We start from the raw sequence: 56175 nt of genomic DNA, 5'->3' as shown, positions 1-56175 counted from the left end.
GGTGCACGAAGAGGTCGAGGTGACCGCCGAAGTGCCCGCCGACGGACAGTCCGAACGGACCGTGCGCAGCGAGGCCTGGATCGAGGTCGTCGAGGAGAACCGCAGGCTGCGCTGGGGCGCGCCCGGGGAACACGGCTACCACGGCGAACTGGACGTCGACTTCGTTGCCGACGGCACCTCGCGGCTGACCGTCCGGCTGGACACCGAGCACTCCGCCGGCCAGGCGATCGACGACGAACTGAACCGTGCCCTGGAAGGCATCAAGACCACGGTCGAGCACACACCGTCACCCGGCGCCTGAACACAGCGAGGAGGTTGCGCAGACCATGACCGTGAAGCTGAACAAGACCGCGTTCGAGCACGCGAAGGACCTCGTCCGCAAAGGGCAGACCGCGATGGACGAGCGGGACGACTGGAGCGAGCACGCGCCGACCGCGGACCAGGAGAACGCATACCTCGACAAGCACGGCTGGCGCGAGTACGGCCAGTGGTACCTCGGCATCGACACCGACATGGACGAGGAGACGAAGGGCCACTACAAGTTCCCGTACGGCGACTTCCGCCGCGTCCATCGATGCGGTGTGATCAGCGCCGAGTCCCGCGCCGCACAGAACGACTACGACGACATCACCAAGGCCGTCGAGGAACTCCACAGACTCCTCGACGGTGAGCACGCCTGAGTACTACGGTTCGACCGCCTCGGCCCGGTTCTCCGCGTCGCGCTCGGCGGCGCGGCCGGTGTCGTGCGACCTCGGGGATCTCGGGGCCGGGCAGACAGGCCCACGCCGTACCGGTCCCCCACCGAGTCGCCGGCTCTTCCACTGCTTCTCGTCGTAGTCGTAATACGTATCCACACCACCGACTGTCATCGTTCCTCCAGTCAGGCCGAACCACCCTTCGGCTGCTGACTTCCCAACAGTCCGGCGCGTCGGAGTCTGCCAGTTACGCCCGTACCGCACTAGTCCTGTGGCCGCATCAACCGGATTGCGAACTCCGTTCAGCCTGACTGTCCGGTACCGCGGCCGGTGCGCTGCTGCAACTCGTCGATCAACTGCGACGCCTCTGCCTTGCTGAGATTCTGCGGAACCTCGACCCCGGCCTCCTGCGCCAGCGTGCCCAGGTAGGAGGCCTGCGGCCCGGTCATCGGCTCGTCACCAGTGGTCCACTCCTGCGGGTCCTTCTCCGGGACAGGTTGCACGTCCATGACAGGCACCTCCGAACATACGATCGATTACTGATCGTCCGGTACCCGCCGGCGTGGTTCCTAACCCCGGCGGCCGACTCAGCGCGGCAGACGGCGGGTGTCGATCAACTGCTGGGCGACGTCACGGAGCTTGGTGTTGGTGTCCTGGGAGTAGCGCTTGAGGATCGCGAACGCGCGGTCGCCGTCCACGCCGTACCGCTCCATCAGGATGCCCATCGCCTGGCCGACCAGTTTCCGGGCGTCGACGGCCTGCGCCATGGTCGCCTCGTTCCGGGCCGTCGCGACCGCGACCGAGGCATGCCTGGCGAGGATGTGCGCGATCGCCACGTCGTCGACGCTGAACGCGTCCGGCTCCATGCTGTACAGCCCCATCACACCGACGGTGCCGGTCGATGTGGTCAGCGGTACGTCGAGCACGCTCCGAACGCCGAGCGACAGCACCTTGGCCGACCAGTCCGGCCACCGCTGCTCGGTCGCGGTGTCCCTGATCAGCAGGGTCTCGCGGCTGCGCATGACCTCGACCAGCGGCCCGTCGCCACCGGCCATCTGCCACTCGTAGATCTCGGTCACCATCGGCTCGGTCGTCGCCGGGACCTCGGGCCGGCCGCGCACCGCCAAGGCGACGCCCGCATGGGAACAGTTCAGCGCCTGCAACGCGAACTGCACGACCGCCTCCACGGTTTCCGCCACCCCGGCCGAGTCGTGCAACTCGAGGGCGAGCTGCGCGAACCGGTCAGCCGTCGAAGCCTGATCAGGGGCTAGCTCAACGGGACTGTCGTCCCCGCCGATCTGCTCCAGGTCTGCCATGAACCCATCATGCCTCACGCCTTGTCCTCCGCAGCCTGCTGCATCCGCGCATACAGCAACTGCAGATAGTCGGCACCGGTCACCGCGGTGAACGTCGACGCCACCACCCGGGTGACGCCGGGCGCGAAGAGCAATCCGAGCGTGAACGCGGTCGCGACCCACATCGACAGGCAGAACGGGCAGGTCAGCAATTCCCCGATCGCATGACGGAACTGGCTGTCCTTGCGTACCTCCTCCATCACCTCGCCCGGACCGCCCTCTCCGCGGTAGCGCGTGAACGGGGCCCGCACCGGGCTCGTGACGGCGTCCTTCGTGACCAGCCGCGCCAGCTTGTGGGTGGCCGCCGTCATCAGCAGCAGGTCGTACGGCGAGATCCGCCGGCTCCGCGTGCCCCACAGCGCCGCTGCCGCACCGGCCACGCCGGCGACGCCGCTGAACAGCATCATCAACACGGCGTAACCACCCAGCGGCCGATCGGCCCCCTGACGGTACTCGTCCGCCTCCGACCGCACCGTCTCGGTCAGCTTGCTCATCGGATCACCTCGTTCACTCGGTCCCGCTCAGGCGCAGCCAGCGGTACCCGTACCCAGCGAGCCGCACCGAGTCACGGGTCGCCCGGTCGTAGGCGCCGTCGGCGAGCAGATCGGCCGCCACGTCGTAGCGGAGGCGCACGTCCACCTCGTCCGGGGACAGATTCGCCAGCATCAGTACGGCGCCCTCGTCGCGGTGATGCAACAGGCCGAGGACAGCGCGCGACTCGAACGTGATCGCCTCACAGCGCCGGGTCGGCAGTTCGCCCAGTTCGCGGCGACGGTGCACGAGTTGCGAAACCCGGCTGAGCAGCGATCCGGGCTGCAGTTCTTGGTCGGCGACGTTCACCTTGGTGGCGGCGTACGCGCCCTGCAGGATCGGTGCGGGCTCGACGACGGCGGCGCCGCTGAATCCGGCGTTCGTGCCGGCCGACCACTGCATCGGCGTCCGGACCGCGGCGCGGTCGGGAAGTGAGAGGTCGTCGCCCATCCCGATCTCCTCGCCGTACCGGACCACCGGGACCCCTGGCAGCGACTGCAGGACCGCGTGGGCCATCGCGACCCGGCGTTCGTCACCGAGCATCGGTGCGAGCCGGCGGCGGATGCCGCGTCCGAAGGCCTGCATCTCCTCGGCCGGCGCGAACGCCGCCACGACCTCCTCCCGCTCGGCCTGGGTCAGCCGTTCCAGATCGAGTTCGTCGTGGTTGCGCAGCCAGTTGACGTAGGTGCAGCCGTCCGGCGGCCCGGGTTGCTGGCGCAGCGCCCGCACCACCGGCTCCGCGTCGCAGCGCGCCATCGCGGGGAACAGCAGGTTGTTCATCCAGAAGTTCAGTACGGCGTGCAGCCGGTCGCCGTCACCGAAGTAGTCGCGGTACGCGTCCGGCGGTGCGTCCACCTCACCGATCAGCGGCGCCCCGTCGGCCGCGGCGCACAGTTCGGTGAGGAACCAGTAGCCCCGGTCCCGGTCGTCGGTGAGCGCAGCCTGCCGCACCATGTACGGGACCGCGTCCACCCGGAAGCCGTCCACGCCACGGTCGATCCAGTGCCGGACGATCCCGGCGATCTCTTCGCGCACCGCGGGATGCCCGACGTCCAGGTCCGGCTCGTGCCGGTAGAACGCGTGACGGTAGTACTTCCCGGCCCGTTCGTCGTACGCCCAGATCGAGTCCTCCACACCGGGGAACATCGGCGCCCGCACGGCCGGGTCCTCGCGCGGCTCGGTCGCCCAGACGTAGTAGTCGTGGTACGGCGAACCGGCGTCCTCCCGCGCCGCCCGGAACCAGGGGTGATCGACGGACGTGTGCTGGACGACGAGTTCGACCATGACCCGCAGGTCGAGGGTGTGGCAGCGCTCCACGAGACGCTCGAAGTCCGCCATCGTGCCGAACCGCGCGGACACGTCTCGGTGGTCGACGACGTCGTACCCTCCGTCGCGGTACGGCGAGACGTAGAACGGCTGCAGCCAGATCGTGTCCGCGCCGAGTGCGCGGATGTGGTCGAGCCGACGGACCACACCTTCGAGATCGCCCAGGCCGTCTCCGTCGGTGTCGAAGAACGTCGCCGGGTCCAGCTGGTACAGGACTCGTCCGTCGAGCCTCACAGCGCCTGCCAGGTCATTGCCGCCATTTACTTGCCCGCGGCATTCGCCAGCCGGGCCTTGCCCTTCTTCACCCGCCGGGCGGGAACCGCCGGCTGCGTGTCCTCTGCCCGGATCTCGGCCGAGACGGCGCGATCCGCCGGGTCGTGGACGGGGCCGCCACCCAGACGTCTGTACTTCCAGCGTTTCTCGTCGTAGTCGTAATACGTGTCGATGCCGCCAACGGTCACCACGGTGTCCTCCGGTCGACCCGGTGTTCGGTGCGCCCGCTGCTGGACGACCGACTCCCGGTACCCGAATCGCACGAAATGATGCCCCGGCCGGGCAGCAACTCGCCGATTCATGGGCCGGTTTGGCGATCCGCCGACGAATCGAGCATGCTTGGGGCGGCACTCCGGAGATGTGGGTGGTTGACGTCCCTTGCCTTCGGGAGTGTGCTCCTCAGTGCTGAACAAGCCCGACCTGTCGGTCGCGGCCGCGCTCGCCCAGTTCACCGTGGATCTCCATGACGCCGACGGCGCCGTCGATCAGGTTGCCGCCGCCGTCGTCGACTTCGCGGTGGACACGCTCGCCTGGCCGTTCGCCGGTCTCGTCCTGACCCGGCGCGCCGGCCGGGTCAGCCTTGCCGCCGTCTCGGACCCGGCGATCGCGTCGCTGGGCCGGCTCCTGCTCGGCCCGGACAGTCCCCTGCCGGCGGTGGCCCGCGGCAACGATCCGGTCGTCGTCGACTACGTCGGTGACGGCCGGCTGATCCCGCCGGACGAGGCGGCCGCGGCCCACCGGGCCGGTATCGCGGCCGTCACCCACATGCCGTTGAAGGTCGGGGCCGGCCCGGTGGGTGCCCTCAGTCTCTATGACACGGACCCGTCCAGCTCGGACGACCAGCGGCTCACGGTCGCCGCTCTGCTGGCTCAGCACGCGGCGGTGGCCATCGCCCAGGCACGTCACCGCGAGTCGATGATGAAGGCCGTCGAGGCCCGCAAGCAGGTCGGGCAGGCAGTCGGAATCCTCATGCAGCGCTTCGACATCAGCGCCGACCTGGCGTTCCAGGTGCTGAGCCGGCATTCTCAGCACAGCAACACCAAGCTCCGCCAGATCGCCCAGTACGTCGTCCAGCACCGCCGGCTGCCGAACCATCCGGCGAACGGCGAATGAGTGTCCGTCGCCGCGGGCACCGGGCCGGAACCGACGACCGTTGGAGCATGCGATGTCGATCTGGGCACGATTCAAGCGATGGCGCCTGGCGCACAAACTCAACGAGGCCGACGCGCCCTCCGACACGGACACCGCGATGACGAGGGCCGAGGGCGGCGATCCGCGCGCAGAGACGGCGTCCACCACCGGCACCGGGCCCAGCGAGGAGTTCGTCGGCCGGGTCGCCGGTGACGACACGGACACCGGTCCGTCAGGTGCCGAGGTCCGCTCGGACAAGGGCGGCTCGTAGCCCGTTTTCCGGCAGCCGGTCCGGGTACTGGCGCCGTATGCCTCAAGCGATCGTCACCGGTTCCGACAGCGGCATCGGCCGGGCCACCGCGGTGGAACTGGCCAAGGACGGATTCGACATCGGCGTCACCTGGCACAGCGATCACAGCGGGGCGGAGGAGACGGCGGCCGAGGTCCGCGACCTCGGCCGCCGCGCCGTCGTCGAGCACCTCGACCTCGAGGTGCTGCCCGGTGCCGCCGACGTGATCGACAAACTCGCCGACGATCTCGGCGGCGTGGACGTCCTGGTGGCCAACAGCGGCACCGGCACCGGCGAACTCGCCGTCGATCTCGACTACGACACCTGGCGCAAGGTGATCAGCGTCGACCTCGACGGCGCCTTCCTCTGCTTGCAGCGAGCCGCCCGCAGGATGATCGCGGCCGGGAGGGGTGGCCGCCTGATCGCGGTGACCAGTGTCCACGAGCATCAGCCCCGGGTCGGCGCGGCGCCGTACGACGCGGCCAAGGGCGGCCTCGGCCTGCTGATGAAGACGCTGGCCCTGGAACTCGGTGAGCACGGCATCACCGCGAACGCGGTCGCGCCGGGTGAGATCGCCACCCCGATGACCGGCCAGACCGACGAGGATCCCCGCGACAAGGACCGGCCCGGCGTCCCGCTCGGCCGCCCGGGTGACGCCCGCGAGATCGCCGCCGTGATCGCCTTCCTCGCCTCCCCCAAGGCGTCGTACATCACCGGTGCCAGCATCGTCGCCGACGGCGGCATGCTCCAAATGGGGCCGATGGCCGGCAGCCACCTCGAACACCACAACTGGCGCCGCCCGTGATGTGGCCCCGATGGGAGTTCGCAAGGCAGCCTTGGCGCGGTACTTCGTCGCGTCGAGCCTCGCCCGTGCGGCCGACAGCGGAGCTGCTGTCGGCCTCGTTCTCCTTGCGGTAGGGCAGCCGGGGCTCCGGCATCCGGAGGCAGTGGGTGGCATCCTCGCCGCCGGCCTGACCGCTCCCCACCTCCTCGGCCCGGTCGTGGCGAAGCGCTTGGACCAAGCCCGCGACAGCCGCCGCTACCTGTTCGCCGCATTCCTCCTCTTCGGCTGCGCACTCGCCGGAGCCGCCCTGCTGCTCGGTCATGTCCCACTTCCTCTCGTCGTACTCGCCACCGGGGTGGCGGGCGCGTGTGGACCCGTTCTCACCGGTGGGATGAGCAGCCGCGTTGCCGACCTGACCGGCTCCGACCAGCGGGCCCGACGTCGCGGTGAGGGCCTGGACGTCCTCAGCTTCAGCGTGGCCGCCATCTCCGGGCCGGCCGGGGTCGCGGCGCTGGCCGCCGCCGTCAGCCCGCTGGTCGCGCTGCTCGTCCTCGGCGCCGCGTCGACTGTCGCGGCGTTCGTCACGCTGACTCTGCCGCCCGGCCGAACCGACGACGGGCAGCCGAAGCCGGCCGCATCCGTGCGCTCGGTTCTGAACCTGCTGATCCGCGACGGCGCGTTGCGGCGCGTCAACTACGCCACCATGCTCACCGCCGTCAGCAACGGCAGCCTGCCCGTGGTCGCCGTCGTCCTCGCCGTCCATCTCACCGGACGACCGACCGGCGGTGCCACCATGATGGCGGTGCTCGGAGCCGGCAGCTTGGCCGGTGCTGTCTTGATGACCTTGCGTCCGCTGCGCGGCGAACCCGACCGGCTCACCACCTGGTACGTCGCCGCCGTCGGCGTCGCCACCGCACTCTGCGCGCTCGCGGCCAACTACCCGCTCGCCCTCGTCGCCTTCGGCTTGATCGGACTGGCCAACGCACCCTTCGGCACGGCGACCTTCGCGGCCCGGTCGGAGTACGCGCCGCCAGAGGCTCGAACTCAGGTCTTCGTGACGATGGCGTCCCTCAAGATCGCCGCCGCCTCGGCCGGGTCCGCGGTCGCCGGAGTCCTGACCTTCCTCGGCCCTCGTGGTCTGCCCGTGGCTGCCGCGGCCGTCGTCATCGTCGGAGCCCTCGGCACCGTCGTGGACCGACGGCTGACCGGACACTCAGGCGTTCTGACCTCGAGGGAGCGTTCGCGCGGCCGTGATCGCGCCCGCCAGCAGCAGGCCCGTCCCGATGAGGAAGGCTGTGGATGACCCTGTGGTGAAGGTGGGGGCAGCGGTGGCGGTGGTGGCCAGGGTGGTGAGGACGATGGCGCCGCCCAGGTGCGTCGACGTCTGGAGGAGGCCGGAGGCGAGTCCCTTCTCGCCCTCTCGTACGCCGGTCATGCCCTGTGACGTGAGCGGTACGAACGCCGCCGCGAACGTGAAGCCGGCGACGGCGAACGCGGGCAGCAGATGGGTGAAATAGCCGTTGTCGTCCGGCGCGCGCGACAGCAGCAGGAACGCGGCGGCCGAGCCGATCATGCTCAGTGCGGCGGTACGGCGTGGGCCGGCGACCGTGACGATCCGAGGGGCCGCCAGACCGCCGGCGCAGGCCGACAACGCGAGCGGGACGAACGCCAGTCCGGTCTCGAAGGCGGAGTACCCGAGCACCTGCTGCAGGTAGAGCGTGGCGATGAACATCATCCCGCCGAACCCGCCCGCGTTCGCGATCAGCGCCAGGTTCGACCCGGTGAGGGCGCGGTCGCGGAAGATCGTCAGCCTGACCATCGGTGCCGCCGTACGGCGTTCGACCACGACGAAGGCCGCCAGCAGAACCACCGCCCCGCCGATGACCGTGGCCGCGGTCGTCCCCAGTTGCTCCACGCGAGAGATCCCGAACGCCAAGGTCCCGAAACCCGCCGCGACCAGGGCCGCGCCGAGCAGATCCAGCCTGGGCGCCTCCTCGTCGCGGCTCTCGCGAAGGGTCGTCGGTGCGAGCGCCGCGGCGAGGAACCCCACGGGCACGACGATGAAGAAGCACCACGGCCACCCGACGGTCGCAGTCAGGACACCACCGAGGACCAGACCAGCGACCATACCCAGATCCATCGACGCCGACAGGTAGCCCAGCGCACGTTGCCGCTGACGCTCCTGCCGATAGGTGGTCGTCAGCAACGCGAGCGCGGCCGGCACCGCGAGCGCCGCGCCCAGACCCTGAACCGCCCGGGCGGACAGCAGAACCTCCGTCGTCGGGGCGAAACCGGCCGCCGCCGACGCCGCCGCGAACACGAGCAGGCCGGCGACCAGCACCCGGCGGCGACCGAAGAGATCACCGGCTCGCCCGCCGACCAGCAGGAAGGCTCCGAGCGTGAGCGTGTACGCGGTGACCACCCACTGCAGGTCGGCCTGCGCTGTCCCCAGGTCACGCTCGATCGCAGGAAGAGCGACCGTGACAACCGTTCCGTCCAGGGTCACCAGTACGTCGGCCGCGCACAGCAACGCCAACGCCGGCCGCCAGCTTCCGAGCCTCATAAGGGCGCCGGTGCCCACGTTCCCCGGTTCGTTCACTCGGAGCCGGGAATCGCGCCGCTGTTCTCCCGCGGCCTACTGATATGCGGTCGGCGGTCGCATGTGGCTAGTATTGAGGGAGCACCGTACGTCGGCAACGCCTCTAGCGACGCCGATCGCGCCGCGACGGCTGCGCCTCGCGCAGGAACTCACGGCCATCCACCAGTCGGGCTCGGTCCCGCTCCGGTGGCGGGCCCCGCCGGACATGCACCTGTCGATCGCTCGCGGGTGTCCGCCCCGGAGACTCGGCAGGAGGTCTCGGGGTCGGTGGCGCGATGTCGTGCGGTGCCGCGTGCCGCCGCGGCAGCTGTGCCGTGGCAGTTCTGAGGAGGGAATCCTTGGCCCAGCGAGGCCGGCGTCGTTCCGACGCTACCCGTAGTACTGGTGCTCCGCCCCGGCGCCGGCGTCGTACCCGCGACGTCGAGGTCGAAGGCCTCATGCCGGTGCTCGCTCGCGCCGTGCGCGAGGTCGAGAGCGCCGTCGAGCGCGGTGCCGTGCGGCCCTCGATCCGGACGAAGTTCCAGGTCATCGCCCTCCTGGTGCGCGAGGAGCGCGCTCGCGTGAACTCCGACGAGAGCGCCGGCGACACCTACCGGGCGGAGCAGCTCAGGCGCCTGGACGGCATCGCGACGATTCTCGCCAAGACGGCGGCCCAGGAACCCTCGCTGCTGTCACTGCTCGCCGAGGACGCCGTCGTCTCCCCCGCGGCCGCCGCGCTCAAGCGCGAGATGCTGGTGTCCGCCGGCCTGGAACCGCCTGACGAGCCGGAGCCGGAGGAGCAGGCGGCCGAGCCGCCCGCGACCACGCGGCAGGTCGTGCCGCAGTCGGTGGTCTCCCGGCAGCTCGCCAACCCCTTCCTCGCCCCTGACTTCAGCGCCCCTGTCCCACGTCCGGTCCAGCCGAAGCGCCTGGCCGGCTGGGAGCTGATCGGGCCGCTGCTCAAGTCGTTCGAGTACGCGACCGCGTCGTCGACCAAGGCGCTGCCCAGAGCGACCTCGTTGCGTACGCCGGCCGGCCGTGACCTGATGCCGCACCAGGCGCAGCTGATCGCCGCCGCGGCAGCCGGCCACCGGACCTTCCTGCTGGCCGACGAGCCCGGTCTGGGCAAGACCGCCCAGGCCCTGCTCGCCGCACAGGCAGCAGAGGCCTATCCGCTGCTGGCCGTCGTACCGAACGTCGTGAAGACCAACTGGGCCCGCGAGGCCGGCCTGTGGACTCCGCGCCGCAAGGCCACCGTGATCCACGGCGACGGCAAGACGATCGACGCCTTCGCCGACATCGTCGTGGTGAACTACGAGGTGCTCGACCGGCACGTCGGCTGGCTCGGTGACCTGGGCTTCCGCGGCATGGTCGTCGACGAGGCGCACTTCATCAAGAACAAGAAGTCGCAGCGGTCGCGGAACGTACTCCGGTTGTCGGAGCGGATCCGCAGCCGGATGGTGCGGCCGCTGCTGATGGCGCTCACCGGTACGCCGCTGATCAACGACATCGAGGACTTCACCGCGATCTGGGAGTTCCTCGGCTGGATCGACGAGAAGGGACCGCGCGCCGAGCTGATGCAGGCGCTCGAGGACAGTGGCCTGACACCGGCCGACCCCGGGTTCTACGCCGCCGCGCGCGCCAGTGTGATCGACCTCGGCATCGTCCGCCGGCGCAAGGTCGACGTGGCCGCCGACATCCCCGCCCGCCGCATCGCCGACCTGCCCGTCGAACTCGACGACGCGGCCGGCCGGTCCATTCGCGCGGCCGAGCGTGAGCTCACCGACCGCCTGGTCGCGCGGTACCGCAGCGCACTGGAGACCCGCACCTCCGGCGAGGTCGTCGACGGGATCGATCACGACCTGGTGCGCCGGGTCGCCGGCTGGGAGCGAGCCGACCCGGACTCGGCCAAGACCGGCGAGAACGTCTTCAGCCTGGTACGGCGGATCGGCCGGGCGAAGGCGGGTCTGGCCGCCGACTACGCGGCCCAGCTCGCACACAACGTCGGCAAGGTCGTCTTCTTCGCCCGGCACATCGAGGTGATGGACGCCGCCGAGGCCCTGTTCGCCGAGCGCGGCATCGGCTTCGCCTCGATCCGCGGCGACCAGACGTCGAAGAACCGCCAGAAGAACATCGACGCGTTCGTCAACGATCCCGAGGTGTCGATCGCGGTCTGTTCACTGCTGACGGCCGGCGTCGGCATCAACCTGCAGGTCGCGTCGAACGTCGTCCTCGCGGAACTGTCCTGGACGAACGCAGAGCAGACCCAGGCGATCGACCGCGTCCACCGAATCGGCCAGGAGGAGCCGGTCACCGCCTGGCGCATCATCGCCGCGCAGACCGTCGACACCCGGATCGCCGATCTCATCGACGCCAAGGCCGGGCTGGCCGCCAAGGCACTGGACGGCTCGGACGAGGAACTCTCGTCGTCGGCCGACCTCCAACTGGAAGCTCTCGTCGCCCTCCTGACCAACGCTCTCTCCGCCGAAGCGTAGAAACCGGCCTTCGTACGGCCGACACCAATCTGCCGGGACGGACTGTCGTATCGGGCACCTCGCCGATCGTCTTCTGGGTGTAAGCACTCACCCAGAAGGGACACGACCATGCAAGCGACCGTGAACGCGCTGGACATCGCAGTGACCGACCTGACCGCCGCCATCGAGTTCTACCGGCGGCTCGGGCTCGAGTTCGTCCGGGACGAGCACTGGCCGAACGACCACGCCGGGTGCGACCTGCCGAACGGTCTGCACCTGATGCTCGACACCGACAGCCTCCGCGGCAAGACCACGTCCGGCTGGACTCCGCCGACGACAGGACGGATCTTCCTGACCTTCCAGCTCGAGTCGCCGGCCGCGGTCGACGCGAAGTACGCCGAACTCGTCGCCGCGGGCGTCAGGGGACTGCAAGAGCCGTTCGACGCCCCTTGGGGGATGCGGTACGCCACCGTCGCCGACCCGTCCGGGAACGGCGTCGACCTGTTCGCCGGCCTGCCCACCGACTGACCCCTGGTCCGCCAGACTGAGACCGGAGGTGACGCGATGAAGTACGTGCTGATGTTCGTCGAGACCGAGGAGTTCCACAAGGAACTCGAGGCGATGAGCCCGGCCGAGCAGGAGCAGGCCTATCAGAAGGTCTACCAGTGGTTCGCCGACCACGCCCCGAAGATCACCAACCGCGGCGCGAAACTGCAGGCCGCGGAGACGGCCACGACGGTCCGGCTCGGTGGCGGCGAGCCGGTGGCGACCGACGGCCCGTTCATGGAAGGCAAGGAGGTCATCTCCGGCTTCGTCGAGATCGACGTCGCCGACCTCGACGAAGCCCTGCGGATCGTCAAGACCTGGCCAGGCTGCCCAGTCGTCGAAATCCGCCCCGCGGAGTCATGACACGCGCGAGAGGCGATCATGCCGCCGACGAGTTGGCCCGTGTCGTTCGTGAACACGCGGGCCGGCTCGCCACCTCCCTCATGTCGCTGCTGGGCGACTTCGCCACGGCCGAGGACCTGGTCCAGGACGCGGTCGAGACCGCGTTGCGGCGCTGGCCCGCCGAAGGCATCCCGGAACGCCCGGACGCCTGGTTGTTCACCGTCGCCAAGCGGCGCGGCCTCGACGTACTCCGCCGGCAGGAGAACTACCGCACCAAGCTGACCCAGCTGCAGTGGCCGGTCCGGCCGGCACCCGACGACCGGCTCCGGCTGATCTTCACCTGTTGCCACCCGGCGCTGCCACGCGAAGCACAGATCGCCTTGACGCTGCGGGTCGTCTGCGGTCTCACCACCGCACAGATCGCCGCGGCGTTCGTCGTCCCCGAGACGACCGTCGCACAGCGCATCACGCGGGCCAAACGCAAGATCGCCGCCGCCGGAATCCCGTACCGCATCCCCCGCGACGACGAGTTGCCCGCACGGCTGAACGAAGTACTCACCGTCATCTACCTGCTCTTCAACGAGGGCTACCTCTCCAGCACCGGCGAGCGCGCACACGCCCGCGACCTCGTCGACGACGCCGAATGGCTGGCGTCGCTCCTGGCCGGGCTGCTTCCCAACGAGCCCGAAGTCACCGGCCTACTGGCTCTGATCCGCCTGCACCGCGCCCGTGTCGCCGCCAGGTTCACCGCCGACGGCCAACTGGTCCTTCTGCAAGACCAGGACCGTACAAAGTGGAACCACCCGGCCATCGCGGAGGCAACCGCGTTGTTGACCCGTACGGCTCGCCGCCACCGCTCCCCCGGCCCGTACCAACTCCAGGCCGCCATCGCCGCCTGCCACTGCGAAGCCGCCACCTGGGCCGACACCGACTGGCAGCAGATCCTCGTGCTCTACGACATGCTGCTCCACCTGCAGCCGACCCCGGTCACGCGTCTCCACCGCGCGGTCGCCGTACGGTATGTGCACGGTCCGCGAGCTGCGCTGGCCGAACTCGACGACCTCGGTAACGCGCTCCAGAACTACCCGCTGTTCCATGCGATCCGCGCCGAACTACTCCGCGCCGAGGACCGAGCCACCGAAGCCGCCGCGGCCGACCGCCAAGCCCTCGAGCTCACCAGCAATCCGGCTCAACTCGACCTCCTGCACGCCCGCCTCGCCGACTCCTAGCCCGGCCGCGACCCGATGGGTGCGGCGGGGTCGTCTCCAGGATTCCACGACCACGAGCATCGCCGGTGTCCGCCCGGGGTACTGCCGGTGCATGACTGAGCTGCCGCCCGGGACGGCATCACCAACGCGAAGACGCAGCGGGTGAGTGACGTGCAGACGTTCCTGCCGATGCAGGACTTTGCCGAGACTGCGGGGGTGCTGGATCCGCGGCGGTTGGGCAAGCAGCGGGTGGAGACGCTGCAGATCCTTCGTGGACTGATCGTTCCGGGGTACGGCTGGCGGCACCACCCCGCGGTGAAGATGTGGGCCGGCTACGAGGAAGCGCTGGTGCGCTACGGCCTCGAGATCTGCTCGGTCTGGGTCGCTTCCGGCCGGTCCGACACGTGCGAGACCACCATGGTCACAGAACTCACCGGCGCCTGCGGCATCAAGTACCCACGCGCACAGGCCGAGCTCGCACGAACCGGTGACCTACCACCGTGGCTCGGCGACGCGGCGTTTCACCGCAGCCACCGGTCCGCCCTGGTGCGCAAGGATCCGGCCCATTACAGCCGATTCTTCGACGAGCCCCCGGACCTGGCGTACGTGTGGCCGACCTCAGACCGTCCCCCGCGCTGCCCGCAGGTGCCCACCTGATCGACGTCCTGCCCGGGCGCAGGTCGCCGAGGTCGATTGCCGGGTGGGATCCGGGGTACCGCGGGACCATGACCGAGAACGGACAGCTCGCGCTGGTGACCGGCGCTTCGAGTGGTATCGGGCTGGAACTGGCCCGTCAGTTCGCCAAGCACGGCTTCGACCTCGTCATCGCGGCCGAGGACGACGCCATCGAAACCGTGGCGCCCGACCTGCGGACCGCGGGTGACCGCACCGTCCAGGTCGAGGCCGTCCGCGTCGACCTGGCCACCCCCGAAGGCATTCAGCACCTCCTGACGTGCCTGGGCGATCGCCCGGTCGCGGCCGCGGCGCTCAACGCGGGCATCGGGCTCGGTGGCAAGTTCGTCGAGAACGACCTGGCCACCGAACTGCGCGTCATCGATCTCAACGTGAAGTCCACTGTGGCGCTGGCGAAGCAGATCCTGCGCGACATGGTCGCCCGGAACGAAGGCCGGCTGCTGATCACGTCGTCGATCGCCGCCACCATGCCCGGGTCGTTCCAGGCGGTGTACAACGCCAGCAAGTCGTTCCTGCAGTCGTTCGCGGAGGCGCTGCAGGACGAACTCAAGGACTCGGCCGTCACAGTCACCTCGCTGATGCCGGGACCGACGGACACCCGGTTCTTCCACCGGGCCGGGATGGAAGACACCCGCCTCGGGCAGTCCGGCAGCAAGGACGATCCGGCCGAGGTCGCGCGTCAGGGCTACGAGGCGATGATGAAGGGCCAGGACCGGGTCGTCGCCGAGTCGCTGATGACGAAGGCGCAGGAACTGGCCAACAAGGTCCTGCCGGACAAGGTCAAGGCCGTTGCCCACCGCAAGATGGCCGAGCCCAAAGACAGCTGACACCGGCAGGCTTTCGGCGTACGTCGTACGTCGGTCACTCAGCCCCGGTCGGGTGGCAATGGCCTCCAGCGCACCGGCCCGACCCGGATCGCCGACGGCCTCCGGGTGGTCCACGGTCCGGCCCGGGTCGCAGCAGGTCTGACCTGGATCGAGACGGCTTGTGGCGGCGGCGGTTGCCTGACGTGTGCGCGGTCATAGGCGGCGCGGCGAGCCGGATCACGCAGGATGTCGTAGGCGGCGAGGATCTGCCGCAACCGCACGTCGGCGTCGGAGTCCGGCTCTGCTGGCCGGCGGGTGTCGGGCCGGCGGGTGTCGGGGTGGTGCTGTCGGACCAGTTCCCGGAAGGCGCGCAGCAGGTCGTCGCTCGACGCGTCGGCGGTGACGCCGAGGATCACGTACGGGTCGAACGCAGGCATGGCGTCAGTCCAGGTGAAGTGCGGGCGAGGACCGGGGTGATGCGGCGGCCCGTCACGGCGTGTCGTCCCAGGAAGGACAGGCAGCGGACGGAGTCGTCGCTGGAGAATCGAGGGGGTTGTGACGCGGGCGGCCGCATCACCGGGTCACAGGGATCGACTCAATCGGCTCAATCTCGGATCAGCTCACCTCCTCACGGTCGCAGGAGCGGAACGCGCGGTCAGGCCGGAGGGCCGCGTCCCCTGCCGTCCGGCCGGCGGGTCGGCACGGAGGTGCCGGCAGGCGGCCCGGAACCGCGCTCCCGTGCGCGCGGCGGCCAGGCGGCCCATCCGCCGTCCGGTGGGCAAGGTTTGCGGCGGGACGGCCGACGCGGTGACTCCCAGCAGGCAGCGATCAGTGCGTCGAACTCATCCCGCACCAGATCGTCGTCGCCGAGGACGAGGTCGACGAAGACCTCGGCCGCGTCCACTGTCTGCTGTTCGATCGCAGTCATCGAACTCGCCCCGTCGAGCGGTGGTGGCTGCCGGGTCAGACGTCGATCTGCTTCTGACCGCTGTCGGCCTTGGTGATCTCGATCTTGCGCGGCTTGGCCTGCTCGGCAACCGGGATCTTCAGCGTCAGTACGCCGGACTCGTAACTGGCCTCGATGTGCTCGGCGTCCAAGGTGTCGCCGAGGAAGAGCTGCCGGGAGAACACGCCGAGCGGACGCTCCGCGACCTGCATCTCGACGCCCTCGCCGAGTTCGGCCGGCCTGCGCTCGGCCTTCACCGTCAGCACGTTGCGTTCGACGTCCAGGTCGATCGCGTCCGGCGACACACCGGGGAGATCGAACGCGACCACGTACTTGTCACCGTGCCGGTAGGCGTCCATCGGCATCGGCGTCGGTCGCGACCACGTGCCCGGCGTCTGGCCCCCGAAGACCTGCTGGGCGAACCGGTCCAGCTCCCGGAACGGGTCGGTGCGCATCAACATCGTCCTGCACCTCCTGAGCAGTCGACTTGTGGATCGTGTCAATACGCACTTCCCATATAACACGTCAACGCCTCGTTGACAAGATCACATGTCATCGCATCGCTGACGGGTGTTCCACTGGATCCGCCGGGGACATCGGACGCGCGATGGAGGCGTGTAGGACTGCGCGGGACGGGGAACCTGTCCGCGATGCGACGGTGGTGGGTTTTCGTGCTGAGCGGCTTGGTCCTGGTGGCGACGATGGCCGGCGCTTCCGCCGCCGCGGGCGCAACCGACCACACCAGGCAGAGCCCGGTGTCGGTCCAGGCTCCAGCTGCGGACACTCCGTCGCCGACGCTGGGGTCCACGCCGCAACCCGGCGTCAACCCACCAGGCGACGCCGACGCGGATCCGAGCGACTTCGACCAGGTACCGCTGGCGGTGGGCTCGTTCCTCTTCCTCGGCGCGCTCGTCGGCGGGTCGATCCTCTTCTACCTGTGGCGCCGGAGCCGGCAGAACACTGGATCCACGGACTGAGCGTTGTCGAATTCCCGACGCATAGGCATCCTCCGGGCCGCTCCCAGACGCATCGTCCGGGCGACCTTTCGACTGCTCGCCGCCGTCCGAGGCGCGCGTGCATTCCATCCTCGCGGTCTGGCATTCCGGGCCGAACTCGAGTGCGTCGCCCCACTCCCCGAGGGCCGGTACGACGCGATCGCAAGACTCACCAAAGGCGCCGGCACACCCGGCGACCGCCCGGACGTCCTCGGCCTGGCGATCCGCGTCCGGCCGGCCGATGACGATCCCTGGGATCTCCTGTTGTCCAGTGCGGGCCAAGGCCGGCTGACCCGATGCCTGCCGATCCCCGCCCGCGACTGGAGCAACGCGGCGTACGGCACGATTGCGCCGTACGAGGTGGGCGACCGGCGATTCTGGCTCAGGGCCACACCCCAAGGTCCGAAGGTGGGCCATGCCTCGGTCGCCAGGCTCGAGGCCGACGCTCCTCGGGCCTTCACGCTCGCGATCTCCGGGCAGACGAGAGGCTGGCACACCGTCGGCCGGCTGACTCTCTCGGATGCGCTGCCTGACACGAGCGAGCGGTTCGATCCGGTCCGCTACCGCCCGCCGGGTTGGCGGCTGTCGCCTGCCTGGCTGCGCAGGGTCCGCGAGCTGGCGTACCAAGGAAGCCGCGCCGGGCACCGCAGCACGCGCTCGACGGCGCCAAGCTAGCCGAGCGCTTCCCCGGCGGCGGGGCCGCCTATGCCGCGGCGTCGCCGCTCGATCGGGCCTGCGCGATGAGCCGGCCCTGGGGGGTGTCCGGGAAGCGGTCGAGCATCGCGCGGACCTCGTCGGCGCCGACGTTCGCGCCGAACAGTTGAGTGCCGGGACCGAACCGGACACCTTCGGCCAGCGGCCCGGCGATCACCGGATCGAAGCCGAGCGCGTCGACGATCGCCGCAACCTGCTTCGCGTCCTCGGCCTCGCCCGCCACGGCGATCGCCTTGCGGTCCGGCGCCCCGGCCGGGCGCGCGCCGTCCTCGAGATCGTGGTAGCCCATGTGGTTGAACGCCTTGACCACGCGCGAATCCGGCAGGAAGTCCTGGACGATCTCGCTCGACGACGTCCGCGGATCGGTCAGGTCGTCGCGAATCCCGTCGACCTCCCACCAGTAGTTCATCGCGTCGATCACGAGCTTTCCGCGCAGTACCTCCGCAGGGATCGTGCGGTACTTGCCGAGCGGCAGCGCGAGAACCACGACATCGGCCCGCGCGGCGGCGTCGGCCGCCGTCGTCGCGATCGCGCCAGGGGTGATGATCTCGACGATCAGGGCGATCTTGTCCACAGCACCGGAACCCGCGATCAGGACCCGATAACCCGCCGCGACCGCGAGCCGGGCCAGCACGGTGCCGACCTTTCCTGCACCGAGAACGGCGATCGTCGGTTTGTCGTCCATGTCAGCCCGCCAGGATGTCGCGGACCATCGGGATCACCTTCGTGCCGAACAACTCGACCGCCCGCAGCCGGGCACCGACCGGCATCGAACCGGACGTGTAGATCAGGTCGAAGCGGCCGACGTCCAGCTTCTGTACGGCGCCGGCGATCCGGCGGGCCACGGTCTCCGGCGAACCGACGTACAGCGAACCGTGGGCCACCTCGGCGTCGAACTCCTCACGCCGTACCGGCGGCCAGCCGCGCAACGCGCCGATCCGGTCCCGGACGACCTTGTACCGCGGATAGAACAAATCCTTCGCCTCCTCGTCGGTGTCGGCGACGAATCCCGGTGAGTGCATCCCGACCGGGTGCGCGACCGTGCCGAACTGCTCGGCGGCCCGGCGGTAGAGATCGACGTACGGCGCGAATCGCTCGGGCGACCCACCGATGATCGCGAGCATCAGCGGCAGGCCGTAGTACGCCGTACGCACCACCGACTGCGGGGTCCCGCCCACGCCGACCCAGGTGGTCAGCCGGCCGGACTCGGTCTTGGGATAGACGTCGGCGTTCTCGAGCGGCGCTCGGGTGGTCCCGCTCCAGGTGACCGGCTTCTCGTCGAGCAACTGCACGAACAACTGCAGCTTCTCCTCGAACAGGACGTCGTAGTCCTTCAGGTCGTAGCCGAACAACGGGAACGACTCGGTGAACGAACCACGACCGAGGATGACCTCGGCCCGCCCGTTCGAGATCGCGTCGACCGTCGAGAACCGCTGGAACACCCGCACCGGGTCGTCCGAGCTCAGTACGGTCACCCCGGACCCGAGCTTGATCCGCGACGTCCGGGCCGCGATCGCGGCGAGCACCGTCTCCGGCGTCGAGATCGAGTACTCCGGCCGGTGATGCTCACCGAGCGCGATCGCGTCGACGCCCACCTCGTCCGCCAGCACCGCCTCGTCCACGACCTGCCGGATCGCCGCCGCATCCGACACCAACCGCCCGTCGCCGCCCTCCGGCACATCCCCGAACGTGTCCAGCCCGAACAGCACCTCGCCCATCAGCACGCCTTCCCATCACCCGATCATCCAGTTGACATGTCAACACGGTAGACGGGCGCCTTCATTCCCGACGGCGAGGAGCTTGAAGGGGTTGGCCGGCTCGCGCCGGGAGCGGCCGAAGACATGGATGTGCACATGCGGCGTCTCCTGCCGGGCTTCGCTGCCGTCGTTCAGGAAGCAGCTCAACCCGGTGCATTTCCCCTTGAACGCGTCCAGAACCTCTCGCAGACGTGAACCGATCGAGACGAGCTCCACCGGCGTCAGGTCGCCCGCGCTCACCACATGGCGCACCGGCAAGACGATCACTTGAGATTCGATGATCGTCCGCCGCGGCCGGATGACACGAACATCGCCGGCCAGCCAGAGTTCCTGTGCCTCGGCTGTGCACCCGTCGCAGGCCTCCTCTTTAGGACCAGGCACCGCGATCTCGGCGGCCGACGCGAGCGCGGATCTGAACCCGGCGACTTCGGTCCGATCAGCAGGTACGGCGTACGTCCGCTGCGGCCGCGGAACCGCCATCACGCGCACCGGCGACACCGAGTCGCCCCGTCGACGCCCGAACACATGAATGGCGAAACCGTCGACCGGATCCGGCTCGCCGACTCCGTCCTCGTCGGGGCGCCAGCCGACTGCGAAGCTCACGGCGAAGCCGCGATAGTTGCCGACGTCCCACAATCCGGCACGAGTACGGCGATAGGCCTCGAGAAGCCCTTCCGCGGCGGCCTGGTCGAGCGGCTGATTCGGCCGGCGGCTGGTGATGGTCAGGTGTCCCGGCGTCAACCGACGCTCGGGGATCGACACCGCCCACCCTTCGTTCGCCCAGAGCGCCGCCACCTCTGCGCACTCCCCCACAAAGCAAAGGCAAGGAGAGTTTCTCCTTGCCGTAATCAACATATAACGCACGGGGGGACTTGCCGCAAGCCCCCGTTCGTGCAGGAGAATCACCGGCCGGAGCCAGACCTGCGCAAATCAAAGAGATTTGTCTTTTCGCGAAGCGACTGGCTGAGACCTCGCAAATGAATGGGCGGTTCATGTTCGACGTGATCATTGCCGGCGGTGGGCCGACCGGTTTCATGCTGGCCGCCGAGTTGCGGCTGCACGACGTACGCGTGCTCGTCGTGGAGAAGGACGAACAGCCGACCCCGGTGGTCCGCTCGCTCGGGCTACACGTGCGCAGCATCGAGGTGATGGACCAGCGCGGCGTGCTGGACCGGTTCCTCGAGCACGGAACGAAGTACCCGCTCGGCGGCTTCTTCGCCGGCATCAGCAAGCCGTCGCCGGTGGGGCTGGACACCGCACACGGGTACGTCCTCGGCTTGCCGCAGACCATCACCGACCGCCTGCTGGCCGAGCGCGCCACCGAGCTCGGCACCGAGGTACGGCGTGGTTCGGCAGTCATCGGATTGACCCAGGACGAGAACGGCGTGACTGCCGAACTCGCCGACGGCACGCGGCTGCAATCGCGCTACCTGGTCGGCTGCGACGGCGGCCGCAGTACCGCACGCAAACTGCTCGGCGTCGGCTTCCCGGGCGAGCCCAGCAGGAACGACACGCTGCTGGGTGAGATGAAGGTGACCGCGTCACCGGAAACGCTGGCCGCCGCGAACGCCGAGGTCCGCAAGACACAGCTCCGGTTCGGCTCGATGCCGCTCGGCGACGGCGAGTACCGCATCGGCGTACCCGCTGCGGACGTGGCCGAGGACCGCACGGTCCCGCCGACCCTCGAGGAGTTCAAGCGGCAGTTGCAGGTGTACGCCGGGACCGACTTCGGCGTCCACTCACCGCGCTGGCTCTCCCGCTTCGGCGACGCCACCCGGTTGGCCGAGCGCTACCGCGTCGGTCGCGTGTTCCTTGCCGGTGACGCGGCGCACATCCACCCGCCGACCGGCGGGCAGGGCCTCAACCTCGGCATCCAGGACGCGCTCAACCTCGGCTGGAAACTGGCCGCCGCGATCAACGGCTGGGCTCCCGAGGACCTGCTGGACACCTACCACACCGAACGGCACCCATGGGCCGCGGACGTGCTGAACAACACCAAAGCGCAGATGGAACTGATGTCCACCGACCCCGGCCCCCAGGCAGTGCGCCGGCTGCTGGCGGAATTGATGGACTTCGAGAACGTGAACCGCTACCTGATCGAGAAGATCACCGCGATCGCGATCCGCTACGACTTCGGCGAAGGCCACGAACTCCTCGGCCGCCGTCTGCGGGACCTCGAGCTCAAGCAGGGCCGCCTCTACGACCGGATGCACGACGGCCGAGGCCTCCTGCTCGACCAAACCGGCCGCCTCTCGGTGGAGGGCTGGTCCGACCGGATCAACCACGTCATCGACACCAGCGAGGACCTGGACGCCCCCGCAGTACTCCTACGCCCCGACGGCCACGTCGCCTGGCTAGGCGAAAACCAGCAAGACCTCGTCCCCCACCTAACCAAGTGGTTCGGTCCGGCCGCAGGTGCCTAAGGTCACTGCCGCAATTCGGAGAGCAGCTTTTCGACTTGGGTGCGGATTTCGTCGCGGACCCGGCGTACGGCGTCGATCGGCTGGCCGGCGGGGTCGGTGAGTTCCCAGTCCTCGTAGCGTTTTCCGGGCAAGATCGGGCAGGTGTCGCCGCAGCCCATGGTGATGACCACGTCGCTGGCGCGGACGTCCTCTGTGTCGAGCAAATGCGGTTCGGCGCCGGTGATGTCGATCCCGACCTCGCGCATCGCCTCGACGGCGACGGGGTTGATCTTCCCGGCCGGTTCGGAGCCGGCGGATCGGACGTCGATCCGGTCACCGGCAAGGTGACGCAGCCAGCCCGCCGCCATCTGGGACCGCCCGGCATTGTGGACACAGACGAAAAGAACACTGGGCTTGCTCACGAGGTTGCTCCTGCAATGTCGGAGTGACGGGTGACAACATCGTCGGCAGCGCGGCCGGCGCCGGGGTACACCAATGCCAGCAGGCCAACGCCGACCACGGCGCCGACAACCTGGAAAGCGATGAAGCCGGGAACAGACGAGGGTGCGATTCCAGCAAACGTGTCGCTGAAAGCACGTCCGACGGTGACGGCGGGGTTGGCAAACGAGGTCGACGACGTGAACCAGTACGCCGCTCCGATATACGCACCGACCGCCGCCGGAGCGAACTGGGATCGACCCGATGCGGCGAGCGCGAAGATCAGCAGTATCAGTCCCGCGGTCGCCACGATCTCCCCGATGTACAGGTGTCCTGAGCTGCGTTCCGTCGTCGACCAAGACACCGCGGCTTCGCCGTACATGAGGTTCGCGAGGACTGCTCCGCCGATGCCGCCGACGACCTGAGCGGGCACGTAGACGGCCAACTCGGCGAGCGTCAGGCCGGCCCCAGTACGGCGCCCGAGCCACCAGTCGGCCGCGGACACCACCGGGTTGAAGTGCGCGCCGGAGACCGGCCCGAATATCAGGATCAGCACCGCGAGCCCAAGCGCAGTGGCGAACGAGTTCTCCAGCAACTGCAGCCCGACGTCACCAGGAGACAGCGACGCCGCCGCAATCCTAGACCCGACCACCACAGTCACCAACAGCCCAGTCCCGACCCCTTCCGCCACCACCCGCCGCCACAACGGCACGACCGTCACGCGCGCCTCCACACGACCCGCTGGTCGACGGAAGATCGTTCGGTCATCGAGGGCTCCTGGGGGTGTCTGCCGTATCGGGTGAGAGGGCGGGCGCCAGCCGGTCGATCCGGTCGGCGAGTTCGGTGTAGGCGGCCTCGAATGCGGCGTCGGTGCCCGCCGGTGCCGGATCGGGAATCGACCAGTGCAGTCGCGGACGCTGTTCGGCCGGCAGGTGCTCGTGCGCGTTGTCGCAAACGGCGATCAACAGGTCGTCCCGCCGTACGACGTCCTTCACGTGCGCCGTACGCCAACCGGACGGGTCCAGACCGTGGCGGCGCGCCACCTTCACCGCACGAGGATGGACCCGATCGGCCGGTTGCGTGCCGGCGGAGAGCGCGGGGACGCGACTGCGCCGCGACCAGATACCCGCCGCGAGCTGCGAACGAGCCGAGTTCTGCGTGCAGACGAATACAACCCGCGAGACCGCCCTGAACCGCGGTGTGGTGATCGCGGCCAACGCCTCGGCCCGCAACCTCACATACGTACGGCGCCTGTCCCCCTCCGACCGAGTCCGGACGACAAGGCCCGCATCCTCGAGCACCTTCAGGTGATGAGCGACCAAGTTCGTCGGCAGCTCCAACGCCCCGCCGAGCTCCCCCGGCGCCACATCACCAGCCACCAGCATGTCCACAACCGCCAGCCGCACCGGATCCCCAAGCGCCGCATGAATCCGCGCCCGCCCCACCAACGAACCTCGCTCAACATCCATTGACTCAATACTCACTGAGCCATCTCATCGAGTCAAGGCGAGCACAGCCCGTTCGGCACGGTGATCGTCGTCATCGCCCGCCTCGCCGAACCGGTCATGATCCCGCGTGCGCAGCAGTCCTGGGCGGCGCCCACGCACGGTTACTCCGTCACGACCTCCCCGGTCGCACCCTCTGGACCCTCCGCACCCCTCTGCACCCTCTGCCCCTTGACCTCGCGGCGACGGGCCATTCAACCCGTCCGACTCGTCTCCAGCGCGCATCGAGGGCGCCGCTCGCCCACGGCCCTCCCCTGCGGCAGCCGCCGTGCACATCATCACCACCGCCCGCCTGGTGCTTGGCGGGCGGCGGCTCGCCTCACGTTGTTGCCTGCAGCATCGAACTGGCCGGCGTATTTACCCGCGCGCTACCCACACCCGGACATTCCCGACCACACCGTCTGGTCGCAGTTCGGGAGGACTACACCTACCTGCCAGCAGTCCTCCCGGCAATCGAACTCCGGTTGCTGAGCCAGGTGAGACCCGCCTACTCTCTTCTATATGCGCAAGTACGCAAGCAAGCAGATGCTCCGGCAGCGCGCCCCGCCCGGTGAGCCACTCGATCTAGCCACCGGTACCTGACAGAGCCGACGACGAAGAGAGCCGATGAGCGCCACAGAGCACGATCACAGGCACCCCGACGACGCCAATGAACAGCTTGGCCACCAGCACGCCGCTGAACCCGGGCACGGCGACGGGCATAGTCACGGCGATGTGCACGGCGACGTGCACGGTCACGGCGGTGGGCACGGGCAAGGCAGCCGGCATGCGCATGGCAACGGGCGTGGGCATGGCAACGGGCCTAGGCATGGCAACGATCACGGGCACGGGCATGGGCACGGACACGGGCACGGCGATCATCACGATCACGACCATGGCGGCGGGGTGTGGGCGAAGGTCAGGCACGTCCTCGTGCCACACGCTCACGACTCGAACGAGGTGATTCAGTCCGCCCAGGAAGCCAGTCGGGAAGGTATTCGCGCCGCCTGGATCGGCCTGGCCGGCATGATGCTCACCGCGTTGCTCCAGGTCGTCATTGTCTGGGCATCCGGGTCGATCGCCCTCCTCGCCGACACGGTGCACAACCTCGGCCATGCCGCGACCACCATCCCGCTGGTGATCGCCTTCAAGATCGGGCAGCGCGCCGCAACCAAGCGCTACCCGTACGGCTATCGCCGCGCGGAGGACCTTGTCGGTCTCTTCATCTCCCTGATGATCGCGGCCTCAGCCGGCCTCATCATCTGGGAGTCCGTCGACGCGCTGGTCACCCCGCACCCGCTGACCAACCTCGGCTGGGTCTTCGCCGCCGGCATCGTCGGCGCGGCGGGGAACGAGATCGTGGCGATCTACCGCATCCGCGCGGGCAGGCGCATCGGCTCCGCGGCCCTGATCGCCGAGGGTCAGCACGCCCGCGTCGACGGGTTCACCTCGATCGCCGTCGTCGTCGGTGTGATCGGAGTCTGGCTCGGGTTCGCGCGTGCCGACGCCCTCGTCGGCCTGTTCATCGCCGTCGCCATCCTCGGCATCCTGGTGAGTTCGCTGCGCGTCACGATCCGCCGGCTCATGGACGGCGTGGACGACGACATCATCGACCGGATGACACACACGGCACGCGCCACCGACGGCGTAGCCGAGGTCGAGACGATGCGCGCCCGATGGAGCGGTCACCGCCTCATCGCCGACACCGAGATCGCCGTCGAGCCGCACCTCTCCGTGGCGCAGGCCCACAGCATCGCCGAGGTCGTGGAACACCAGCTCCTCACCAAGACGCCACACCTGCACGAGGTCACCGTGCACGTCCATCCGCTCGGCGTCACCCATCCCCTGACCGGAAGCCTTTCGTGACGCGCCCTCCACGCGCCTCGAGCCCGAGCTGACGGCATCCGGGACGACCTTCACCTCGCCGGACAGCTCACTGCCTGTTCGGGCAGAGTCGCTTGACCCGGTTGCCGGCGGCACCCATATTGGAAGAACTTTGGGGGTCTGGAGCTGGGGGGCTCGGTGCGACGTTGCTTCGTCCGCCCTTCACTGCTGGCAGTACCCCATCCATTGGTCCGGTGCGCGGGGGGTCTGGGCTCAGGCTGCGCTCCGGTTGAGGGGGCAACCGAATGAGCACCTACACGCGCACGCGAGTCGCCACAGTGCCGCTCGTCATCCTGGCTCTCGTCGCCTGGCTTGCTCTGGCGGCAAGCGAACGGGCGACCGCAGCACACTCCGTTCCGGTGACGGTCACGATCACCAGCGTCGACGGCGTCGGTGACGACCTCGACGGCATCGGCCGCAGCGACGCGGACTTCTACGCGGGGGTCGAGTTCGCCGGTGGCGCCATGCAACCGGGCCCGAGCTTCGCCACCCATGTCGACGACGACCCGAACATCACGCCGTACTGGCCGATTTCGAGCACTGTGCAGGTGGTCGACGACTCATCGCCCGCGGCGTCGGTGACCCTCTCGATCTGGGATCACGACGACTGCAGTACGGCGTTCTGCGACGACACCGGCGTGTTCGAGTCGAACGACGACCAGCTCGACATCCGGCCAGGCGCCGGCGAAACCGTCACCCTCACCGTCAATCTCGCCAACGGCCGATGGACCGGCCCGGTCAACTGGCCGGCCAACTGTGTCACCGGCGACGGCGGCGAGGCGGTCAAGGTCTGCTTCGACATCAGCGTCGATTCGGCCAGTGGTGACGCCGACGGCGACTTCCTCCTCGATGGCTGGGAGCGCAACGGCTTCAACCCGAACGGAGACGGCACCATCGACGTCAACCTCCCGGCGATGGGTGCCAGCACCCAGCGCAAGGACCTGTTCCTGGAGATCGACTGTCTCGTCGACAACACCGCGGCGACCGCGCACACTCATTGCCCGGTGCAAGGAGCAGTGCAGACCGTCGTCCAGTCGTTCGCCGACGCCCCGGTCGGCAATCTCGACGGCACCACAGGCATCCAACTGCACGTCGACATCGGAAACCTGTACGGCCAGGCTGCCGGAGCGGCCACGAACGTACCGAGGGCGGCCGCTCCCGCCGGAGCCGTCACAGGTACCTTCGGCAACTATGGCGGCGGTGGCAGCCAGATCGCCGAGGCGGGCAACCTCATCATCGACTGGGACGGCGCAGCCGGACGCGCGGGAACGAACTTCATCACGTTGAGAACGGCGAACTTCAACAGCCAGCGCGACCTGATCTTCCGCTACGGAATCTTCGGCCACCAGACGAACACCCGCAGGGCGGCGAACGACTGCACCTCCGGTGGGGCCAAGGGCATCCCCGGCGTGAACTTCTTCGTCACGCTAGGCGGCACCCGGGCGAACGGAAACCCCTGCTGGGGCACCGATGCGGGCGGGCTCTCCGTGGGCAGCCAGAACCAGCAGGCCGGCACTCTGATGCACGAGTTCGGCCACACGCTCGGCCTCGGCCACGGCGGCGTCGACGGCTTCAACAACAAGCCCAACTACCTCAGCGTGATGAACTACGGGATCAGCACCGGGCCCGCCAACACGCCCAACAACGTGCAGATGTGCGGTGTCCCCGCCGTCGGCGGACTGCCCGGCGGATGCGACTTCTCCCGCACCAACCTGCCCGCCCTCAACGAGGTCAATCCACCAGGTCTCGACGAATGCGCGGGGATCGGGCTCGGGCTCGGCAGCTTCGACTGGAACGGCGCCGGCGGACTGACCGGAACCAGTTGCGCGGCCCCGAACACGGCCAACGTGCAGGCCAACATCAACGGCGACTTCAACGACGCGGACGCGACGGCACCCAGGACGCCGGTGAGGCGGCGACCTTCAGCAACCTTCCCGGCTTCGAGGACTGGAACAGCATCTTCTACGGATTCCGCACAATCGCGAACTTCCAGACCGCCGGAACGCCCGTCGACGACGAGCCCGACCCCGATGCGATCATCGCGGCGCGCGCCTCGACGGAGGAGCTGGTGCGACCGGCGCTGTCCGTCGACAAGACGGGGCCGAGCGACGCGAGCCCGGGCGACACACTCGACTACACCATCAAGACCGGCAACACCGGGCGAGGCCCTGCTCTGGTCACGAAGCTCACCGATACGTTGCCCAACGGCACACAGACGTCCTTCGACCTGGGCACACTGACCGTCGGAGCCGAGGACTCCCGGGCAACGAGCTTCCTCGTTCCGTGCACCACGACCGATGGCACGGTCCTGACAACCAGCGCAAAGGCCACTGGTACCGACCTGATCGGGAACCCGGTCTCTGGCACCGATTCCGTCACGACGACGGTTCACGCCCCAGTGCTGACACTGTCCAAGACTGCTGTGAGCAGCACCAACGCCGGCGAGGCGATCACCTACCGGATCACCTATGACAACACCGGCAGCGGTGCCGCGGCCAACGTGACCATCACAGACAAGCTCCCGGCCGACGTCTACTACAGCAAGGCCCTGGACCAAGGCTCCGGACCACGACCCGACACCGTCACACCGAACGTGGACGGCACGACCACGCTCACCTGGAACATCGGCACACTCGGCGGCAACTCAGGCCCGAAGACCATCGAGTACACGGCTCGGCCGAGTCTGCTCCTCGCTGGCGGAAGCTCGGTCGACAACGGTGCGACAATCACCTTCACCAACACCAACGACTGCGCCTACACACCGGTCACGGCAGCTCAGACCACGACCATCACCGAGGTCACGCCGACTCGCGATCCACTCAGCCAGGGCTTCTGGAAGACGCACCCTGAGCTCTGGACGGCTGAGCTGCTCGCCCGGATCCAGGCGACCGATCAGCGTTTCGACGGCGCCGACGGATCGACACCGGACGGCCGGCTCTCGATCGCCGAGGCGGCGGCAACGTTCACCGCTTCCGGCACGCAGGCGAGGTCGCTGCGGTCACAACTCCTCGCGACCTACCTCAACCTGGCGACGCGGCGCATCAACGCCTCGACGAACATCGCCTCCAAGACAGCCGCCGAGCACGGCCTGGCGACGGTCCGCGCCGCGGGCTTGTTCTCCATCGCCACGCTCGCCCTGCCAGTCGACAGCAGCACCTCCGGTCGCTACAGCGACGCAATCCGAATCCTCGACGAAATCAACAACAACAAGAGCGAGGTCTACTAACCCTCCGCCGGCGCGCCGACCAAACCCGGCGCGCCGGCACCTGGCCGGCTTGCGCCCCTGGTCGACGCCGGGCGGGTCGTCGTACTGATCGGACACGGGCTCGGGGCGCTCGAGACTGCCGACACCCTGGTGATCCACCACGGCGACCAAACGATAGAACCAGCACACCCAGCGCATTTCACCACCCGCTGACCGCTGACGTGGTCAGGGGCATTACCTCCGAGGTCATCGACGCACGGCGGGCGTCGAGGGCACGGTTGTACCCATCAACCGATTTCACACCTTGGAGGTAACCGCGATGACCACTCCCTCGATCGCCGTCAGCAACAGCAACATCGTCGAGAACCGGTTCCTCACCCGGGTCGTCCGGTTGGATGCGGTCGCCTCGGGAGGCCTCGGCGTACTGCTGCTGGCCGCCGGCTGGGCGCTGAAGGATCCGCTCGGACTGCCCATCGCGCTCAGCGCCGGCGCGGGAGCCTTCTTGCTGGCCTGGGCGGCCGCGCTCCTCCTGATCAGCCGGCGTCCGGCGATCAACCGCACGGCCGTGACCGAGGTGATCGCGATCAACGCGATCTGGGTGGCTGCCAGCCTTGCCCTGGTCGTCTTCCTCGACCTGACCGGCCTCGGTGTCGCCTTCGTCCTGGCCCAGGCCGCCGCAGTCGGACTGTTCGCCGAACTCCAACTCACCGCCCTCAGAAGCACACGCTGACGCTACTCACCCGCCAGGCGCTTGGGGGCTCCGTTGCCGTTCGCATCGGCGTAGAGCATCCTCGAGCGCGCGGACCAGCGCTCGATCAACACACAGCTGGTGGCCTTGCCAGATCTGGTGGACGAGAACACATCCCACCACCCCAGTCGACGTCTGGTACTGCACGGACCAGCCTCGCAGCAGCGCATCGGCACCCTCCGGGCTCACGCCGAAGGAGTCCACCAGCAAGACCCTGGCATGCTCGAAGACAGTCGGCCACAACCGATACACGACTCCTGACGACGGCGGCTTCGACGACCGCTTCTGCGGGTGCCGGCCGGCCTTGAGCGAGGCCTCACGGAAATATGCCGTCAAGGTCGACAAGATCAATTACCAGTTAGAAAACCACCAAGGCGTCAGTTGACGTTTCCATCACTTTGCGGCGACCACAACGGCGAATCCCCGACACGTCGCCGAGTGCTGGCGTCGTGTGCTGTACGGGAGTACCGTCGAAAGACCGGCGGTTTTCTTTTCAGCAGTCAGCTGGAGCATCTTCGGTTCTCCACAAGCAGGGCCCTTGCCACTGGGGCGAAGGCTGGATCGGACCGAAGACATGGAACAACCGGATCTTGTCGCGGTCATGGCCCGCGTCGCCGACTCGCTGCGGTACCCGATCGACATCGCTCAGACGCTGGAAGAAATCACGGCCGGCGCGGTCGCGGCAGTGCCGGGAATCGACCATGCGAGCCTCTCGATCACCGGCCGGGACGGAAAGATCCAGACCCTGGCGCCGACCGACGAGGTCGCGGTTCAGCTCGACGCGCTGCAGTACGAACTGAGCGAAGGGCCATGCCTCGAAGCGGTGCTCGCCGAGCCGCTGGTCCAGGTCGATGACATCAGCAACGATCTCCGCTGGCCGTCGTACGGGCCGAGAGCGGTGAAGGAGTTCGGCATCAGGTCACAGTTGGCATTCCAGTTCCGCGCGGACCCCCACGTCCGTGGCGGCGTCAACCTGTACTCCAAGCACCCGTACCGCATCACAGTGGAGACCCGCCAGCTGGGCGTGCTCTTCGCGAACCTGGCCGCGGCGGCGCTGGGATGGAGCCGTCAGGACGAAACCTTGAACGAGGCGGTGCACACGAGGCATCTGATCGGACAGGCGATCGGCATCACCATGGAGCGCTACCAGATCGATCCCAACCGGGCCTTCGGCTTCATGGTACGCATCTCGCAGACCAGCAACACCAAACTCCACGAGATCGCCGCCGACATCGTCGCGGACGTCATCGCCAAGGCACCCTGACCATCGAGCGCCCCTTCGTGCGTCGCGCGAGACCCTCCTGCTCGCGCGACGCCGGCCTCGATTGCGAACGTGCTGACAGCGCAACCAGCACAGCGGAGGACGTCCAGTGGCAATCCGGTACTTCGACTGGGCGAACCGCGCCGTGCTCTCGCTGATCTGAGTTCAGCGCGAGGTGAGCGCCTCGCCGTCAGGTGACAGTTGTGCCTCCGGTCCCGATGCCGTGCTGGGAGTTCCCTGGTCACCGTGCGGAACGAGTTGCTCCTCGACAGGACTCGGACGGCGGTGGAGCAGACCGTCGGTCTCCGACTCGGCGTACTGCCCGGTCTCCTTCAACGGTGGCGAATACGCGTGGATCGTAACGGTGTCGCCGGCATTCGGCTCCCGCCGCGTCCCGTGGATGAAGGTCTCGTCGAAGCTGAACGTCTCCCCTGACGGCACGGCGCGCCCGACCGGCTGCCGACCCAACTTGAGGTGTTCGTGCCGGATCGTGCCCTTGGCAACGAACACCGCCCCTCGCGACCGGTCGTGATCGTGGTAGCCGGTGCCGTGATCCTCGGCCATCCACGAGATGGCCCACACTCCGAGGTGTTCGCTGGCGAACACCTCCGCATACGTCCGCTCATCCTGGGTCTGGCGCAGCTTGTCCTCCCACAGCGACCGCTGCCGCCCCACCTGACCCGCGATCCGCCCAAGTTCCTCCAGCGTCAGCTCCCCGCCGGCGGCTCGAACGGCAAGCCCTCCGAGTCCGCCCCGCCGTCCGCCTCAGCTCCCGCGCCCCGGCTCTCGGCATCGTGGAGGGCCGAGGACCCTCCATTGCTCACGCAGCACGCGTATCCCACGCAAGTGTCCGCGGCCGGGCGCTCGTCCGGGATCGGCGTCGGCTCGATGCTGCGGCAGCGCGGCTGGGCCATCCCGGCGCGCGATGCCGGCGGGGCGTGGGCGATGCTGTGGGCGTGGAGTACGTGTCCAGAGTGCCGCGACCGCCGCTGGACGGGCTGATCGACGACCTCTACTACCTGGAGGGTGCGGCGCCGTACGCCCGGCTGACGCTGCCGCCGGCGCCGTCGGCGCTGCTCATCGTCAACCTCGGCGCGCCGTTCCGCATCCGCGGCGGCACCGACATCGAGACGGCCGAGTACGCCGACGGCTGCGTGGTCACCATGCCCACCCGCGCGTGGGACTTCGGCTACCCACTCCGGACCCGGTCCGTCGGCGTGCACTTCAAGCCGTGGGGGCTGGCGCCGTTCCTGCCGATGCCTGCGGCCGAGCTGTGTGATCGGGCGGTGACGGTAGAGCAGGTTTGGGGACGGTCCGCCATTGCTGAGCTGCGAGACCGGCTGGCCACGGCGGACCGACCACACGAGATGCTGACGCTGCTCGAGGAGGAGCTGATGCGACGGCTGTGCGAGACCGCCGGCCTGGGGCTGGTCCGTCATACGAGCAGCGTCATCGCGGCGACCAGCGGGGCGGTGCCGGTCGGCGACCTGAGCGTGGCAGCCGGTGTCAGCAGCACTCATCTGGCGAAGCGGTTCAAGGAGCTCATCGGCGTCACGCCGAAGCGGCTGGCCCGCACCCACCGCTTCGCCGCCACCGTGCTGACGATCAACCCCGCCGAACCGATCGACTGGGGCGAGCTCGCCGGTCGCGCAGGCTACTTCGACCAGGCCCACTTCGGCCACGAGTTCCGGGCGTTCACCGGGCTCACGCCGACCCGGTACGTCGAAGTCCGGCGGCGGTTCCTGCGCGAACATCCCGGCCACACGCTCGACAGCTGGCCGCTGCCGGCCGATTGATTTCTTACAAGAGCGGCAGCTCACGACACGCTACTTTTGGGGCACCCCAAAGCATAGGAGAGCCTGATGGGCAAGGTGGTCATGTACGCCTCGGTGTCGGTGGACGGCTTCGTCGCGGACGAGAACGACCAGCCTGGACCGCTGTTCGACTGGCTGACCAGCGGTGACGTGCCGTTGGACGAGAGCGGCGTCTTGAAGGTGTCGCAGACGTCCTACGACTACACCCGGGCGTACTGGGACCAGATCGGGGTGACAGTCGCCGGTCGTCACGTCTTCGACATGACCGACGGCTGGGACGGGAAGCCTCCGAGCGGGATCGACCACGTGGTCGTCGTGACGCACCGGCCCGAGCCCGAGGGCTGGGACCCCAAGGCGCCGTTTCACTTCGTCGACGGCGTCGAGGCAGCCATGGCCAGGGCGCAAGAGCTTGCGGGTGACCGCATAGTCGAGGTCGCCGCCGGCGACGTCGGTGGCCAGATGCTTGCCGCGGGTCTGGTCGACGAGGTGCGCATGGACGTCGTACCCGTCGTGTTCGGCTCCGGCAAGCGCTACTTCGGGTCGGTCCACGCGCAGCACCTGTTGGAGGATCCTGACGTGGTGATTCAGGGCAACCGGGTACTTCACCTGCGCTATCAGGTGCGCCGTTGACCGACCTGAGCGCGGATGACGTCAACATCAAGGAGCTGGCGGAGTACCTAGGACACAGAGACCCTGGATCACCCTCTGACCTGCACAACACCTACCGGATGCGCATTCCGGAGATGGCTCGGGCTATTTCTGAGGTGCCTTCGAAGATGGTGTAGATCTCCTCCAGCCTCACGCCGAGTGAGTCGAAGGACACCACATATGGCGTCTGACCTGCGGGTTTGCTTCTCATTGCTGATCAACCGTGATCGTCGTTTGTCAGCGTCCCACGGAGCTGTGACGGAGCAGGAACTTGCCCATAGCAACTTGTTTGACGCAAGAACCATCTACTCAGGAGCTACTTGGGTAAGGCCCGCTCCGGCGCTCCGCGGCCTGTGGACACCCGGCCGATGCAGTTCACCTATTGACCACGACTAGGCCCCTTGCCATCGGCCGTCCGAAGTGTTGATAGCTTGAGAGGGCTTGGCGAGCGGCGCTGTCGAGGGAGTCCCGCGATTTCCGAAACCGTGCGTCCACCCAGCCCCAGCTGACGGCCGACTTGACTGTGCTCGCCTGCCCGGTCTCGCGGCCACGGGCGGCTGATTGCAAGTCCGTCGCCCCCACCGCGCCGCGACGCCCGACCTTTAGCAGTGGTCGCGCTCAGCGGTGGGGGTCGTTGACGGCTATTCAGGGCCCTTCGGGGCACGTCGGTCGCCGCCTTCTGATCCGTAGTCGAGTTCACAGCGTCCGCAGCCGTTCCGTCGTCCGCGACGGCGGCGGCTCATCGAGGCGAGCGTCCGCCGCTGTCCACGCATGTCTACGCCTACTGTTACCAGGTGCGTTAGCAGCGTCGGCTAGTTGTGATGTTCAGGGAGGTTGTGCTTCGTCGATGGAACGAACCGAGACGGATCCCTGGCCGTGCGTCAGTTGGGCTGGGTGCCCGTTACCGTGACCTCGGCCAGGCTGATCACACCGGCGCTGGTGGCCGGCGACTGCACCTTGACGTAGCGGGCCACGGTGTTGGTCGGCAGACTGGTGACCGCCCCCGGCGTCGCCCCTAGGTTCAGCTTGGTCACCGTGGAGTCGGCCATCAGCTGGGTGTAGGTCCGGCCCGACATGCTGGCGGTGGAAAGGAACACCACCGCGTTGTTCAACTTGTCGGTCGCGGCGTCAGTCCGGTTGTGCACCGTGACGTTGCCGATCCGGGAACTGGTCAGCAGGTCGACCTGCCACCACGGCTGCGAGCTGGACGCTGTCCGGCTCACCGACCCGGCGGCGAAGACGCCGTTGGTGTTCCCGTCCACGGCCCGGGCGGCGGTGCCGACGTCGGTCGACGACTGCGTGGCCGGCCGGTTGGTGGACAGATTCACGGTGCCGGTGGTGCCGCCGACCTGCACCTCGGCCAGGTTCAGGGTGGTGAAGATGCTCGACAGCTGCACCCGCACGTACCGGCCGGTGGCGTTGCCCGCGTTCAGGGTCAGGCTGTCGGTGGTGGACGAGAACGCCGAGAACGACATCTCCTTCACCGAGTCGTCGGCCCGCAGCGAGGACATCGACCGGCCGGTCATGTCGGTCGAGGAGATGAACACCGAGCCGCTGCCCATCCGGTTCGAGTCGGTCCGGCTCCACACCGTGACCGTGGAGACGGCCGCCGCGGAACCGAGGTCGACCTGCCACCACGGCTGGATGGAGGTGTTGGTCTGGGTCACCGAGCCGCTCGCGAACACGCCGTTGGTGTTGCCGTCCACCGCCCGGGCCGCCACCGCGGTACCGCTGGTGCTCGACTGGGTGGCGGTCTTGCCCCGGGCCAGGTTCGGATCGGTGACGGTCACCGTGGTGGTCGACACCGCGCTGTCCACCTTGCCGTCCCGCACGACCAGGCTGAAAGTCAGCGTGGCCGGTGTCGCCGGGGCGGTGAAGGTCGGCTTCTGCACCGCCTGGCTGGACAGCGTCACTGCCGGCCCACCGGTCTGGGTCCATGTGTAGGTGAGCGGGTCGTCGTCGGCGTCGCGGCTGCCGGAACCGTCCAGCGTCACCGTGGTACCCGTGTTGACCGTCTGCGTCGTACCGGCGTTCGCCACCGGCACCTGGTTGACCGGGGTGGTGGTCACCGTGGTGGTCGCCGCCGCGCTGTCCGCCTTGCCGTCCCGCACGACCAGGCTGAAGGTCAGCGTGGACGCCGAGGACGGGGCGGTGAAGGTCGGCTGCGCCGCCGTCGTACTGGACAGCGTCACCGCCGGTCCACCGGTCTGGGTCCACGCGTAGGTGAGGTCGTCGCCGTCGGCGTCGGTGCCGGACCCGTTCAGGGTCACGGTCGTACCAACCTCGACCGACTGCGGCGCACCGGCGTTCGCCACCGGGAGGCGGTTGTTCGACTCCGAGAGCGGCCGCGGGGTGCAGTTGCTCACCGAGACCGTGAATGGCTCGACTTCGTTGTCCGTCTCGATCATGGCGCCGTCCTCGGAGCCGCTGAGCGAGATGGTGTACGCCTGGCCGGCGTTCACGCGGGTCTCCCGCCACTCGTCCGTACCGCGCTCCCACTCGATGATCAGGACCCGGCCGGTGACCACGCGGACGGTGCACCCATCGGCCCAGGCACCCATGTACGGGTAGAGCGGAACGCCCGACTCCGAGTAGACGTTGCGCGCGTTGTCGCCGGAGCGGCCGTTGCCCTGGTAGGCCGTGCCGACCGGCCAGGTGATCACGCCGCCGTACCAGTCACCGGGGTTCTCGCCGGTGCCGGCGTAGCGCCAGCGGGCGTTGACCCAGGAGACCGGGTCGCAGGTGGTGGGGTCGGTACAGTCGGGCGGCGTCGGCGGGACCGCCGGGCCGGGCACGAAGGCGTACTCGAACGGCGAACCGCTCTGCACGCTGACGATGCTGCTGCCGCTCAGAGTGGTCGGCACGGTGTAGCTCTGGCCGGCCGACAGGTTGGCCAGCGACGCGTGCGAGTCCCCGACCGGGCCGGAGAACACGGTGGCGCTGCCCGAGGTGACGGTGATCTTCCAGTTCGCCACCTGCGGCGCCGGCGCGTAGACGTCGTGCGAGGCGGTGTAGCCGTAGCGGGCCCGGCTGGGGTCGGTCTCGGCCGGCCAGACGGCGGCGTACCCGCTGTCCGACGGACCCCACGGGCACGGGCTGCTGGTACAGGTCCAGGTCACCCGGGCCGACTCGCCGTCGCCGGCCGGCGGGGGCGTGACCGGCTCACCCGGGGTGAACGTGTACTCGAACGCGGAGCCGCTCTGCACGCTGACGATGCTGCTGCTGCTCAGGGTGCTCGACACGGTGTAGCTCTCCCCGGCCGACAGCGCGGCCAGCGACGAGTGCGAGTCCCCGACCGGGCCCGCGTACACGGTGGCGCTGCCGGAGGTGACGGTGATCTTCCAGCCGGCCACCTTCCCCGCCGGGGCGTACACGTCGTGGGAGACGGTGTAGCCGTAGCGGGCCCGGGAGGGCTCGGCCGTCGCGGGCCAGACCGCCGCGTTGCTGGTGTAGCTCGCACCCGACGGGCAGGGCGTGCCGGTGCAGTTCCAGGTGGCCAGCACCGAACCGTCGCCGGACGCCGGCGACGTGGTCGGCTCGCCCGGAGTGAAGGTGACCCGGAACGCGCCATCGTCCTGCACGCTCACGATGCTGCTGTTGCTGAGCGTGCTGGACACGGTGTAGCTCTCGCCGGCCGACAGCGTGGCCAGCGAGGAGTGCGAGTCGTCGGCCGGTCCCGCGTAGACCGTGGCGCGGCCGGAGGTGACGGTGATCTTCCAGCCGGCCACCTTGGACACCGGAGCGTAGACGTCGGCGGAGACGGTGTAGCCGTAGCGGGCCCGAACAGGCTGGGCCGCGGCTGGCCAGACGCCCGCGTTGCTGGTGTAGCTCTGGCCCGACGGGCAGGGGCTGCTGGTGCAGTTCCAGGTGGCCAGCACCGAGCCATCGCCGGAGGCCGGCGGCGGGGGGTCGGTCGGGGTGCCGGGGGTGATCGTGTACTCGAACGCGGAGCCGCTCTGCACGCTGACGATGCTGTTGCTGCTCAGGGTGCTCGACACGGTGTAGCTCTCGCCGGCGGTCAGCGTGGCCAGCGACGAGTGCGAGTCGTCGGCCGGGCCCGCGTAAACCGTGGCGCTGCCGGAGGTGACGGTGATCTTCCAGCCCGCCACCTTGGGCGCCGGGGCGTACACGTCGTGGGAGACGGTATAGCCGTAGCGGGTCCGGACCGGCTCGGCCGCGGCCGGCCAGACGCCCGTGTTGCTGGTGTTCGACGGGCCCCACGGGCACGGGCTGCTGGTGCAGGACCACGTCGCCACAACGGAGGACGCAGGATCACCCTCAGCTGCCAGCGCGGGCGGGGCGGTGAGGCCTAGCACCATCAGGACCGCAGTAGTGAGAACGAAAAATGCGGTCGCGAAACGTTTCGGCATGCCGGCCCCCCGGATTGTGACTCTCCCCTTGTGGCAAACCGTAGCCCAAGTCGCTCTCTGTCAACCCAGATAGAAGCGAAAAGATGCAACCACGAACCATTCGTTACGGACTTCATCACGCTGCGGAAGAACCCCATTACTCATTGATGAGAAATTGGAGGGTCGTGGGACTGAAGAGCTCGCGGCGGGTGCAGAGCGTAGTGGTCACCAGTGGGGGCGGCCAGCTAGCTAGGTTTTGGGTGATGAGGGGTACGCCGGGGCGGTAGGCCAGGTGGAGATAGGAGGGGCGTCGAGGACGGCCAGGTCGGCGCGAGCGCCTATGGTCACGCGGCCGATGTTGTCGCGGCGGAGCGAGGCGGCGCCGCCTGCGGTGGCTGACCAGAGGGCTTCGGCCAGGCTCATGTGCATTTCGCGGACGGCCAGGGCGATGCAGAGCGGCATCGACGAGGAGGCTGGGAAGGTCCGGTTTGGGGAGGTTGCGGAGCGGTGGTTGGCTTCGCGGGTGGTGGATCCGGCTTCGGTGATCAGGTATGAGTCGTCGTTGCGGTTGCATGTGGATCCGGTGTTTGGGCGGCGGCAGTTGCGGACGATCAAGCCGTCGGAGATCGCGGCTTGGGTTGCCGATCTGGATGCGCGGTTCGGGCCGTCGACCGCGCGTACGGCGTTCCTCGTGTTGCATGGGACGTTGGAGATCGCGGTTGATGACGAGGCGATCAAGAAGAACCCGGCCAAGGGGCGATCGGTCAAAGTGCCGGCCGAGAAGAGCGGCCGGACCGTTGCGTGGAGCGACGACGTGGTGCTCCGGATCGTTGAAGGGCATGCGCCGGAGTATCGGCCAATCGCGTCTGTGGGCGCGGCGTGTGGGCTGCGGCAGGGTGAGTTGTTTGGGCTGGCTGAGGAGGACGTCGACTTCGAGGAGATGGTCATCCACGTTCGGCGGCAGGTGAAGAAGCTTGGGCGGGAGTTCGTGTTCGCCTTGCCGAAGAACGACACGGAGTGGACGGTGCCGATGTCTGACGGGACTGCGCTGGTCCTCAAGGAGCACATCGAGGCTTGCGCGCCACGCCCGTACACCTTGCCTTGGGAGAGGACGGACGGGGAGCCGCGTACCGTCAAGCTCATGTTCCGGTGGACGGATGACAAGCACATCCGGGCTCGTACGACGAGTTGGTTTGGAAACCAGGGCTGTTCTATGCGGGCGTGATCGCGGAGCCGAAGACGGACCGGCGCGGCAGGCGGCAGTACGTGCCGGCCGGGAGAACGGGATGCATGCGCTGCGGCACTACTCCGCGAGCATCACGCTGGCTGATGGCGTCAACATCAAGGCGTTGGCGGAGTACCTCGGCCATGGAGGCCCTGGGTTCACGCTGAGGCTGTACGCCCACATGCTGCCGTCATCGCACGAGCGGGCGCGGAAGGCCGTGGACTCCAGGCTGGCCCGGCTCTTCTCTCTGAAATCTCACGTAGCAGTCACGGAGCAGGCCGTCGTCCGCTCCCCCACTGCCTCCTGGGAGCCGGACGACGGCCTGTGCCACGACCAACCTCAAATCGGCCTCTGACCTGCGGAAACGCCTACCGGATCCGCATCCCCGAGATCGCGCGGGCGATGACCAGGCGTTGGATTTCGGAGGTGCCTTCGAAGATTGTGTAGATCTTGGCGTCTCGGTGCATGCGTTCTACGGGGTATTCGCGGGTGTAGCCGTTGCCGCCGAGGATTTGGATGGCTTCTTCGGTGACGCGGACGGCGACCTCGCCGGCTTTGAGTTTGGCCATCGAGCCTTCACCGTGGCGGTAGTCGGGGGTTTCGCCGCGCATCAGGGCCGACGACATGTTGGCGGCGCGCCACACCAGCAGCCGGGCGGCGTCGATCTCCAGGGCCATGTCGGCGAGTTTGAAGGCGATCCCCTGGTTGTCGATGATCGGCCGGCCGAACTGCTCGCGCCCCTTCGCGTACTCCAAGGCCACCTCGTAGGCAGCCCGCGCGATCCCGATCGCCTGGGCGCCGACGAGGTGGCGGGTCATCTCGAAGGTTGCCATGGAGGCGTTGCGGTTCCGGCTCTTCCCGGCGCGGGCGTCGGCCAGCCGGGCGTCGAGTTTCTCCTTACCGCCGAGCACGTTCCCGGCCGGAATGCGGACGTTGTCGAAGAAGACGTCCGCGGTGTGGGAGGCCCGCAGCCCGTGCTTGCGCAGCTTCGTCCCCTGCTCGAGTCCGCGCACCTCGGACTTCGGTACGACGAACGCCGCCTGACCCTTGGTCCCGAGCGACGGGTCGACCGTCGCGACCACCACGTGGATGTCGGCGATGCCGCCGTTGGTCGCCCAGGCCTTCTGCCCGTTGATCACCCACTCGTTGGTCCTCTCGTCGTACGTCGCCCGCGTACGGATCGCGGACACGTCCGAGCCAGCTCCCGGTTCCGAGGAGCAGAAGGCGGCAACCTTGACCTCGTCCGGCGTCCCGTAGCACCGGGGCAGCCACTGGCTCCACTGCTCAGGTGTGCCGTTGGAGAAGATCGCGGACGACGCGAGCCCGGTCCCCATCAGCGACATCGCGATGCCGGCGTCGCCCCAGAACAGTTCCTCGTGGACGAGCGGCATCAGCAGCCCCGAGGGGTCGACGAAGAGGTTGACGTTGAGGTCCAGGCCGTACATGCCGACCTTCGCGGCCTCCTGGATGACCGGCCACGGGGTCTCCTCGCGTTCGTCCCATTCCGCGGCGGCCGGGCGGATCACCTCGGCGGCGAAGGTGTGGGCCCAGTCGCGGATCTCCTTCTGCTCGTCGTTCAGGGCGAGCGAGAAGGTGCTCCAGCCCGGCTTCGAGCGCTCGGCGCCGAGTTCGCCGGCAAGCGTCATCACGTCCGCGGACACAACAGGATCGGTCATCGACATCCTCACAAGGCTACGAACCCAACAGCCAAATGTTACCCATGAGTGTAACCGTCGTTTGCACCCGGGGGCAGGGGTGTGGCTAAGATCGATCCATGAGCTCCGCGCTGCTCGCGATCGGACGCCGCCGCACCACGGCGGAGCGCCGTCGCGACCGGGAGCGGGACATCATCCGGGCCACCCGTGAGCTGTTCGACGAGCGCGGCACGATCGACGCGCAGATCGACGACATCGCCAAGCGCGTGGGGATCAACAAGGCCCTGATCTACCGTCATTTCGCCGGCAAGGAAGAGCTGTTCGCGCTCACCCTGGTCGACTACCTCGGGGAGCTGGACGAGCGGCTGGGAAGTGTCGATGGTCCCCGCAAGGCGCCCCTCAACCGGCTGAGGGCCCTGAGCGAAGTCTTCGTCGACTTCTGCCTGGAGTACCCGGCGTTCACCGACTGCGCGATGAGTCTGCTCCGCCGGACCGGTGACGAACTGTTCGGCGAGATCACCGAGCCGGTGATGACGAAGCTGGGTACGGCGATGGCGGCGGCCCTCGAGCGGATCGCGAAGATCCTCGAGGCCGGCCAGCGGTCGGGCGTGTTCGACGAGGTCGACACCGACTACCTGGCCAACCACCTCTGCACCCAGACCCTCGGGTCGTTGCACATGGCAAGAGTCGGCCTGATCGTGTCGAGCGGGCAGCCGGGGCACCCGGTCGTGCATCATGCCGATGTCGCTACCGTCCGGGCGACCGCGATCACCGCCACGCTCGCGACCGCAGTGGGCCGCAAGGCCCTTCCGAAGACCACCACCCGCTCCAGCAGAGCAGGAGAGAAACCGTGACCGAGACCCGCAAGGTGGCCGTCGTCGCCGGCAACAGGATTCCGTTCGCCCGGCAGGACAAGACCTACCGGCACGCCTCCAACTCCGACATGCTCACCGCCGCGATCAACGGCCTGGTCGACCGGGCCGGCCTGGGCGGCCAGGAGCTCGGTGAGGTGGTCGCCGGCGCGGTCCTCAAGCACGCCCGGGACTGGAACATGGTCCGCGAGGTGGTCCTCGGCTCCAAGCTGGCGCCGACCACCCCGGCGTACGACATCCAGCAGGCGTGCGGCACCGGGCTCGAAGCGGCGATCCTGGTCGCGAACAAGATCGCCCTCCGCCAGATCGACGCCGGCATCGCCGGTGGTGTCGACACGGCCAGCGACGCCCCGATCGCCGTCAACGACCGGTTGCGCAAGATCCTGCTCGACCTCAACCGGGCCAAGTCGTTCCAGGATCGCCTGAAGGTGCTCGCCCGGGTCCGCCCGAAGGACGTCGTACCGGAGATCCCCCGCAACGCCGAGCCGCGGACGCGCAAGTCGATGGGCGACCACGCGGCCCTGACCGCGCTGGAGTGGGGCATCACCCGGGAGGCGCAGGACGAGCTCGCGTACCGCTCCCACATCAACCTCGCCAAGAGTTACGACCGCGGCTTCCAGCAGGACCTGATCACGCCGTACCTCGGCCTCGAGAAGGACCAGAACCTCCGGCCCGACACGACCCTGGAGAAGCTGGCCAAGCTCAAGACCGTCTACGGCAAGGGCGAGACGGCGACGATGACGGCCGGCAACTCGACCCCGCTGACCGACGGTGCGTCCGCCGTCCTGCTGGCGACCGACGAGTGGGCCGCCGAACGCGGGCTGCGGCCGCTCGCGTACCTGACCCACTCGCAGACGGCGGCGGTCGACTACGTCAAGGGCGCCGAGGGTCTCCTGATGGCCCCTGCGTACGCCGTGCCGAAGATGCTCCAGAGGGCCGGGCTGACACTGCAGGACTTCGACTACTACGAGATCCACGAGGCGTTCGCGTCCCAGGTGCTGGCCACCCTGAAGGCGTGGGAGGATCCGATCTTCTGCAAGGAACGGCTCGGTCTGGATGCGCCGCTCGGTGAGATCGACCGGGACAAGCTGAACGTGAACGGCGGCTCGCTGGCGGCCGGCCACCCGTTCGCCGCGACCGGCGGCCGGATCGTCGCCGCGCTGGCCAAGCAACTCGACGAGAACGGCGGCGGCCGCGGCCTGATCTCGATCTGTGCCGCCGGCGGCCAGGGCGTCGTCGCCATTCTGGAGAAGTAGGAGCTGAGATGACGGATCGGTACCAGACCTTCACCCGGACCCCGCTCGGTCAGACCCTGGTGAAGAACCTCGGCCTGCCGGACCCGGCTCCGCTACCGCGCTGGACCGAGGGTTCGCCGGTGATCGACGGGCCGGTGGTGTTCGGCGCGATCGGCGAGACCGACACCGGCAAGGCGATCCAGGCCCTGCTGCGGGACATCGGTGCGTCGTTCAGTACGGCGACGGAGGGCATCGCGTCGAGCGAGATCCGGCCGAAGGCGCTGGTGTTCGACGCGACCGGCGCGACCTCGACGGCCGAGCTGACCAGCCTCCAGCGCTTCTTCTCCCCCGTGATCCGCCAGCTGGCTCCGGCCGGCCGGGTGATCGTGGTCGGGCGGACGCCGGAGCTCGCGCAGTCGGTGCAGCAGCAGATCGCCCAGCGCGCACTCGAGGGCTTCACCCGGTCCCTCGGCAAGGAGGTGAAGCGCGGCGCGACGGTCAACCTCGTGTACGTCGCTCCGGATGCCCACGAGCAGCTGGATTCGACGCTCCGCTTCTTCCTCTCGCCCAAGTCGGCGTACGTCGACGGCCAGGTGGTCCGGGTCGGGACCGGGCCGCTGGTCGGCAACGACCCGGACCGGCCGCTCGCCGGCAAGGTCGCCCTGGTCACCGGCGCGGCGCGCGGTATCGGCGAGGCGATCGCCAAGACCCTGGCCCGCGACGGCGCGACCGTGATCGGCGTCGACGTACCGCAGAACGCGGACGCGCTGCGCAAGGTGATCTCCGGGATCGGCGGCAGCGAACTGCTGCTCGACGTGACCGCGGTCGACGCGCCGCAGCGGATCGCGGCGCACGCGCAGGAGCAGCACGGCGGGCTCGACATCGTCGTTCACAACGCCGGCATCACCCGCGACAAGCGGCTGGCCAACATGCGCACCGACGCGTGGGACGCCGTACTGGATGTGAATCTGCGCGCCCCCGAGCGGATCACCAACCACCTCCTCGAGTCCGGGGTGCTCAGGGACGGCGGCTCGATCATCGGGGTCGCGAGTATCGCCGGGATCGCGGGGAACAACGGCCAAACGAACTACGCCACCTCCAAGGCCGGCGTGATCGGCCTGGTGCAGGCGCTCGCGCCGAAGCTGGCCGAGCGGCAGATCCGGATCAACGCGGTCGCGCCCGGGTTCATCGAGACCGAGATGACCGCGAAGATCCCGTTCGCGATCCGCGAGGTCGGCCGGCGGATCAACTCGCTGCAGCAGGGCGGGCAGCCGGTCGACGTGGCCGAGACGATCGCCTGGTTCGCCGACCCGGCCTCGGCCGGCGTGACCGGCAACGTGGTCCGCGTCTGTGGCCAGAGCATGCTGGGTGCCTGACATGCCGACGCGCAAGTACGACGACACGCCGAAGCTCGGCGCGCTGTACGCCAGGACCGTGAAGGCCACGCTCCGGCGGGCCGACTACGAGCCGGACGCCGACGGCCTCACGCTCGAGCTGCCCCGCTCCCCCGTCGACCCGGACCACCTGACGGCGTACCGGGACGTCACCGGCTTCGCCGCCGGGCCGGCGCTGCCGGTGACCTACCCACACGTCCTCGCCTTCCCGCTGCACCTGGACCTGATGTCCGACCCGTCGTTCCCCTACAAGCCGATGGGGATCGTGCACCTGTCGAACACCATCACCCAGTTGCAGCCGATCCCGATCCACGCCGAGCCGGCGATCCGGGTGCACAGTACGGCGGAACGCCCACACCCGAAGGGCACGGTCTTCGACGTGATCAGTGAGGTCAGCGTCGAGGGCGAGGTGGTGTGGACCGACCTGACCACGTTGCTCAGCCGGTCGAGCGGGACGGAGCACGCACCGGTCGACCTGCTGCCGGACCCCGAGGTCGAGCCGACCGCGTGGTGGGACCTGCGCGGGAACCTCGGCCGCCGGTACGCCGCCGCTTCCGGCGACCGGAACCCGATCCATCTGTTCAAGCTGACCGCGCAGGCGTTCGGGTTCCCGCGCCAGATCGCGCACGGCATGTGGGCCAAGGCAGCCTCGCTCGCCTCGCTCGAGCGCACCACGAAGCTGCCCGACGCCTTCACAGTCCGCGTCGACTTCCGCAAGCCGCTCCTGCTCCCCTCCCGCGTCCAGTTCGGCTACAAGACGTCCGGCAAGACGACCGACTTCGCCGTGTACGACGAACGCCGCGAGCTCACCCACCTGATCGGGCAACTCGAGGAGATCTGAACCGCCGGGCCAACACAAGCCGCCGCCTGCGCGGTCGGCACGCTCACCTCGCCGCGACGCCGTCGCTTGCGATGGCCTGGCGGTCCGCCAGCACGTCGACCTCCGCCCGGATTCGGTCGAGGGCCTCGCCCACCCGGGCGGCATCGCGCTGCCGGCCGTCACGCTCGCGGATCGCGAGCAGCCCCGCGGCGGCCTCGCGCGCACCGATCACCGCCTGGTACGGCGCCCACCGGTTCTCGCGGATCCGTGCGCCGAGACTGCCCTCGTCGGCGTGCGCGACCTCGACCCGCAGACCGCGGTCCGACGCCCGCCGGGCGACCTCGGCCGCGAGCTTCTCCTGGTCGTCGGAGATCGGCAGGACGACGAGTTGCACCGGGGCGAGCCAGGCCGGGAACGCACCGCCGTGCACCTCGACGAGCTGTGCGACGGCCCGCTCGATACTGCCCACGATCGCCCGGTGCACCATCACCGGCCGATGTTTGTTGCCGTCGGCACCGACGTACTCGAGGTCGAACCGGGCCGGCTGGTGGAAGTCGATCTGCACAGTCGACAGGCTGAACTCCCGCCCGGCCGAATCAGCCAGCTGGATGTCGATCTTGGGCCCGTAGAACGCGGCGTCGCCGGGGGCGTCCTCGTAGTCGATCCCGGCGTTCTCCAGTACGTCCCGCAGCAGGCCGGCGGCCTGGTCCCAGCTGTCCGCGTCCCCGACGTACTTGCTCGACGGATCACCGAACGACGCATCCTCCGAAGGAAGGGCCAGAACGTAACGCGACGCGCTGATCCCCATGTCCCGGTAGGCCTGTTCGATCAGGGCGAGCGCGCCGGCGGCCTCCTCCGCGACCTGGTCGAGCCGGCAGAAAATATGGGCGTCGTTCAGCTGCATCGCGCGGACCCGGCTCAGGCCGCCGATCGCGCCGGACAGCTCGGCCCGGTACTGCCCACCGAGCTCGGAGATCCGCAGCGGGAGTTCACGGTAGCTGTGTGACCGGGAGCGATACATCAGTGCGTGATGCGGGCAGATGCTCGGCCGCAGTACGAGCTGCTCACCGCCCATGTCCATCGGCGGATACATGTCGTCGCTGTACTTCGCCCAGTGGCCGGAGATCTCGTACAGCTCCCGCTTCGCGAGCACGGGTGAGTAGACCCGCTGATAGCCGGCTCTTCGCTCCACCTCGGCGATGTAGCTCTCCAAGGCGTGCCGAACCGCGGCACCGGCAGGCAGCCAGTAGGGCAGTCCCGCACCGATCAGCGGATCCGAATCGAACAGACCGAGCTCCCGCCCGATCTTGCGGTGGTCGTACATGGTGTGGCTCCTCGAATAATGGGGCGAGGACCCACCGAGCACGAAGAAGCCCCGAGGCACTCGCCCCGGGGCTTCTTCGGACAGTCAGGTGTCAGCGCGCCGGGACGTACTCCGGCGTCGTCGTGACTACAGCGCGCTGCAACATGCCTCCAAGATAGCAGAAATCTTCTAGTCGAGGTCGAGGCCGACCGGACGGATCAGGCCTTCCTGGGCGACGGAGGCGACGAGGTTCCCGGACTCGGTGAAGAGCCGGCCGGTGGCGAAGCCGCGGGCCCCGGAGGCGGACGGGGACGCCTGGTCGTAGAGGAGCCACTCGTCGGCACGGAAGGGCCGGTGGAACCAGAGCGCGTGGTCCAGGGAGGCCGGCTGGATGCGGCGGTCGCCGATGACGATGCCGTGCGGCAGCAAGCTTGCCCCCAGCAACGTCAGGTCGCTGGCGTAGGCCAGGACGCAGGCGTGCAGGGCGGGATCGTCCGCAAGCTTGCCAGCGGCCCTGATCCAGAACTGGCGGCCGGTGACGCCGGCCAGGCGGACGTCGAGGGCCGACCACTCCTTGTCCCAGTCGGCGGCCTTGCGGCCGGAGCGCGCCTCGAGGACGGAAGCCAGGGTCGGGGCCTCGTCGGGGGCGACCAGGTCGTCAGGCATCGGGTCCTGATGGTCCAGGCCCTGCTCCGGGCGCTGGAAGGAGGCCGACATGTAGAAGATCGGCTTGCCGTTCTGCGAGGCGACCACCCGGCGGCTGCTGAACGAACCGCCGTCGCGCGTCGGCTCGGATCGGTAGATGATCGGCACCGAGGTGTCGCCGGCGCGCAGGAAGTAGCCGTGCAGCGAGTGCACGAACCGCTCCGGCTCGACCGTCCGGCTCGCGGCGGCCAGCGCCTGCCCGAGCACCTGACCGCCGAACACCCGCTGCATCGCGGTCTGCGGCTGACGGCCGCGGAACAGGTCGACGTCGATCTTCTCCAGGTCGAGCAACTCGACCAGATCCTCCAGCGACTCAGGCATGCCTCATCCTGACAGGTCCGGCCGGTACGCCGAGGCACGGAACCCGCTCATGACCGGCGTACCGGTTGTGGTTCCGGTCACTCGAACTCTTTCGGTGAGCTTTCGGTGGCGTTCCGTAGACTATGGTTGAAGACTCAATCACCAGTCACCCGCTTGAGGAGAAACTCTGTGAGCCTGACCCGCAACGCCGCCGCCCGCGATCTCGTCCTGCTGCTGTCGAGGATCGGGCTGGGAGTCGTCTTCATCGCCCACGGCTGGCAGAAGTTCCAGACCAACGGCCTCGACCGCACCGCGGCGGGCTTCGAGCAGATGGGAGTGCCCGCGCCGACGCTGTCCGCGTACTACGCGGCCGGGATCGAGTTGCTCGGTGGTGTCGCGCTGATCCTGGGCCTGCTGACGCCGGTGGTCGGTGTCCTGCTGGCGCTGGACATGGCCGGTGCGCTCGTCTTCGTGCACCTGTCCAACGGGGTCTTCGTCGGTTCTTCGCGATGGTGTCCTCCGGCGAGTGGTACGGCTTCGGGGATTTCGGCGTACCGGACCTGGGGGAAGTACGCCGTCGCCCGGGGCTGACCGGGTGGTGGGCCTCCCGCGCCTGGGTACCGCCGCGGACGGCGGTTGGGAGCTGGTCGGCGTACTCGGGCTGCTGTCGCTGACGCTGGCCGTCGTCGGAGCCGGCCGGGTCAGCCTGGACAACATCTTCAGCCGCTCCACGTCCGGCCGGGCCAAAGTCGCCGCCTGACGGGACCGCGGACACAGTCGGCCGGACGAACAGAAGCGGCCGGGGCGTGTTGCCCCGGCCGCTCGTCGTCTCTGGTTACCTGTCTTCCTCGCGGTTGAGCTCGGCGAGGAACTGCTCGACCTCGGCGCCCAGCTCCTCCGCCGACGGAGTGGAGCCGGCCAGGAGGCTGCCGCGACTGACCGAGCCGGCGGCGGCGTCGTACTGCGTCTCGAGCGCCTTGACGACCGCGCTCGCGTCCTCCGACGCCTCGACCTGCTCGTCGACCAGCCGGCCGGTGACGGCGGCCTCGTCGAGCAGGGCCTTGCTAGGGAGCAGCAGACCGGTCGCCGCCGAGATCGCGTGCACCAGCGCCAGTGCGGCACCCGGGAAGCGGTTCTCGGCGAGGTAGTGCGGGACGTGAACCGCGAAGCCCATCGCGTCCTTGCCGGCTTCGCCCAGCCGCACCTGCAGCATCGTGCCGGCGCTGGCGGGCAGACGCATCTCGCCGTCCCAGATGTTCGACCGGGTGACCAGCTCGGGCCGGGTCGCGTGCGCGGTCAGGCCGAGCGGGCGGGTGTGCGGGACGCCCATCGGGATGCCGTGGACGCCGATCGTGAGCGTCACGTTGTACCGCTCGATCAGCTGCCGGACCGCACCGGCGAACCGGTTCCAGTGGTTGTCCGGCTCGACGCCTTCGAGCAGCAGGAACTCGACGCCCGCGTCATCCTTGAGCAGGTGCAGGTTCAGGTGCGGCGGGGTGTAGTCGATGAACCGATCCTCGGCGAACGTGACCTCGGGCCGCCGGGCGCGGTAGTCGTGCAGGAGGTCGACGTCGAAGCGCGCGAGCAGCCGGCTGTCCAGCACCTCGAGCAGGTGGTCGGCCGTCACGCGGCCCGCCTGACCGGCGTCCATGAACCCGTCCAGCGAATGCACCAGCACCTTCGGCGCCGCCGCCGGGCCGGTCGCCACCGACTCGTCGACGATCTCGTAGAGGTCGTCCGGTCGCAGCATCGTCGTCTCCTTCACAGTGGCCAAATAGGGCGGGTAGGCCCCTCTATCCTGCCCTTCTCCCCTGACAACGCCCGAACCGCGGGCCCACATTCCGCGCCGCGCGAACTTTCAGGTTCTTTTCAAATTCCGACGGTGGGGCAGACAGGCTTGGAAAGCGCTTGCTAAGTTGCAGGGGTGAGCAGCGAACCACACTCGGCCCTGACCGTCATGGTGGCCATGAACGACACCAGCCGGGCGCGCGTCCTCGTCCCCGCTGTGCGGACCCGGCTGGAGGCGATCGCGACCGTCCTCCCGGTCGGCCCCGGCCCGACGTTCCTCGACGACCCGGACATCCGGGCCGCACTGCCGGAGGTCGACGTACTGCTGACCGGATGGGGCTGCCCGCGGATCACGCCGGAGGTGCTGGACGCCGCGCCGAAACTGCAGGCGATCCTGCACGCGGCCGGTTCGGTCAAGTCGATCGTCGCCCCGCAAGCGTTCGACCGCGGCATCCAGGTGTCGTCGGCCGCGCACGCCAACGCTCTGCCGGTCGCCGAGTTCACCGTCGCCGCGATCGTGCTGGCCGGGAAGCGGGCGTTCCGGCTCGCGGCGCAGTACCGGATCGAGCGGACCAAGGCGGACCCGCACGGGATGCCGGGCAGTTACGGTACGACGGTCGGCCTGCTCGGCGCGTCCCGGATCGGTCGCATGGTCGCCGAGCGGCTGCGGAACTTCGACCTGCACGTGCTGATCAGCGACCCGTATCTCACCGAGGCCGAGGCGGCTGCACTCGGCGCCGAACGGGTCGGCAACGACGACCTCTTCCGCCGCAGCGACATCGTCAGCGTGCACGCGCCACTGCTTCCGGAGACGACGGGTCTCGTGGACGCGCGCCTGCTGGGGCTGTTGCGCGACGGCTCGGTCCTGATCAACACCGCGCGCGGCAAGATCATCGACTCGGCCGCCCTCGAGCGTGAGTGCGTGTCCGGGCGGATCGACGCCGTACTCGACGTGACCGACCCGGAGCCGCTGCCGCCGGAATCCCCGCTGCTCGACCTGCCGAACGTCTTCGTCACCCCGCACGTCGCCGGTGCCGTCGGCAACGAGATCGCCCGCCTCGGCGAACTCGCCGTCAGCGAACTCGAACGCCTCACCACCGGCCAACCCCTGCAACACGCCATCAGCCCCACCGAACTCGGGAGAATCGCGTGACCCGTCTTGTGCTGCCTGATACCGATCGTGTGTTGTCGCGCCAGACTGGGTGGGTTCGTGCCCATTGGGAGGCGCTGGCGGATCACTTGCTGGACTCGCTGACGCCGTACTTCTCCCCTGGCGCCTCTCTGGTCGCGCTGCCCGGTCGGCCAAGTCGGTCCGGTACGGCGTCCGACGCGCTGGAAGGTTTCGCGCGGTCGTTCATGCTGGCTGCGTTCCGGATCGCCGGCGTGCAGGGCAAGGGCTGTGAGGACCTGATCGAGCGGTACGCACGGGGTGTCGCGAACGGCGCGAACCCGGACCACCCGGAGGCGTGGCTGCGGCTCACACCGCGCTCGCAGCAGATGGTCGAGGCCGCCGCGATCGCGGTCGCGCTGCACGAGACGCGCGAGTGGATCTGGGACCGGCTCGACGCTCGGGCGCAGGAGCACGTTGCGGAGTGGCTGGGTGGGTTCAACGGGTCGACGACGCACGACAACAACTGGCGGCTGTTCCAGGTCGTGAGTGAACAGTTCCTCGCGTCCGTCGGGGCGCCGTACTCCCAGGAGGACATCGACGGCGGGCTCGACCGGATCGAGGACTGGTACGTCGGTGACGGCTGGTACTCCGACGGCGACGGGCAGAACTTCGACAACTACATCGGCTGGGCCATGCACCTCTACCCGGGGTTGTGGACGCGGATGGCGGCCGCCACGCCAGGTGCGCAGTACGAGGACCGGCTGACGCTGTACCGCGACCGGCTGCGGTTGTTTCTGGATGACGCAGTGCATCTCGTCGGCAACGACGGTGCACCGGTCTACCAGGGTCGGTCACTGACCTACCGGATGGCCGCGGCGACGCCGTACTGGATGGGGGCGTTGCTGGACGCCACTCCCCTGACACCCGGGCAGACGCGCCGGCTGTGCTCCGGGATCGCGCGGCACTTCGTGCAGCACGGAGTTCCGGATGAGCGTGGGTTGCTGACGCTTGGGTGGTACGACACCTTCCTGCCGACGACACAGCAATACTCCGGCCCCGGCTCGCCGTACTGGGCTTCCAAGGGGTTCATCGGGCTGGTGCTGCCGCCGGAGCACCCGGTGTGGACGGATCCGGAGGACTCGGTGCCGCTGGACGACGCGGACCAGGTGCGCGCGATGCCGGCGCCGGGGTGGATCGTGCACGCCAGCCGGCACGACCAGGTGGTGCAGCTGGTGAACCACGGTTCCGACCACGCGCCCGTGGCGGAGCCCGACGGAGTCGAGCCGGAAGGCGATCCGCACTACAACCGGTTGGCGTACGCGAACCACGCCGGTCCCGAACTGTCCGACCACGCGCCGCGGATCGACAACCTGATCTCGCTCGTCGACGCGGACGGGCGGTCGAGCGCACGCGGACGGATCCGCCGGATCGCGGTCAGCGGGCGTACGGCGTCCTCCTGGCACAAGGCGTGGCTCGGAACGGACGGTCCGTGGCGGATAGAGACGACGTCGGTCGTGCACGGCGGCTGGGAGATCCGGTGCGCGCTGGTCGAAGGTCCGGCCGGCGCGATGGTGCGCAGCGGCGGATTCGCGGTCGCCGGCCAGTCCTTGCCTGAGGCAACTGCCGGCTACCGGTGGGCGTCCGCGCGAAGCGACGACGGGCTGCTGTCGGCGGTGGTCGGGTTGCACGGGTACGACGAGGCCGGGGTCCACCGCGGACTCGGGGCCAACCCGTTCGGCATGCACTCGGCGACGCCGTACCTGACGGCTCCGCACGACGGCGATCCACTCGTGCTGGTGAGCGCCGTACTGCTGACCCGGGACGCGTTGCGGCCCGAAGCGCTTGCCGAAGGCATCGATGTCGCGGTGGACGGTACGACGGTGCGGATCAGCCTGCCGGGAGGCGGTGACGAGGTGGTCGAACTCGGAGCGAATCGCGCGGGTTAGGGCAGGCTCCCCAACGGTGTGAAAACCGGTCGCGGACACTACATTTGGCGTCATGAGCACGTACGAGAAGCTTCTGCAAGAACAGATTCGTAACGAATTCACGGCGTCACAGCAGTACGTGGCAGTGGCTGTCTGGTACGACGACCAGGACCTGCCGCGACTGGCGTCCCACTTCTACAAGCAGGCCCTCGAAGAGCGCAACCACGCGATGATGATGGTGCAGTACCTGCTGGACAAGGACATCCGGCCGCACATCCCCGGGGTGGGCGAGGTCGAGAACGACTTCAAGAACGCGCTGGAGCCGCTGGAGCTCGCGTTGCAGCAGGAGATCACCGTCACCAAGCAGATCGAGACGCTGGCCCGGACCGCGCGGGACGAGAGCGACTACATCGGCGAGCAGTTCATGCAGTGGTTCCTCAAGGAGCAGGTCGAGGAGGTCGCGGCGATGAAGACGCTCGTCAACGTGGCGAAGCGGGCAGGTGACAATCTGTTCCACCTCGAGGACTTCCTGGCCCGCGAAGGCGCCGGCGACGGAGGTGCCAGCGACCCGACCGCCCCCGTCATCGCCGGCGGCAAGGTCTGAGGTTCCCCGCAGTCCTGCGTGCTTGGTGGCCGGCCGCATGTTCGCACCGCTGGAGGCGACCGTGCGGCCGACGGCTACCAGGAGCCGCCGCCTCCGCCGCCTCCACCGCCGCCGGACGAGCCCGAGCTGAAGCCGGAGGAGGAGCCGCCGCCTGACCCGGAGTTGGCGGGGGCGGGTGGAGGGTCGAAGGTGCTGGCGACGGTGTGGGTGAGGGCGCCAGCGGTCCAGCCGGACGAGTAGTAGGAGGGGCCTGAGTACCAGTAGGGGTCGGGCGTGACGCGGCCGGCGGCGACCAGTTCGGCGCAGACCCGCTGCCAGCGGTCGGCCAGGCCGAAGGCGATCGCCCAGGGCAGGTACTTGCTGAAGATGTCCTCCCCCTCCTCGAACCGCAGCTGATCCGCCTCCGCCGTCGCCAGGTACTTCCGGAACCCGATCAACTGGTCCGCCACCGCCCGACCGGCCGGGTTCCGCTGCCCGCGCGCCCGCTTGGCAATCCAGATGCCGATGGCAACGATCACGGCGACCGCCGGCACCCCGATCACCACCGCCCGGCCCAGTCCCCCGGTCGCCGCGGCCATCACCGTCCCCATCAGCCCGGCGCCGACCACCCAGATCCCGATCATCGCCAGGCAGGCACAACTGAATCCGTTCTTGAAGACGGTTCCGCCACCCCGCCGCGGCATCCGCAGGTACCACCCACGCTGCCGCACCTGCTCCCGCAGCGCCGCGATCATCCCGTCGTGCGCCCGCCGCATCGTGTGATCACCGACCGCTCCGCGCCGCAGCACCACCGACGACCCCGGCTGCAGCGACGGGAACAACCCCGACAGCAGCACCTGCTCGTGCGGCGCCGTCGCGGCCGCCGGATTCACCAGTACGGCGCTCTGTGAGTCGCCGGTGTTCTCGATCCGGACGCCGCCCCGCACCGCCAATTCGATCAGCGTCGCCGCCGTCTCCGTCGTGCTCGCCTTGGCGTCGATCAGCAGACCACCCTCGGCCACCGGAATCCGGGGCGGCGCGAACGCGACCGGGATCTGGTCCTCGGGCAGGTCGTCCTTGACCGGCTGCGCGACCATCCCGTCCGGCGGGAACGTCCCCGGCGGCAGGCCGGCGAACCGCTGGTCCCGGCTGCCGTTCCTCCAATACAGCACCGCGGCCGCGATCGCGGCCAGCGAGACCGCACCCGACCCGATCAACGCGGTCGCCGTGACGCCGGACCGCTCCATCCAGCTCGGTGGGTCGACCACGATCGGGGTGTCGTTGCTGACCGCGCCGGCCCTGATCCCGGCAACGATCGTCAGCTGTTCGCCTCGCGGCAGGTTCGTGGCGCCGAAGACGCCCTTCCCACCACTCACCGCCTTCTCCGGGCAGGTGTCCTGCGATCCCGCCGTACCGGTGAAGCAGTCGACCTGCGTGACGCCCTGCGGCACGGTGACGTTGACGTCGACGCGGTTGAGTACGGCTTCCCACGCCGAGCCCGTCGCATCCCAGTACAGCTCGGAGTGGTCGGCGAAATGCCGGAGCGCGCCGCGGACGTCGTACGTGATCACGTACGTCGCGTCGTACCCGGAGACGGTCTCGTGCTCGGAACCGATCCTGATCCGGAGCACCTGGTAGCGGCCGCCGTTCGACGTCGACGTCTCGGTGCTGAACTCGTCGGACGCGTCCGGACTCGTCACCCTGATGTCGGAGACCTCGTACTTCTGGTCCTTGGAGTCGTCGTCCCGCCACGGTTCGCGGATGACGAGGTCGCGGTAGATGCCGTGCCGACCCGTGCTGCCGAAGCTGTAGGCAACCGTCTCCTTCACCTGGAGTACGCCGTCCGGCGTGACGGTGTAGTCGATCCGGAAGCTCTTCACCTCGTCACCCGGCGCGGCGGACGCGGGGGCCGCGAAACCGGCCAGCGCCAGAGCGGTGAGAAGGGTGGTGAGTGCGGTGAAGAGTGCCCGGCGCATGGCGTGACAGTACCGAGAGCCGGGATCACGCTGACGTGTCAGGAGGATGCGGCCCATCTGACGAGAAAAGGCGACCTGAAGACTCTTGTGCTGAGTGGCCGTTGGGGGAATCGTGGGTGGCCCAGGAGGAACGTCATGGCAGACAAGACGAACACTTCCCAGGGCACCGGAGCCGCCCCCGCTGTGGACAGCCCGGCCGCCATCCGCAACGTGGTGCTCGTCGGCCCGTCCGGAGCCGGCAAGACCACCCTCGTCGAGGCCCTGCTGGTGGCCTCCGGCGTCCTGTCCAGACCCGGCTCCGTCCTGGACGGAAGCACGGTCTGCGACTACGACGACGCCGAGATCCGCCAGCAGCGTTCGGTCGGGCTCGCACTGGCCTCGTTGCCGCACGACGGCATGAAAGTCAACCTGATCGACACCCCCGGGTACGCCGATTTCGTCGGCGAACTGCGGGCCGGCCTCCGGGCCGCCGACTGCGCTCTGTTCGTGATCTCGGCGAGCGAGGGCGTCGACGAGCCGACCAAGACGCTGTGGCACGAGTGCGACCAGGTCGGCATGCCGCGGGCCGTCGTGATCACCAAACTCGACCACGCCCGGGCCAACTACCAGAACGTGCTCGCCGCCGCGCAGGACGCGTTCGGCGACAAGGTGCTGCCGCTCTACCTGCCCGCCGGTGAGGGGCTGATCGGGCTGCTCTCCCAGACGTACTACGAGTACGCGAACGGCAAGCGGTCCACCTCGGCGCCGGACGCGTCGTACGCGGACCAGATCGAGGAACAGCGCGGCACGCTCATCGAAGGCATCATCGAGGAGTCCGAGGACGAGTCGCTGATGGACCGCTACCTCGGCGGCGAGGAGATCGACCAGAAGGTCCTGATCGAGGACCTCGAGCGCGCGGTCGCCCGGGGCTCGTTCTTCCCGGTCGTCCCGGTGTGCAGCGGGACCGGCGTCGGCACCCAGGAACTGCTCGAGGTGATGACGAGTGGTTTCCCGTCGCCGCCCGAACACACGCTGCCCGAGGTGTTCACGCCGCACGGCGTACCGCGCAAGGGCCTCAGCTGCGACCCGGACGGGCCGCTGCTCGCCGAGGTGGTGAAGACGACGTCGGACCCGTACGTCGGCAGGGTCAGCCTGGTCCGGGTGTTCTCCGGCACCATCAGGCCCGACACGACGGTTCACGTGTCGGGCCATTTCACGTCGTTCTTCGGTGAGAGCTCACACGCCGACCACGACGAGGACGAGCGGATCGGCACACTGTCGTTCCCGCTCGGCAAGGTCCAGCGACCGGCGTCGGCGGTGATCGCGGGTGATCTGTGCGCGATCGGCCGGCTGACCCGGGCGGAGACCGGTGACACGCTGTCCGACAAGGCGGATCAGCTGCTGCTGAAACCGTGGACGATGCCCGAGCCGCTGCTGCCGATCGCCGTACAGGCGCACGCCAAGACCGACGAGGACAAGCTCGGGGTCGGGTTGCAGCGGCTGGCGGCCGAGGACCCGACGCTGCGGATCGAGCAGAACCCGGAGACGCACCAGATCGTGCTGTGGTGCATGGGCGAGGCGCACGCCGACGTCGTCCTCGACGCCCTCTCGAACCGGTACGGCGTGAC

59 protein-coding genes and 1 pseudogene (2 of these 60 running past the window's edge) are annotated in these 56175 nt (G+C 68.9%); 34 read left to right on the top strand and 26 right to left on the bottom strand.

Annotated features, from left to right (window positions below):
* Nucleotides 1–301 carry the 3' portion of an SRPBCC family protein gene (locus ACYVOK_RS08780; protein WP_460661773.1) on the top strand. Its footprint begins 173 nt before the window's first position, so the window shows 301 of its 474 coding nt (coding positions 174–474); its start codon lies beyond the left edge, outside the window; it ends in the stop codon at nt 299–301.
* A gap of 25 nt (nt 302–326) precedes the next feature.
* Nucleotides 327–680 (top strand): hypothetical protein, encoded by a 354-nt coding sequence (locus ACYVOK_RS08775; protein ID WP_460661772.1) that lies wholly within the window; start codon nt 327–329, stop codon nt 678–680.
* Between the two features lie 3 nt (nt 681–683).
* Here ACYVOK_RS08775 and ACYVOK_RS08770 read toward each other — a convergent pair whose 3' ends face one another.
* The 6 genes from ACYVOK_RS08770 to ACYVOK_RS08745 all read right to left on the bottom strand — a co-directional run bounded on the left by ACYVOK_RS08770 (nt 684) and on the right by ACYVOK_RS08745 (nt 4443).
* Complete coding sequence (locus ACYVOK_RS08770) at nt 684–854, bottom strand: hypothetical protein (protein WP_460661771.1); 171 nt, start codon at nt 852–854, stop codon at nt 684–686.
* Nucleotides 855–997: 143 nt separating this feature from the next.
* A complete protein-coding gene (locus tag ACYVOK_RS08765; RefSeq protein WP_460661770.1) occupies nt 998–1204 on the bottom strand; it encodes a DUF3072 domain-containing protein in 207 nt (68 codons plus the stop codon).
* Between the two features lie 78 nt (nt 1205–1282).
* Nucleotides 1283–2011, bottom strand: a complete 729-nt coding sequence (locus ACYVOK_RS08760) for a GAF and ANTAR domain-containing protein (RefSeq protein WP_460661769.1) — start codon at nt 2009–2011, stop codon at nt 1283–1285.
* 14 nt (nt 2012–2025) lie between these two features.
* The gene (locus tag ACYVOK_RS08755; protein ID WP_460661768.1) at nt 2026–2544 is read right to left on the bottom strand and encodes a DUF1360 domain-containing protein; all 519 of its coding nucleotides are present in this window, start codon (nt 2542–2544) and stop codon (nt 2026–2028) included.
* Between the two features lie 13 nt (nt 2545–2557).
* A complete protein-coding gene (locus ACYVOK_RS08750; RefSeq protein ID WP_460661767.1) occupies nt 2558–4141 on the bottom strand; it encodes an alpha-amylase family protein in 1584 nt (527 codons plus the stop codon).
* A gap of 26 nt (nt 4142–4167) precedes the next feature.
* Nucleotides 4168–4443 carry a hypothetical protein gene (locus ACYVOK_RS08745; protein WP_460661766.1) on the bottom strand — a complete coding sequence of 92 codons (276 nt, stop codon included), beginning with the start codon at nt 4441–4443 and terminating at the stop codon, nt 4168–4170.
* A gap of 139 nt (nt 4444–4582) precedes the next feature.
* Between ACYVOK_RS08745 and ACYVOK_RS08740 the strand changes: the two genes are divergently transcribed.
* From ACYVOK_RS08740 to ACYVOK_RS08725, 4 genes are read left to right on the top strand one after another with little or no spacing between them, the layout of a single operon-like run.
* Complete coding sequence (locus ACYVOK_RS08740; RefSeq protein ID WP_460661765.1) at nt 4583–5293, top strand: GAF and ANTAR domain-containing protein; 711 nt, start codon at nt 4583–4585, stop codon at nt 5291–5293.
* 52 nt (nt 5294–5345) lie between these two features.
* Complete coding sequence (locus tag ACYVOK_RS08735; protein ID WP_460661764.1) at nt 5346–5582, top strand: hypothetical protein; 237 nt, start codon at nt 5346–5348, stop codon at nt 5580–5582.
* 37 nt (nt 5583–5619) lie between these two features.
* Nucleotides 5620–6405: an SDR family oxidoreductase gene (locus tag ACYVOK_RS08730; RefSeq protein WP_460661763.1), complete on the top strand. Its 786-nt coding sequence runs from the start codon at nt 5620–5622 to the stop codon at nt 6403–6405.
* A gap of 10 nt (nt 6406–6415) precedes the next feature.
* Nucleotides 6416–7687, top strand: coding sequence for an MFS transporter (locus ACYVOK_RS08725; RefSeq protein WP_460661762.1), 1272 nt, complete (start codon nt 6416–6418; stop codon nt 7685–7687).
* Here the strand turns inward: ACYVOK_RS08725 and ACYVOK_RS08720 are convergent.
* Nucleotides 7598–8947 carry an MFS transporter gene (locus ACYVOK_RS08720; RefSeq protein ID WP_460661761.1) on the bottom strand — a complete coding sequence of 450 codons (1350 nt, stop codon included), beginning with the start codon at nt 8945–8947 and terminating at the stop codon, nt 7598–7600. The genes ACYVOK_RS08725 and ACYVOK_RS08720 overlap by 90 nt on opposite strands.
* A gap of 473 nt (nt 8948–9420) precedes the next feature.
* On the opposite strand from ACYVOK_RS08720, the gene ACYVOK_RS08715 reads away from it, so the two are divergent.
* The 6 genes from ACYVOK_RS08715 (at nt 9421) to ACYVOK_RS08690 (ending at nt 15052) form a co-directional block, all read left to right on the top strand.
* On the top strand, nt 9421–11457 hold the full coding sequence (locus ACYVOK_RS08715) for a DEAD/DEAH box helicase (protein WP_460661760.1): 2037 nt from the start codon (nt 9421–9423) through the stop codon (nt 11455–11457).
* Nucleotides 11458–11565: 108 nt separating this feature from the next.
* Nucleotides 11566–11964 carry a VOC family protein gene (locus ACYVOK_RS08710; protein WP_460661759.1) on the top strand — a complete coding sequence of 133 codons (399 nt, stop codon included), beginning with the start codon at nt 11566–11568 and terminating at the stop codon, nt 11962–11964.
* A 36-nt stretch (nt 11965–12000) separates the two neighbouring features.
* Nucleotides 12001–12345, top strand: coding sequence for a YciI family protein (locus ACYVOK_RS08705; protein ID WP_460661758.1), 345 nt, complete (start codon nt 12001–12003; stop codon nt 12343–12345).
* Nucleotides 12342–13553, top strand: a complete 1212-nt coding sequence (locus tag ACYVOK_RS08700) for an RNA polymerase sigma factor (protein WP_460661757.1) — start codon at nt 12342–12344, stop codon at nt 13551–13553. The genes ACYVOK_RS08705 and ACYVOK_RS08700 overlap by 4 nt, the downstream gene beginning before the upstream one ends.
* Before the next feature lie 141 nt (nt 13554–13694).
* Nucleotides 13695–14189, top strand: coding sequence for an MSMEG_6728 family protein (locus ACYVOK_RS08695; protein ID WP_460661756.1), 495 nt, complete (start codon nt 13695–13697; stop codon nt 14187–14189).
* A gap of 68 nt (nt 14190–14257) precedes the next feature.
* Nucleotides 14258–15052, top strand: coding sequence for an SDR family NAD(P)-dependent oxidoreductase (locus ACYVOK_RS08690; RefSeq protein WP_460661755.1), 795 nt, complete (start codon nt 14258–14260; stop codon nt 15050–15052).
* 38 nt (nt 15053–15090) lie between these two features.
* Here the strand turns inward: ACYVOK_RS08690 and ACYVOK_RS08685 are convergent, their stop codons facing one another.
* From ACYVOK_RS08685 to ACYVOK_RS08675, 3 genes are all read right to left on the bottom strand, one after another.
* A complete protein-coding gene (locus ACYVOK_RS08685; RefSeq protein ID WP_460661754.1) occupies nt 15091–15468 on the bottom strand; it encodes a J domain-containing protein in 378 nt (125 codons plus the stop codon).
* 218 nt (nt 15469–15686) lie between these two features.
* On the bottom strand, nt 15687–15959 hold the full coding sequence (locus ACYVOK_RS08680; RefSeq protein WP_460661753.1) for a hypothetical protein: 273 nt from the start codon (nt 15957–15959) through the stop codon (nt 15687–15689).
* A gap of 35 nt (nt 15960–15994) precedes the next feature.
* Entirely contained in the window at nt 15995–16438 is a 444-nt protein-coding gene (locus ACYVOK_RS08675; RefSeq protein ID WP_460661752.1) for an Hsp20/alpha crystallin family protein, read from the bottom strand.
* 210 nt (nt 16439–16648) lie between these two features.
* Between ACYVOK_RS08675 and ACYVOK_RS08670 the strand changes: the two genes are divergently transcribed.
* Both ACYVOK_RS08670 and ACYVOK_RS08665 read left to right on the top strand, forming a co-directional pair.
* Complete coding sequence (locus ACYVOK_RS08670) at nt 16649–16954, top strand: hypothetical protein (RefSeq protein WP_460661751.1); 306 nt, start codon at nt 16649–16651, stop codon at nt 16952–16954.
* Nucleotides 16955–16957: 3 nt separating this feature from the next.
* Nucleotides 16958–17647: a hypothetical protein gene (locus ACYVOK_RS08665; RefSeq protein WP_460661750.1), complete on the top strand. Its 690-nt coding sequence runs from the start codon at nt 16958–16960 to the stop codon at nt 17645–17647.
* A gap of 28 nt (nt 17648–17675) precedes the next feature.
* Here the strand turns inward: ACYVOK_RS08665 and ACYVOK_RS08660 are convergent, their stop codons facing one another.
* From ACYVOK_RS08660 to ACYVOK_RS08650, 3 genes are read right to left on the bottom strand one after another with little or no spacing between them, the layout of a single operon-like run.
* Complete coding sequence (locus ACYVOK_RS08660; protein WP_460661749.1) at nt 17676–18371, bottom strand: NADPH-dependent F420 reductase; 696 nt, start codon at nt 18369–18371, stop codon at nt 17676–17678.
* 1 nt (nt 18372) lies between these two features.
* Nucleotides 18373–19404, bottom strand: a complete 1032-nt coding sequence (locus ACYVOK_RS08655) for an LLM class flavin-dependent oxidoreductase (RefSeq protein ID WP_460661748.1) — start codon at nt 19402–19404, stop codon at nt 18373–18375.
* Between the two features lie 39 nt (nt 19405–19443).
* The gene (locus ACYVOK_RS08650; protein ID WP_460661747.1) at nt 19444–20349 is read right to left on the bottom strand and encodes an HIT family protein; all 906 of its coding nucleotides are present in this window, start codon (nt 20347–20349) and stop codon (nt 19444–19446) included.
* 86 nt (nt 20350–20435) lie between these two features.
* Here ACYVOK_RS08650 and rox point away from each other — a divergent pair, with 86 nt between their 5' ends.
* Nucleotides 20436–21866 carry a rifampin monooxygenase gene (gene rox / locus ACYVOK_RS08645; RefSeq protein ID WP_460661746.1) on the top strand — a complete coding sequence of 477 codons (1431 nt, stop codon included), beginning with the start codon at nt 20436–20438 and terminating at the stop codon, nt 21864–21866.
* A gap of 2 nt (nt 21867–21868) precedes the next feature.
* Here rox and ACYVOK_RS08640 read toward each other — a convergent pair whose 3' ends face one another.
* From ACYVOK_RS08640 to ACYVOK_RS08625, 4 genes are all read right to left on the bottom strand, one after another.
* Complete coding sequence (locus tag ACYVOK_RS08640) at nt 21869–22267, bottom strand: arsenate reductase ArsC (protein ID WP_460661745.1); 399 nt, start codon at nt 22265–22267, stop codon at nt 21869–21871.
* A complete protein-coding gene (locus ACYVOK_RS08635) occupies nt 22264–23016 on the bottom strand; it encodes an aquaporin (RefSeq protein ID WP_460661744.1) in 753 nt (250 codons plus the stop codon). The genes ACYVOK_RS08640 and ACYVOK_RS08635 overlap by 4 nt, the downstream gene beginning before the upstream one ends.
* Nucleotides 23017–23047: 31 nt before the next feature.
* Nucleotides 23048–23752: an arsenate reductase/protein-tyrosine-phosphatase family protein gene (locus ACYVOK_RS08630; RefSeq protein ID WP_460661743.1), complete on the bottom strand. Its 705-nt coding sequence runs from the start codon at nt 23750–23752 to the stop codon at nt 23048–23050.
* 600 nt (nt 23753–24352) lie between these two features.
* Nucleotides 24353–24664: a hypothetical protein gene (locus ACYVOK_RS08625; RefSeq protein ID WP_460661742.1), complete on the bottom strand. Its 312-nt coding sequence runs from the start codon at nt 24662–24664 to the stop codon at nt 24353–24355.
* Nucleotides 24665–24700: 36 nt separating this feature from the next.
* On the opposite strand from ACYVOK_RS08625, the gene ACYVOK_RS08620 reads away from it, so the two are divergent.
* The 5 genes from ACYVOK_RS08620 (at nt 24701) to ACYVOK_RS08600 (ending at nt 30868) form a co-directional block, all read left to right on the top strand.
* Nucleotides 24701–25633, top strand: a complete 933-nt coding sequence (locus ACYVOK_RS08620; protein ID WP_460661741.1) for a cation diffusion facilitator family transporter — start codon at nt 24701–24703, stop codon at nt 25631–25633.
* Between the two features lie 263 nt (nt 25634–25896).
* Nucleotides 25897–27891 (top strand): hypothetical protein, encoded by a 1995-nt coding sequence (locus ACYVOK_RS08615; protein WP_460661740.1) that lies wholly within the window; start codon nt 25897–25899, stop codon nt 27889–27891.
* Nucleotides 27792–28877 (top strand): hypothetical protein, encoded by a 1086-nt coding sequence (locus tag ACYVOK_RS08610; RefSeq protein WP_460662187.1) that lies wholly within the window; start codon nt 27792–27794, stop codon nt 28875–28877. Before ACYVOK_RS08615 ends, ACYVOK_RS08610 begins: the two co-directional genes overlap by 100 nt.
* Before the next feature lie 298 nt (nt 28878–29175).
* On the top strand, nt 29176–29586 hold the full coding sequence (locus tag ACYVOK_RS08605) for a hypothetical protein (RefSeq protein WP_460661739.1): 411 nt from the start codon (nt 29176–29178) through the stop codon (nt 29584–29586).
* 592 nt (nt 29587–30178) lie between these two features.
* Nucleotides 30179–30868: an ANTAR domain-containing protein gene (locus tag ACYVOK_RS08600; RefSeq protein ID WP_460661738.1), complete on the top strand. Its 690-nt coding sequence runs from the start codon at nt 30179–30181 to the stop codon at nt 30866–30868.
* Between the two features lie 162 nt (nt 30869–31030).
* Here the strand turns inward: ACYVOK_RS08600 and ACYVOK_RS08595 are convergent, their stop codons facing one another.
* Nucleotides 31031–31540, bottom strand: a complete 510-nt coding sequence (locus tag ACYVOK_RS08595; RefSeq protein ID WP_460661737.1) for a cupin domain-containing protein — start codon at nt 31538–31540, stop codon at nt 31031–31033.
* A gap of 281 nt (nt 31541–31821) precedes the next feature.
* On the opposite strand from ACYVOK_RS08595, the gene ACYVOK_RS08590 reads away from it, so the two are divergent.
* Both ACYVOK_RS08590 and ACYVOK_RS08585 read left to right on the top strand, forming a co-directional pair.
* Nucleotides 31822–32661, top strand: coding sequence for a helix-turn-helix domain-containing protein (locus tag ACYVOK_RS08590; RefSeq protein ID WP_460661736.1), 840 nt, complete (start codon nt 31822–31824; stop codon nt 32659–32661).
* Between the two features lie 66 nt (nt 32662–32727).
* On the top strand, nt 32728–33309 hold the full coding sequence (locus tag ACYVOK_RS08585; protein ID WP_460661735.1) for a dihydrofolate reductase family protein: 582 nt from the start codon (nt 32728–32730) through the stop codon (nt 33307–33309).
* Between the two features lie 91 nt (nt 33310–33400).
* Here the strand turns inward: ACYVOK_RS08585 and ACYVOK_RS08580 are convergent, their stop codons facing one another.
* From ACYVOK_RS08580 to ACYVOK_RS08570, 3 genes and pseudogenes are all read right to left on the bottom strand, one after another.
* Nucleotides 33401–33538: a hypothetical protein gene (locus tag ACYVOK_RS08580; protein ID WP_460661734.1), complete on the bottom strand. Its 138-nt coding sequence runs from the start codon at nt 33536–33538 to the stop codon at nt 33401–33403.
* A gap of 670 nt (nt 33539–34208) precedes the next feature.
* On the bottom strand, nt 34209–37646 hold the full coding sequence (locus ACYVOK_RS08575) for a PKD domain-containing protein (RefSeq protein ID WP_460661733.1): 3438 nt from the start codon (nt 37644–37646) through the stop codon (nt 34209–34211).
* Between the two features lie 187 nt (nt 37647–37833).
* Nucleotides 37834–38177 (bottom strand): annotated as a pseudogene (locus ACYVOK_RS08570) (amidohydrolase family protein); the annotation flags it as partial.
* Between ACYVOK_RS08570 and ACYVOK_RS08565 the strand changes: the two are divergent.
* Entirely contained in the window at nt 38098–38901 is an 804-nt protein-coding gene (locus ACYVOK_RS08565) for a tyrosine-type recombinase/integrase (RefSeq protein ID WP_460662186.1), read from the top strand. The pseudogene ACYVOK_RS08570 and the gene ACYVOK_RS08565 sit on opposite strands and share 80 nt — an antisense overlap.
* Before the next feature lie 61 nt (nt 38902–38962).
* A complete protein-coding gene (locus ACYVOK_RS08560) occupies nt 38963–39256 on the top strand; it encodes a hypothetical protein (protein WP_460661732.1) in 294 nt (97 codons plus the stop codon).
* Between the two features lie 13 nt (nt 39257–39269).
* On the opposite strand, the gene ACYVOK_RS08555 is transcribed toward ACYVOK_RS08560, so the two are convergent.
* Nucleotides 39270–40577: an acyl-CoA dehydrogenase family protein gene (locus ACYVOK_RS08555; protein ID WP_460661731.1), complete on the bottom strand. Its 1308-nt coding sequence runs from the start codon at nt 40575–40577 to the stop codon at nt 39270–39272.
* A 98-nt stretch (nt 40578–40675) separates the two neighbouring features.
* On the opposite strand from ACYVOK_RS08555, the gene ACYVOK_RS08550 reads away from it, so the two are divergent.
* From ACYVOK_RS08550 to ACYVOK_RS08535, 4 genes are read left to right on the top strand one after another with little or no spacing between them, the layout of a single operon-like run.
* On the top strand, nt 40676–41410 hold the full coding sequence (locus tag ACYVOK_RS08550; protein ID WP_460661730.1) for a TetR/AcrR family transcriptional regulator: 735 nt from the start codon (nt 40676–40678) through the stop codon (nt 41408–41410).
* Nucleotides 41407–42684, top strand: coding sequence for an acetyl-CoA C-acetyltransferase (locus ACYVOK_RS08545; protein ID WP_460661729.1), 1278 nt, complete (start codon nt 41407–41409; stop codon nt 42682–42684). Before ACYVOK_RS08550 ends, ACYVOK_RS08545 begins: the two co-directional genes overlap by 4 nt.
* Nucleotides 42685–42692: 8 nt before the next feature.
* Nucleotides 42693–44039 carry a 3-oxoacyl-ACP reductase gene (locus ACYVOK_RS08540; RefSeq protein ID WP_460661728.1) on the top strand — a complete coding sequence of 449 codons (1347 nt, stop codon included), beginning with the start codon at nt 42693–42695 and terminating at the stop codon, nt 44037–44039.
* A gap of 1 nt (nt 44040) precedes the next feature.
* A complete protein-coding gene (locus ACYVOK_RS08535) occupies nt 44041–44898 on the top strand; it encodes a MaoC family dehydratase (protein WP_460661727.1) in 858 nt (285 codons plus the stop codon).
* A gap of 43 nt (nt 44899–44941) precedes the next feature.
* On the opposite strand, the gene thrS is transcribed toward ACYVOK_RS08535, so the two are convergent.
* Both thrS and ACYVOK_RS08525 read right to left on the bottom strand, forming a co-directional pair.
* Entirely contained in the window at nt 44942–46201 is a 1260-nt protein-coding gene (thrS, locus tag ACYVOK_RS08530; protein WP_460661726.1) for a threonine--tRNA ligase, read from the bottom strand.
* Nucleotides 46202–46369: 168 nt separating this feature from the next.
* Nucleotides 46370–47206 carry an acyl-CoA thioesterase gene (locus tag ACYVOK_RS08525; protein WP_460661725.1) on the bottom strand — a complete coding sequence of 279 codons (837 nt, stop codon included), beginning with the start codon at nt 47204–47206 and terminating at the stop codon, nt 46370–46372.
* 168 nt (nt 47207–47374) lie between these two features.
* On the opposite strand from ACYVOK_RS08525, the gene ACYVOK_RS08520 reads away from it, so the two are divergent.
* The gene (locus ACYVOK_RS08520; RefSeq protein WP_460661724.1) at nt 47375–47776 is read left to right on the top strand and encodes a DoxX family protein; all 402 of its coding nucleotides are present in this window, start codon (nt 47375–47377) and stop codon (nt 47774–47776) included.
* 7 nt (nt 47777–47783) lie between these two features.
* Nucleotides 47784–47945: a hypothetical protein gene (locus tag ACYVOK_RS08515; protein WP_460661723.1), complete on the top strand. Its 162-nt coding sequence runs from the start codon at nt 47784–47786 to the stop codon at nt 47943–47945.
* Nucleotides 47946–48020: 75 nt separating this feature from the next.
* Here the strand turns inward: ACYVOK_RS08515 and ACYVOK_RS08510 are convergent, their stop codons facing one another.
* Nucleotides 48021–48935: a proteasome assembly chaperone family protein gene (locus tag ACYVOK_RS08510; protein ID WP_460661722.1), complete on the bottom strand. Its 915-nt coding sequence runs from the start codon at nt 48933–48935 to the stop codon at nt 48021–48023.
* 174 nt (nt 48936–49109) lie between these two features.
* Here ACYVOK_RS08510 and ACYVOK_RS08505 point away from each other — a divergent pair, with 174 nt between their 5' ends.
* The 3 genes from ACYVOK_RS08505 to ACYVOK_RS08495 are packed head-to-tail and all read left to right on the top strand — an operon-like array spanning nt 49110 to nt 52613.
* Nucleotides 49110–50126 carry a hydroxyacid dehydrogenase gene (locus ACYVOK_RS08505; protein ID WP_460661721.1) on the top strand — a complete coding sequence of 339 codons (1017 nt, stop codon included), beginning with the start codon at nt 49110–49112 and terminating at the stop codon, nt 50124–50126.
* A complete protein-coding gene (locus ACYVOK_RS08500; protein ID WP_460661720.1) occupies nt 50123–52030 on the top strand; it encodes a DUF2264 domain-containing protein in 1908 nt (635 codons plus the stop codon). The genes ACYVOK_RS08505 and ACYVOK_RS08500 overlap by 4 nt, the downstream gene beginning before the upstream one ends.
* Nucleotides 52031–52082: 52 nt before the next feature.
* On the top strand, nt 52083–52613 hold the full coding sequence (locus tag ACYVOK_RS08495; protein WP_460661719.1) for a ferritin: 531 nt from the start codon (nt 52083–52085) through the stop codon (nt 52611–52613).
* A 74-nt stretch (nt 52614–52687) separates the two neighbouring features.
* Here the strand turns inward: ACYVOK_RS08495 and ACYVOK_RS08490 are convergent, their stop codons facing one another.
* Nucleotides 52688–54568 (bottom strand): DUF2207 domain-containing protein, encoded by a 1881-nt coding sequence (locus ACYVOK_RS08490; protein ID WP_460661718.1) that lies wholly within the window; start codon nt 54566–54568, stop codon nt 52688–52690.
* 135 nt (nt 54569–54703) lie between these two features.
* On the opposite strand from ACYVOK_RS08490, the gene ACYVOK_RS08485 reads away from it, so the two are divergent.
* A protein-coding gene (locus ACYVOK_RS08485) for an elongation factor G-like protein EF-G2 (protein ID WP_460661717.1) crosses the window boundary here: on the top strand, nt 54704–56175 show its 5' portion. 664 nt of this gene lie beyond the right edge of the window; 1472 of the gene's 2136 nt are visible here — the first part of the coding sequence; it begins with the start codon at nt 54704–54706; the stop codon falls past the right edge of the window.

The sequence above is a fragment of the Kribbella swartbergensis genome (assembly GCF_054784135.1).
This window is presented reverse-complemented; position numbering and strand designations above follow the sequence as displayed.

Coding starts and splice junctions, on each gene's coding strand:
- ACYVOK_RS08775 (WP_460661772.1), top strand. CDS start 327: ATGACCGTGAAGCTGAACAAGACCGCGTTCGAGCACGCGAAGGACCTC.
- ACYVOK_RS08765 (WP_460661770.1), bottom strand. CDS start 1,204: ATGGACGTGCAACCTGTCCCGGAGAAGGACCCGCAGGAGTGGACCACT.
- ACYVOK_RS08760 (WP_460661769.1), bottom strand. CDS start 2,011: ATGGCAGACCTGGAGCAGATCGGCGGGGACGACAGTCCCGTTGAGCTA.
- ACYVOK_RS08755 (WP_460661768.1), bottom strand. CDS start 2,544: ATGAGCAAGCTGACCGAGACGGTGCGGTCGGAGGCGGACGAGTACCGT.
- ACYVOK_RS08735 (WP_460661764.1), top strand. CDS start 5,346: ATGTCGATCTGGGCACGATTCAAGCGATGGCGCCTGGCGCACAAACTC.
- ACYVOK_RS08730 (WP_460661763.1), top strand. CDS start 5,620: ATGCCTCAAGCGATCGTCACCGGTTCCGACAGCGGCATCGGCCGGGCC.
- ACYVOK_RS08725 (WP_460661762.1), top strand. CDS start 6,416: ATGGGAGTTCGCAAGGCAGCCTTGGCGCGGTACTTCGTCGCGTCGAGC.
- ACYVOK_RS08720 (WP_460661761.1), bottom strand. CDS start 8,947: ATGAGGCTCGGAAGCTGGCGGCCGGCGTTGGCGTTGCTGTGCGCGGCC.
- ACYVOK_RS08715 (WP_460661760.1), top strand. CDS start 9,421: ATGCCGGTGCTCGCTCGCGCCGTGCGCGAGGTCGAGAGCGCCGTCGAG.
- ACYVOK_RS08710 (WP_460661759.1), top strand. CDS start 11,566: ATGCAAGCGACCGTGAACGCGCTGGACATCGCAGTGACCGACCTGACC.
- ACYVOK_RS08705 (WP_460661758.1), top strand. CDS start 12,001: ATGAAGTACGTGCTGATGTTCGTCGAGACCGAGGAGTTCCACAAGGAA.
- ACYVOK_RS08700 (WP_460661757.1), top strand. CDS start 12,342: ATGACACGCGCGAGAGGCGATCATGCCGCCGACGAGTTGGCCCGTGTC.
- ACYVOK_RS08690 (WP_460661755.1), top strand. CDS start 14,258: ATGACCGAGAACGGACAGCTCGCGCTGGTGACCGGCGCTTCGAGTGGT.
- ACYVOK_RS08685 (WP_460661754.1), bottom strand. CDS start 15,468: ATGCCTGCGTTCGACCCGTACGTGATCCTCGGCGTCACCGCCGACGCG.
- ACYVOK_RS08680 (WP_460661753.1), bottom strand. CDS start 15,959: ATGACTGCGATCGAACAGCAGACAGTGGACGCGGCCGAGGTCTTCGTC.
- ACYVOK_RS08675 (WP_460661752.1), bottom strand. CDS start 16,438: ATGTTGATGCGCACCGACCCGTTCCGGGAGCTGGACCGGTTCGCCCAG.
- ACYVOK_RS08660 (WP_460661749.1), bottom strand. CDS start 18,371: ATGGACGACAAACCGACGATCGCCGTTCTCGGTGCAGGAAAGGTCGGC.
- ACYVOK_RS08655 (WP_460661748.1), bottom strand. CDS start 19,404: ATGGGCGAGGTGCTGTTCGGGCTGGACACGTTCGGGGATGTGCCGGAG.
- rox (WP_460661746.1), top strand. CDS start 20,436: ATGTTCGACGTGATCATTGCCGGCGGTGGGCCGACCGGTTTCATGCTG.
- ACYVOK_RS08630 (WP_460661743.1), bottom strand. CDS start 23,752: ATGGATGTTGAGCGAGGTTCGTTGGTGGGGCGGGCGCGGATTCATGCG.
- ACYVOK_RS08625 (WP_460661742.1), bottom strand. CDS start 24,664: ATGGTCGTGATCGTGATGATCGCCGTGCCCGTGTCCGTGCCCATGCCC.
- ACYVOK_RS08615 (WP_460661740.1), top strand. CDS start 25,897: ATGAGCACCTACACGCGCACGCGAGTCGCCACAGTGCCGCTCGTCATC.
- ACYVOK_RS08605 (WP_460661739.1), top strand. CDS start 29,176: ATGACCACTCCCTCGATCGCCGTCAGCAACAGCAACATCGTCGAGAAC.
- ACYVOK_RS08600 (WP_460661738.1), top strand. CDS start 30,179: ATGGAACAACCGGATCTTGTCGCGGTCATGGCCCGCGTCGCCGACTCG.
- ACYVOK_RS08585 (WP_460661735.1), top strand. CDS start 32,728: ATGGGCAAGGTGGTCATGTACGCCTCGGTGTCGGTGGACGGCTTCGTC.
- ACYVOK_RS08580 (WP_460661734.1), bottom strand. CDS start 33,538: ATGAGAAGCAAACCCGCAGGTCAGACGCCATATGTGGTGTCCTTCGAC.
- ACYVOK_RS08575 (WP_460661733.1), bottom strand. CDS start 37,646: ATGGTGCTAGGCCTCACCGCCCCGCCCGCGCTGGCAGCTGAGGGTGAT.
- ACYVOK_RS08565 (WP_460662186.1), top strand. CDS start 38,098: ATGTGCATTTCGCGGACGGCCAGGGCGATGCAGAGCGGCATCGACGAG.
- ACYVOK_RS08560 (WP_460661732.1), top strand. CDS start 38,963: ATGCATGCGCTGCGGCACTACTCCGCGAGCATCACGCTGGCTGATGGC.
- ACYVOK_RS08555 (WP_460661731.1), bottom strand. CDS start 40,577: ATGACCGATCCTGTTGTGTCCGCGGACGTGATGACGCTTGCCGGCGAA.
- ACYVOK_RS08550 (WP_460661730.1), top strand. CDS start 40,676: ATGAGCTCCGCGCTGCTCGCGATCGGACGCCGCCGCACCACGGCGGAG.
- ACYVOK_RS08540 (WP_460661728.1), top strand. CDS start 42,693: ATGACGGATCGGTACCAGACCTTCACCCGGACCCCGCTCGGTCAGACC.
- ACYVOK_RS08535 (WP_460661727.1), top strand. CDS start 44,041: ATGCCGACGCGCAAGTACGACGACACGCCGAAGCTCGGCGCGCTGTAC.
- thrS (WP_460661726.1), bottom strand. CDS start 46,201: ATGTACGACCACCGCAAGATCGGGCGGGAGCTCGGTCTGTTCGATTCG.
- ACYVOK_RS08525 (WP_460661725.1), bottom strand. CDS start 47,206: ATGCCTGAGTCGCTGGAGGATCTGGTCGAGTTGCTCGACCTGGAGAAG.
- ACYVOK_RS08510 (WP_460661722.1), bottom strand. CDS start 48,935: ATGCTGCGACCGGACGACCTCTACGAGATCGTCGACGAGTCGGTGGCG.
- ACYVOK_RS08495 (WP_460661719.1), top strand. CDS start 52,083: ATGAGCACGTACGAGAAGCTTCTGCAAGAACAGATTCGTAACGAATTC.
- ACYVOK_RS08490 (WP_460661718.1), bottom strand. CDS start 54,568: ATGCGCCGGGCACTCTTCACCGCACTCACCACCCTTCTCACCGCTCTG.